Below are 46,077 nucleotides of genomic sequence, written 5' to 3'. Positions count from 1 at the left end.
TTGAACGTTCAATCAATAACAAGTATGATATGTAAAAATCAATGAATTTTTGAAGATTAGCACGAGGAATAAAGCGCTAAAATCAAAAGTTCTTAAGGATAGGATGATGCGCATAAGTACATTACTTATCACGTTATTTTGAGAAAATACACCGATTGCAAGGAGCAATAAGATGGTGTTGAAAAGTGATAAATATTCTTCAGACCATATTCGGTTAAATCGTTTTGTATTTTGGAGTTCAGCCATCAGTATTGGCATTTTTGGCCTACTTTTTGTGCTGTTTCCAGAGCAGAGTCAATTTTGGTTGACCTATATACAAGAGCAGGTAAATCACTTTTTTGGGTGGTATTACATGCTGGTTATTGTGCTGTGTTTGGGCTTTGTCGCTTGGCTCGCTTTTTCAAAAGTAGGGCAGATTCCATTAGGAAAAGACGACGACAAACCTGAGTTTAGTTATCTGGCTTGGACTTCAATGTTGTTCTCGGCAGGTATTGGGATTGCGTTACTTTACTATGGTGTTGCCGAACCTGTTGATCACTTCTTGAGACCACCAGAAGGTGAGGCCGGAACCATTCAAGCTGCCCGAAATGCCATGACCTATAGCTTTTTGCATTGGGGTATTCATGGCTGGGTACTCTATGCATTGCTTGGAGTCACTCTAGGTTACTTCGCTTTTAGACAAGACCTGCCCTTAGCATTACGTTCAGCGCTTTATCCAATTTTTGGAGAGCGTGTTCATGGCTTGGTGGGAGATTTTGTTGATGGTTTTGGGATTTTAGCAACAGTTATTTCCTTGGTCACCAATTTAGGAATTGGTGCTTTGGTACTCGTATCTGGCATTTGCTATTTACTTCCTCAAATTCCTGATAACTCTGTGACCTTAATTACTGCCGTTCTGGTCATGATGTTTGTTGCCACGATTACGACAGTGGTCGGCATCGAAAAAGGTCTGGCATGGTTATCTCGTATTAATTTACGTCTACTGTATGCCTTACTTTTATTTGTATTTTTAACAGGTCCTACAAATCATTTATTAAATGGTCTTGTGCAAAATACGGGTGATTATCTAAGCAATTTTATTGGTAAAAGCTTTGATATGTATTTATACAACCAGAAGGCAAGTGGTTGGTTAGGTTCGTGGACAGTATTTTATTGGGCATGGTGGATTGCTTGGGCACCTTTTGTAGGGATGTTTATTGCCCGTATTTCAAAAGGACGTACAATTCGAGAAGTTATTCTGGGTGTATGCCTGATTCCATTAGGCTTTACGCTGGCTTGGATCTCGGTTTTTGGAAATACGGCAATTTACTTTATCTTGAACCAAAAACAGAAAGTTTTGGGTGATATGGTCTTAACTGATCCGGCATTATCTTTATTTAAGTTACTCGAATATCTGCCATTTAATCCTTATGTTGCTGGCATTGTTGTTGTAATTTGTTTCGTTTTATTTTTGACACCAGTTGGCTCTGGTACACTAATGATCGCTAATTTGTCCTCAAAAGGGGGCACCAATGATAGTGATTCACCGATCTGGTTACGCGTCTTTTGGTCTGTGGTAATTACCATTGTAAGTATTGGCTTGTTACTAGCCGGTAGTTTTAACTCCATGCAAAGCGCTGTGGTGTTATGTGGTTTACCATTTTCAGTCATTATTTTGCTTTATATGTTTGGCTTAGCCAAAGCGTTAAAGCAAGATGATTTTGACCCTCAATTAGTGAAAAAGCAGTTAGCTGTTTCAAAAGACATTTCGGTTCCGTCGAATTGTGACCAGAATAAAGTGACTGAGGTTTTATAACCTTAACCGATCACATCTATATATTATTTTTTTGCGTTTAAAGTCGTCTTTTCATTGTTTTAAATAAGAGTGAAAAGACGAAATTAAATATTTGTTTTTATTTTATTCCTTGAGGATTGTATGGCAACAGATAATCCAAGAGCAGTTGATGATTTAACATTATCTAAATCTAAAAAAGACCCGCTCAACCGTGTGGTTTTTTATTTTTCAGCTGTACTTATTTTAATTTTTTCGCTCGTCACGTTTTTGTTCAACGATTTTGCAAACCAAGTGATGAACACCGTACTTCAGTGGGTAACGTCAACCTTTGGTTGGTATTATTTGCTTGCCGCAACGCTATATATGGTTTTCGTGATTTTTATTGCCTGTTCAAGATATGGCAGTATTAAATTAGGACCAAAGCATTCAAAGCCTGAGTTTAGTGTACTCAGTTGGTCTGCGATGCTGTTTTCGGCTGGCATCGGTATCGATCTGATGTTCTTCTCGGTCGCTGAACCATTATCTCATTATATGCAACCGCCAGTCGGAGCTGGTCAAACTTACGAAGCCGCGCGCCAAAGTATGGTTTGGACACTGTTTCACTATGGTTTAACGGGTTGGTGTATGTATGCCTTGATTGGCATGTCATTGGGATACTTTAGCTATCGTTATAACTTACCACTTACCATTCGTTCTGCACTTTACCCAATTTTCGGGAACAGAATTAATGGGGCAATTGGGCATAGTGTTGATACGGCTGCCGTCATCGGGACAATTTTTGGTATTGCAACGACCTGCGGGATTGGGGTGGTACAGCTGAATTATGGCCTACATGTGTTATTGGGAGTACCAGAAAATATCTGGATGCAATTTATCCTGATTGCTGTCGCGGTCGGTATTAGTATTATTTCGGTGACATCTGGGGTCAATAAAGGCCTGCGGATTTTATCTGAAATCAATATTTATGTTTCGGTCGGGTTATTGCTGTTTATTTTATTTTTAGGAAATACTGAGTTTTTACTCAATGCCCTTGTTCAAAATATTGGCGATTATTTAACTCGGTTCCCAGCTTTAGCATTACAAAGTTTTGCTTTCGAACAGCCTAAAGAGTGGATGAGTAGTTGGACTTTTTTCTTCTGGGCGTGGTGGATTGCTTGGTCTCCATTTGTTGGACTCTTTCTGGCACGTATTTCAAGAGGGCGTACCATTCGTGAGTTTGTGTGCGGTACCTTAATTATTCCACTTCTATTTACACTCACATGGTTATCCATTTTTGGTAATAGCGCACTGCACAGCGTTATTTTTGAAGGAAACCAGACCTTAGCAGCGACTGTGTTGGCAAATCCGGCTCATGGTTTTTATGACCTGTTAGCCCAATATCCGGGCTTTACCTTTATTGCTTCAATTGCCACCGTAACAGGGCTTTTGTTTTACGTGACTTCTGCCGACTCGGGAGCGCTGGTTTTAGGTAACTTCACGACTAAACTTACTAATATTGATAATGATGCGCCGCGTTGGTTAAGTGTGTTTTGGGCAGTTGCAATTGGTTTGCTCACCTTAGCAATGCTCATGAGCAACGGAATTACCGCTTTGCAAAACGCAACCATCATTATGGGTTTGCCGTTTAGCTTCGTGATGTTCCTTGTGATGGCCGGACTTTATAAATCGCTAAGGCTTGAAGATTACCGGCAAGCCAGTCGAAGTATGAATGCAGCTCCCGTGGTAGGGAACGTTGATATTCTGAACTGGAAACAGCGTTTAACTCGAGTCATGCATCATCCGGGAACCACTGAAACCCAACGCATGCTAGATACAGTTTGTCTACCGGCTGTTCAGGCCGTTGCTGGTGAGCTTATTAAGCAGGGAATGAATGTGGATGTGCAGCAAACGCTACTCGAAGATGAAGACACGCTTTACCATCTCGACTTCACTATTCATTTGGAAGAAGAACAAAACTTTGTTTACCAGATCTGGCCTGTACGCTATAGCGCACCGAATTTCAGTCAACGTGTGAAACGGGGTAAACAGTTCTATTACCGACTTGAAACCTATCTTTATGATGGCTCTCAAGATAACGACCTCGTTGGTTACGGTAAGGAACAGGTTATTAATGACATTTTAGATAAATATGAAAGACATATGACGTTCTTACATATTAATCGTATTAGCCCAGGGAACCGACCTTTGTTCCCAGATCCACAAGCTTAAGAGGACAATGCATGGCTTCTCCTTATCTACATTCTTTTGCTTTATTTTTCTCTTTGCTCAATCCATTTTTAATGAGCATTTATATGATTGGCTTAATCCGCCATTCAGAAACAAAGGTGTTTAATAAAGCACTGATTCAGGGAAGCTTGATTGCTTTTGTTGTATTCATGCTATTTGCATGGGGCGGCGAAACAATTTTTAGTAAATATCTGAATGTACGTTTTGAAGCCTTCCAGATTTTTGGAGGTCTTATCTTTTTGGTCATTGGCTATCGCTATGTTTTTCAGGGTGCCGATACGATTGGTGAAATGCGTGGAGCGCCAGAACATCTGGCTGGCACCATTGCAATGCCATTTATGATTGGCCCCGGAACTATTAGTGCGGCTGTGGTTACAGGCATTGAAATGTCAATTGGTGAGGCAGCGCTAGTGATTGGCTTCACGCTGTTTTTAACCTGTAGTATTTTGATTTTGATGAAATTTTCACATGATCATTTACGCTATAAACATGCCAAGCATATCGACCGTTATTTCGACATTGTGGGACGTTTATCTGCTTTATTAATCGGAACGATCGCCATTGATATGATTATTAATGGTGTGACAGGCGTTATTACTAAAGTATAGCGAGTGATCTGTAAGACCCTGCTATGCCATTAAGCGTGGAATAAAATGGCATAGCATGTTCTATAAAACTTTAAAATAAATGATGCAGCTATAAAAAATAACTTTAAAAATAATGCTTTAAAAAATTAGATTTTAAAAAACAATCAGAGATATTAAAAAATACAATGCCATGTTGTGGATTTAATCATGTTTTTTTTGTGAATTATCAACCATAATGTTGACTGAGCTTGTTTTAAGACACAGAGTTGAGCTATGCCTACATTAGATGAAATAACCACAGCAACTGATGATCAGTCTGAATTGACGATGTCAGTTTTGATGACGCCTGATATGGCAAATTTTTCAGGTAATGTTCATGGTGGTACGATTCTAAAACTACTAGATCAAGTTGCTTACGCTTGTGCGAGTCGTTATTCGGGTGGCTACGTGGTGACGTTATCTGTAGATAAGGTGAATTTTAAAGAACCTATTTATGTGGGTGAGCTGGTAACCTTCTTGGCAAGTGTTAACCATGTAGGCCGTACTTCAATGGAAGTGGGAATACGTGTTGAAGCCCAAAATATCCAGAAGCGTACAGTGCGCCATACCAATAGCTGTTATTTCACCATGGTTGCCGTTGATGAACAGAGTAAGCCGTGTGAAGTGCCTCAATTAAATCTTAATACTGAGTGGAAACGTTGCCGCTTTGAAGCAGCCGAGCACCGTAAGGTTTTACGTCTACAAGAAAATCACAACCCATCTTGTAGCATGTATAAAAAATCTTCTTAAAAAAAAGATCGAACCGCAGCATGGTTCGATCCTTTTCTTCTTTACTGAAATTCAGCATCCATTTTTCATTTCAGTAAAATTATCTCTGAGCTTGGAGGAGAGTGCTGAGAGAATTAACGAGTTGCAGGAGCAGCTTCAGAAGCAGAACCTACAGCATCAGATGCAGCATTTGCTGTGTTTGCTTGTTCTTGAGTTGAAACAACAACTTTCTCTTCACCAGCAGTGCTGTGTGCTTGTTCATGTTTAGACGCAGCGAAAGTTGAAGCAGCAGTTAAAGCTAAAGTTGTTGCAAGTAAAGTCTTAGCTAATTTCATTTTATGGCATCCTTAAATTCATTAAAAAAGTAAATCAAACCTAATCGTTCATACCTACATGAAACGTGTATGGCTGAATGACTAAGCTAGGACACATGCTAAGCCGAGCTTGGGATTACATCAATTAACTTAACAATCTATTACGCCTATCTTAACAATATGAAATATACGGGCCGTTTATGTGCGGAATCTGTAAAGTTAACCGGCTTAAATACACCTTAAAATGTGTAAAAATATTTCTTCTTGAATGAAAAAAAACCAATTGTGTTACGTAAACCTAACACTCTGGCATGAATTGTGAATGCGTATAAATAGAATATTCCGTTTGAATTGTAATTATCTAAAGTTAATTTAGATTTTAAATGAGATGTAAGTCTCATTATTGGTTTGTTAAGTAAAAATTAAAAAATCATCAGCCAAGTTTAAAAATCATTTACATGACAAAAAAGAGTGATATACCTAAAATGCTTTAGACCGTTTTAGTGTGAGTGACTCGTGAAATTTATTGCCCAAAAAACTGTTCCTACCCATATTATTTCCGGTTTTTTAGGGGCAGGCAAAACCACATTATTACAGCATTTATTAAGCCAGAAGCCTAAAGATGAGGTTTGGGCTGTATTAATGAATGAGTTTGGGCAAATTGGAGTAGACCAACAACTCTTACCTCAAGATGAGGGATACGCAGTCAAAGAACTATTAGGTGGTTGCTTGTGTTGTAGCAGTCAATTGCCTATGCATATTGCTTTAGCCCGTCTATTAAGTGAGCAAAAGCCAGACCGACTCTTTATTGAGCCGACTGGACTTGGACATCCTTCTCAGTTATTTGATCAACTGACTGAGCCGCATTGGCAAAGCAGTTTAGCTATGCGAGCATTAATTACTGTTGTAGATGGTAGTCGTTTACATGATACAAATTGGGTCAAGCAAAACCTTTATGAAGATCAGTTAAAAGCTGCTCAGATTGTTGTAGTCTCACATACTGATGTGATGACTTTTGAAGATGATCAGGCGCTTGAGTTATTAAAAGAAGAATATCAGCCTTATCAACAAGGGTGGATTAAAACTGAACATGGTCAGTTAGCGTTAAATAAAATTGATGTGGCTGCTCGTTTAACCGAGCGCTCTATTCAACCTTTACTTAAACTTCAAAAACAAATGACTGAAACTGACGTCGTGAAAGAAATTCAGCAGTTACCTTATCATTATGTCGAGTCGGCACAAGGTTATATTGTCGCGGGTTGGAAATTGCCTAAACGCTGGAAATTTGAGTTTTATGCTTTGCTCGATGTGTTATGTGCACAAAAAGACTGGCTGCGAATTAAGGGAATTTTTAATACAGATCAAGGTTGGAAAACCTTTAACTTTAATCCTCAGCAATTTAATTATAAGTCTGGCGAAGAGGGAATCGATAACCGGATTGAAATGATTAGCCAACAAGAACACGATTGGTTGGCATTTGAAACTGATTTATTGAATTGCCGAATTGAAGACTAGAGAACATTGAGAAAAAGATGATTCAATGTTCTCTAGAACGGATTTAAGGTTTGGTATTTAGCACGGCTTTAGCTTGAGCATGGTCAATATCTTTTTCCCAGTGAGCAATCACTACGGCCGCAACGCAGTTACCGATTAAGTTAGTGCAGGCACGAATAATGCCAATGAACCAGTCCACAGAAAGTAGAAGTACTAGACCAATCGCAGGCAGGCTTGGAATAACTGAAAGCGTGGCTGCAAGAATAACTAAAGCTGAGCCGGGAATGCCGTGTGCACCTTTAGAAGTAATGAGCGAAACTAACAAAATAGCCAGCAAGTCATGCGTAGATAAATCAATATTGCAGGCTTGCGCAATAAAAATTACCCCTAAAGTTAAATAAATTGAAAACCCATCTAGGTTAAAAGAATAACCAGTAGGAATAACCAGTCCTACAGTTGAATCTTTAATTCCCAGATTTCTGAGTTTTTTCATAATTTGGGGTAAAACAGAGTCAGAAGACGCTGTACCCAAAACAATGGCTAATTCATCTTTAAAATAAGCCACAAATTTGAAGATGTTTAGGCCGGCAAGTTTTAAAATTGAACCTAAAACAACAACAACAAATAAAATGCAGGTCGCATAAAACAGTAAAACTAAATAACCCAATTGTAGAAGTGAATCTAAACCAAATTTAGCGGTGGTATAGGCCACTGAACCAAAAACACCAATTGGAGCTAAACGAATAATCAGCCCCATAATTTTAAAGAAGACTTCAGAAAAAGCTTCCAAAGCCTGACGTACCAGCTCTGCCAAATGTTTAGGAACTAAAAGTAGTGCTACACCAAATAAAATAGCAATTAATAAAACTTGTAAAATATCGCCGTTTGCAAAAGCAGCCGTGAAGGTTTTTGGAATAATATTGAGCAGAAATTCCGAACCTGTGTGCATTTCATGTGCACGTTCGGTATAGGTACTTAAATCTTTTGCATCTAAATGGCTGATATCGATATTCATGCCGACGCCCGGTTTAAATACATAGGCCACAATAATGCCTAAAACTAAAGCAATACTGGTAACCACTTCAAAATAGAGAATGGTTTTTGCACCGACTTTGCCCATTTTTTTTATGTCATTTGCACCATAAATGCCGAGCACAACGACACAAAACACAATTGGTGCAATCAGCATTTTAATTAAAGAAATGAAGCCATCACCTAAAGGCTTTAAAGATAGGGAGAAATCATGAAAACCAGCCCCAACTGCAACTCCTAGAAAGAGAGCACAAAGAACCTGTAAAAATAAACTACGTTTAAGCTTTTGCCACATAAGTCATCAATTTTAGCAAGAGGAGAATATTTCTCTTTCAAGCAAAAAACCGGCCAACTCTCAAGCAAGCAGAGCGTTTTGGAAGAATATGCAAATTTCCAATTACTATGTTGTGGATTGCTCAGTTTTTTTATAAATTTTTACCTAAAATCGAGTATCCTTAGCGCCAAATTTTGGAACATATTAATCATGGCGCTTAAAGCAACAATTTATAAGGCAGACTTGAATATTGCCAATATGGATGACCATATTTATGGTGATTACCAACTGACGCTTGCCTTGCATCCTTCAGAAACTTTAGAACGTTTAATGGTTCGTTTGATGGCCTTTGCCCGTTTTGCAAGTGATGAGCTTGAGTTTACTAAAGACCTTTTTGAAACTGACGAACCAGCATTATGGCAAAAAGATTTAACGGGTCAGTTAGAAACCTGGATTGAAGTGGGTTTACCATCTGAAGATAAAGTCAAAAAAGCCAGTTCGCGCTGTAAAACAGTTGCGGTTGTTGTTTATGGCACACAAGTCGAAGAATGGTGGAAGCGAAACAGTAAAATTAAAACGTTAAGTAACGTTCAGGTTTGGCAAATTGCCCCTCAAAGCACAGCTGAGCTCGAACAAATCTGTGAACGCACCATGCAGCTACAATTAAATGTTATGGACACAGAGTGGACTCTTTTAGGTGAAAAGGGTCAGGCAAATGTTGTGTGGACGCAGTTACAGTAAAATAGAAAAGCGCAACAAATTCTACAGATTCAATTGGTACACTAAGTACCAGTTGCTATTTAGAAATTCGATTTAAGGGGTAAACCATGTCAAATGAACTAGAAATTATCGATTTAAAAGTAGGTGAAGGCAAAGAGGCGGTTAAAGGCGCTTTAATTACGACTCACTACACTGGTTGGTTAGAAGACGGTACTAAATTCGACTCTTCAATTGACCGTGGTAACTATTTTGAATGCGTAATTGGAACAGGCCGTGTCATTAAAGGCTGGGACCAAGGCATCATGGGAATGAAAGTTGGCGGCAAACGTAAATTAATCGTGCCTTCTCATTTGGCTTATGGTGAACGTAAAATGGGTAAGATTATTCCAGCTAATTCTAATTTAATTTTTGAAATTGAATTATTTGATGTCAAAACTCGTGACTAGTGAAAAATAGAAGCCTTTGAGAGGGCTTTCTTGTTTATATGAGCTTTAAATATAAATACATTCATAATTTATATTTTAGCTTTTTGAATATTTAAGATTATTTTCAGATTATTTGATTATAAATGCTGACTGAAAAACTGTTCATTTGTGGGCAGTGTGATATTAAGACCAAATTTCAGAAAGTTTGTGTCTTAACTTCAAATTTCACATAAATAATCTATATTGTTATTGAGACGCTATTTCATGATTATCCGCTTTGCATCTCCTTTGTTGAATCTTACGCTTGGATTGGCCCTTACAGGCATGTCTGGTATGGCATTGGCTAAACCACAAAAACTCGATGCTTCAACACTTACGGTCATTGGCTATCATGAAGTTACTGATACAAAAAATGCAATGATTCCTCAATATGCAGTCACTACTCAACAATTTACACAGCACGTTGAATGGCTACAAAAAAACGGGTTTCATTTTATTACGGTTGATCAATTAATTCGTGCGCATCAAGGTAAAAATCCACTACCGACTAAGCCAGTATTATTGACCGTAGATGATGGTTATCAGTCTTTTTATCAAAATATATATCCTGTTATTAAAGCAAAAAAAATTCCGGTTGTTTTGGCTGTAGTAGGTTCATGGTTAGAACCAAAAGCAGGGCAGAAAGTTGATTTTTCAGGGGAAGAAATCTCTCGCGATAAAATCTTGAGCTGGAATGAACTTAAAGAGATGCAAGACAGCGGTTTAGTCGAAATCGCGAATCATAGCTATCATTTGCATCGTGGTATTACAGGTAACCCGCAAGGTAACTCTGAACCTGCCGCAACTACTCGTTTTTATGATGTTAAAACACAAACATATGAAAACGATAAACAATATCAGGCACGAATCTATGGCGACCTGAAAAAGAATAATGACTTATTAAAAGCGCATGGCTTACGTTCGCCACGTGTTATGGTTTGGCCATACGGTCGCTATAATATGCAAACTGTCCAAATTGCAAAAAATTTAGGCATGCCTGTGACCATTACACTTGATGATGGGGCAGACCATGCAAAACAATCTCTACAAAATATGAGCCGTATTTTGGTAGAAGGCGGAATGACAACTGATGATTTGGCTCAAGAAATTAAAAACCGTGAATTAAATTTAACGGATAACAATCGTCCGCAAAAAATCATGCATATCGATTTGGACTATATTTATGATCCAGACCCGAAACAACAAGAGCGTAATTTAGGACACTTGTTAGATCGAATTAATGGCATGGGTGTAAATACAGTTTATTTACAGGCATTTTCAGATCCAGATGCGAATGGTTCTGCGGATATGGTTTATTTCCCAAACCGCCATATTCCTATGCGTGCGGACTTGTTTAACCGTGTTGCATGGCAAATTCAAACGCGCACTTCTGTAAGCCGTATTTATGCGTGGATGCCGTTATTGGCGTGGGAACTACCAAAAACTGATCCTGTTTCTAAGGACTTGGTGGTAACTCAGCAGGAAAAAGCGGGTGAGCACCTTAATATGGGCTATATTCGTTTAAGTCCGTTCTCAGCAGATGCACGCCAAACTATTCGTGAAATTTATCAGGATTTAGCTAAATCAACGCCGTTTAACGGACTTTTATTCCACGACGATGTCACCTTATCTGATTATGAAGATGCAAGCCCTGATGCTTTAAAAGCTTATGCAAAACAAGGTTTGCCAACAGATTTAGCAAAAATCCGTGAAAACGATCAAGACTTGCAAAAATGGACTGCATATAAGACAAAATATCTAGATGATTTTGCAATGCAACTCGTTGATGACGTGAGACAATATGAGCCGTTCTTGGTCACTGCACGTAACTTATATGCGCAGGTAGCTTTAAAACCATATGCAGAAAACTGGTATTCACAATCGCTTGAAGAGTCATTAAAGCGTTATGATTTTACAGCTATTATGGCAATGCCTTATATGGAGCAGGTCGATAACTCAGATCAGTTCTATAAAGACATGGTTGATCGCGTGAAACAATATCCTAATGGCCTCAAGAAAACCGTTTTTGAATTACAGGCAACCGATTGGCGTAAAAATGAAAAGGTACCTTCAACTGAAATGGCAGCAACAATTCACTCACTTTATCAGCAAGGTGTAATGCATGTCGGATATTACCCTGATGACCCAATCAAAGATCATCCGGATGTTGATGTAATGCATAAAGCATTTGCTGAAAAATCATCTCGTCTTGTGCCGTAGTCGGGGCTGAAACATGACAATCTTTGCTGCAATATGGTCGCATGCTTTAAAATTCGTTTTTTATTACCCATTATTCATGTCGTATTTATGGATGATGGGTGCGATCATTTTCTATTGGAGAGAACGTCAGGCTCCGCCTTATGATCAACCCGCTCCATTGGAAAGTTATCCAAAAGTCGCTGTATTAGTTCCTTGTTTTAATGAAGGGGATAATGCAGAGGAAACCATTAGCCATGCTTTAAAACTGGACTACCCTCATTTTGAAGTCATTGCGATTAATGATGGCAGCTCAGATAATACAGGTGAAGTACTCGACCGTTTAGCAGAACAACATGAAAAATTACGTGTTGTTCATTTGGCGCAAAACCAAGGTAAAGCCATGGGGTTGCAAGCCGGAAGCTTAATGACTGATGCCGAGTTTTTAATTGGTATTGATGGTGATGCTTTACTTGATCCACATGCAGCAAAGTGGATGATTCGTCATTTCCTTGAAAATCCAACGGTTGCAGCTGTTACTGGAAACCCGCGTATCCGTACTCGCTCAACTTTATTAGGGCGTATTCAGGTCGGTGAGTTTTCTTCAATCGTAGGTATGATTAAACGTGCACAGCGTACCTTTGGTCGCTTGTTTACCGTGTCGGGTGTAGTTACTGCTTTTCGTAAAAGCGCTGTTCACCAAGTCGACTATTGGTCACCTAATATGTTGACCGAAGATATCGATATTACTTGGAAGTTACAGCGTGCAGGTTGGGATATTGAGTTTGAACCGAATGCCTTGGTTTGGATTTTAATGCCTGAAACCCTCAATGGGTTGTGGAAACAACGTTTACGTTGGGCAATGGGTGGCGCACAAGTATTAATTAAAAATATTGATGTGTTCACTAAACCAAAATTGAATTTTTTATGGCCTTTAATGTTTGAGCTTTGCTTAACTTTAGTATGGTCATATTTAATGCTAGCGATGGCTTTGTTGTGGTTGGTACATTTTATTTTACCACTCCCCGCATTAGCTGTTGTGAGCTCCCCATTTTTACCGTATGGTACCGGTATTTTATTGGGGGCAACCTGTCTAATTCAGTTTGCTTTAAGCAAATGGATGGATAGTCGTTATGAACCGCATCTAGGAAAAAACTATTTCTGGATGATCTGGTATCCATTGGTCTTTTGGCTAATCACTATTTCAGCAACCATTGTGGCATTTCCAAAAGTCTTACGACGTGGAGATGAGAAACGAGCACGTTGGGTGAGCCCGGATCGGGGCATTCGCTAGAATGAAATGCAAGAGTCATGAGATTTTAAAGATCGTGCTGTATTGATGTCTGGGGAAAAACCACAGCACTTCGTTAGGTAAAGAGAGAAATGAAGACAGATTCGTTGATTATTGATTTACGCCGTCAATTACCATGGCATAAACGCTATGCTTCTACAACAAGCACAGCCATGATGTGGGCGGTTTGGTTGTTGTTGTGGCGTCCGTTCGTGTTTGTATGGCTATTGGTTGAACTACAAAAAACTCATTTGGTACACCGTTTATTTAGTGCCTTTGGTGTAGGACTTGAACATGGCCTTAGCGCATTAATTGCTTGTGCAATTTGCTTATTGTTATGGAGCCATGTGCTACCAGAGCGCCGTGTCGGTGGTAGTGCACTTAAAGCAAAACAGACTGATGATTATTCACGCTATTTTGATTTACCTGAACATGAAATTGAGCAGGGGCGTAGCCAAAAAATTACAGTCGTTCACCACGATGAATTAGGTAAAATCGTGAGAGTTGAATAACGATTAGCCATAAAATAAAGCCTACTTTAAGTGGGCTTTATTTTTTTAAGAATTAAGAAATCCAAGAATTCGTTGCTTGACTTGATCGATGTAAAATTCATCATGAGTGACACGGTACATCAAGATTGCTCCTTCATAATCAGCAATACTTTGTTTTGCTAAAATCTCAGCTCGATCTTGAGCAATGCAACAAGCAAAAATAGATTGAATAGCCAGTTGCCAGTCCTGAAAAATACTACGTATTTTGGCTAAAATTTCAGGTGATCCATATGCCGCCTCCATTGAAATTACCCCAATCAGGCAACCATTCACGCCTTGGGTAAAAAACTGGACAGCACGTTTATGCATTTGCTCAAAACGTTCAATGGCTGAGAGTTCTGAACTTGCAGTCGTTCCAAATAAAGAATGGATTAAATATTGATGAGTGCCATTTAACACTTCAAGCAAAAGCGCCTCTTTATTTGGATAGTAATAATAAAAAGAAGCTTTGGTGAGGCCGCAAGCCTTTGCTAGCATGTCCATGCTCGTTCCTGCATATCCATAAGTTTTAAACTGCAAAGCGCAGTGCTTAAGCAGATCTTCTTTAGTCAGTTTTTGCGGTCTCATTTCACATCATCCAAAACATAAAACAGGTTTATAAAAAACCATCAAAAGTGGTGCGGATTTTACTCCAGATTTGTTCAGCATCTTTTTTAAAATAGCCCATGTGGGCAATAGTTTTCATAGCAACATCTTGAGGTTGAAGACTGACGTATGAAACTTGAGCCTGTCGATAATGCTGCATAAATGCCCGACAAGAAGTAGGTAAAGCCCAATCATCATCTAGGGCAGAAACTGCATAAATTGGGGTTTTGACAGAAGCATATTGTTCAATTAAATGTTGTTGTTCTGGATCAGCAAAAAAATACTTAGGGTTTTTACACCATTTACGCCACTGTTTATAAACATTGAGGGGTAAATCAGAACCCATATTAAATTTGCTCCAAGGCAAATAACCTGTCACGGCAACGATGGGTGGAAACACGATATTCCAGACCACTTGAACTTTAAAACGCTCTTTAAGTGGCATATAGCCATGCCAGCCCGCACCTGTACCAAAGGTGTAGCAGGCCAATAATTTCTCATGATTAGGTAAGAGCCCTAGCGCATGGCCACCATAGGAATGACCAACCATTAAAAGGGGTAAAGGTTCTTTTGCTAAATATTCAATCGCGCCTGCTAAGTCATATTGTCCCCAGTCTAAATAAGACATATCAAATCCTTTTAAAGATTTTGGACTTGATTTCCCAACGCCTCGATAGTCAAAACTAAATATTTGATAGCCATATTGGGTCATATATTCAGCAAAGCGACGGTAAAACTCATGCGGGACGCCCGTTGCTCCAGCAACGACAATATTGGCTTTAGCTGGTGTCGTCGTAAAGTAACGTGTGCCATGGAGTTGATAGCCATCTAAAGCCGGAAATTGTACATTTTGGCTAAGCTGATCTTTCGTTTGAGTCGCTAATTGCATTGCTTTTCTCTTTATTTTTCTTGCTTGATTAAGCCCTATTTACCTTTAAAAACAGGAGATCTTTTTTGCAACATGGCAAAAACTCCTTCTTGTACATCTTCAGTTTTTAGTAGCGGATGGAGATGGCTTTGTAAATGGCTAAATGCAGTTTCATAACCTTCATTGATGGCTTCACGTGCAGAGGCAAGGGTGGCTTTTACAGCAAGTGGTGCAGCTTGAGCGATATGTTCAGCAAGTTCTATTGCACGGTTGAGCTCCGTACCTTCAGGGCAAATTTCTGTAATTAGGTTCATATCCAAGGCAGCTTTTGCATCAAAAGGGTCACCTGTCAGTAAATAGCGCATGGCTTTGGCCCAACCTGCGGCTTGAGTAAACCGCGCTGTTGCCCCACCAAAAGGTAAGATGCCGCGTTGAACTTCCATTTGTGCAAACTGAGTATTTTCACTTGCTAAAGCAATGTCTGCATTAAGAAATAGTTCGATACCAGCGGTATAACAATAGCCTTGTACCGCAACAATCAAAGGTTTACTCAGTTTTCGACCCACAGTGCCCCAAGGGTTTACTTCTTCATCACTAAAATCAAAAACACCTGTAGCAAGCTTAGGTTGTAATTCAACCAGATCTAACCCAGCAGTAAAATGGTCACCATGGGCAAATATTACTGCACAGCGCAGCTCATCATTATTTTCATATTCGGTGAGCGCTAGTGATAAATCTTTAATCAGGTGGCTATCAAAGGCATTACGTTTTGCTGCCCGATCTAGTCCAATTAAAAAAATATGTCCGCGAGTTTCACGGCTAACTTTTCCTTCTTGATTTGACATGTCGTGATGTCCTTTATTTGTCTTTAATAAGTTTTTAAACGATCGTTAGAAAACTGTCAAATACAATTTATAGACTACTTCGTAAACAAAAATAGAAGGAAGGATCAAAATAAAACTAAACTTTTATTCTTAAGATTAATATAAATATGAGGGGGAGAATAACCCGATGAGTAGTCTCAATCAGGTTATAAAACATTATATTGGACGACGTGAATACATCAATAACCCTAGGCATAACAGGGTTAAACCTAAAATAAGATGTGAGCTGAGCTGTTCATGGTTGAACCATGTTCCCCAAAATGTAGCTAAAACTGGAGTAATAATGGTAATGAGCAACACAGTGGTCGGTTGTAGGACTTTAATGAGTTGATAATAAAAAATCATGGCAAGCACAGATGAAAAGACAGCACTGTAGAGCACTGCTATTGAAATTTTAAGGCTCGGAAATTCAGTTGGAAGATGTGACCAAAAGAAAGGTAACAGGCATATATAACCGATCCATGAAACAAGGGTGGCACCTGTCATTTGTGTAATTGGTGGAATATGCGCACCAACAGATTTTACAGCAAAAGTCGACAATACATAAAATAGCATCGCAATCAGCTCTAACATAATACCGATACGGTTGAGCTGAAAACCTGATGAAGACAGTCCTAAAGTAAAGCTCATCCCAACAAGAGCGATACCCAGCCCAAGCCACTGCCATGCCGAAAAACGTTCACGTCCTAATAAAAAAGAGCTGATGAGTCCGGACACTAACGGAGAAGTCCCGTAAATAATTGAAATAATGGCAGAGGGGACTTTATCTGCACCCATATAGCAAAAGGCCATAGAACCAAATAAGCCAATGGCTCCGGCACAATAACTTAAAATAGCTTTTTTACTAAAGATGAGTTTTAAACGAAAAAATCGTAGACAGATTAAGGCTATTGGAATCGCCAAACTGAATCGAATAAATAACCCCCATGCCCAGTGAATTTCTTGTACTGTCCAGACGGCCGCGAGTGGGGTAAGCGACCAAATAATGACGACAGCAATAAATTGGCCGGCTGTAGCAAGGCGAGTCGGAGATGAAGATAATGCTACAGCCGGCTGAATCTGCGGGGTGGATATACTCTGTTGTTCAAATAATGGCTTCATAGAAAGCTCCAGAAAGTTTGTTCTTTAGTGTTTTAACAGGGCATAAAAAAAGCCGCGTTTTATGGCGGCTTGTGATGAAAATCAGAGGATATATTACAAATTAAATATCTCGATTTTCGTATCTAAAGCGCCAAATTGTCCTAAATAAGGACGTCGCCAATCGGCCATAGAGACATTGACCTCTAAGGCATAGAATTGGTGAGCCAGACATAAATGGGCTTTAGATAAAAACATGATAAGTATATTAAAATATAGATGATATTTTTATAACACAGAAATAGAAAAGTACAAATTATATTCAAGCATGAACCACAGATTTTTTGATTTCAAATTAGCAGTTTGCTTAAATTGATATTTTTCTCATAATACCTCGTCGAATTGATCTCTATAAGAAGCTGTTCTTATGTCACCTCTAGAAATTTTTGCGGTCTTAATTAGTCTCATTGGAGTTGGATTAACCGTCATCCGTAATATGTGGTGTTGGCTGTTTAATTTCTTTGCCTTTGTTTTATATGCCTATTTGTTTTACGAATTTAAGCTGTATGGCGAAACAATTTTGCAGTTCTTTTTTATGGTCGTAAATTTTTATGGCTTTTACTATTGGTTTAAAGGAAAGCAGCAAGATCACGACATTCGAATTGAACCTATTGCAGTTCAAACCGCTATCATCCAAATGATTATTGCTGCGGTAGGTGGCTTACTGTTTGGTTTAATTCTTAAAAACTTTACTGATGCAGCAGTACCGATGCTCGACTCACAGCTTGCAGCATTTAGCTTGCTCGCAACGTATTGGACCAGCCGAAAGCATATTGCGACTTGGGTACTTTGGGTATTTGTCGATATTATTTATGTGGGCATGTTTATCTATAAAGATTTATTTTTAACAGCTGCGTTATATGCAGCATTTGTTTTGATGGCCGCTTATGGTTGGTATCAATGGGAAAAAGTTAAAAAGAAACAGTTTTTAGCCTCTAACCAGCTTTAATTTGGAGAGTGATCATGTTGTTGAGCTTAGATGTCTATAAACAACAACAGTTTGATCTGATTGCTGCAAAAATAATGGCAGAGCCAAAACAGTATTGTGAATTTAGTTCAGTGTCAGATTTTTATAATGCCGCGTGGCTCAAAGATTTCCCACAAGGCAGCCAGATTTCTGCCACTGGCTTAGATGACGGTGCTGAAGAGTTTTATGCGGTTGTTCAATTTAAACAGCAGTATTTAAAGTTTGATATTAAAGAAAGCCTTTCGGCACTGATTTTTCAAGATATGAATGGGAAAGTATCTAAGTGTAATTTTTAATTTAAGAAATAAAATCACAAAAAAAGCGACTTAACGTCGCTTTTTTTTAATAAATAAATTTGGAAATTTTGTTTGCTGTTTCAACAACGAGGCTTGCGATATCTTCTTTAAATGTTCTTTCATCGTAAGTGGTAATTGGACAACTCACAGAGATAACAGCAACCATTTTCCCGTTTGACTGTTTAAAAATAGGTGCCGCACAGGCTGCCATATCATGATTGTAATGACCCCAGCTCACCATGGTTTTTTGGGTTTTTACATAGACTAATCTTTGTAATAGGGTTTTTAAATTGGTTGGAGTCAGTTCAGAAAAACTATCCCAATCATCAAAGTTACGATAACGCTGACTTACTTCGGTTTCAGGTAAATCAGACAATAACATTTGACCAATGACGGTTGCATGAGCAGGCCAGCGAGTCCCTAAGCTAATGTTGCTCGTGAAGGTTCCCATCGACTGAATGTTATTTACAAAGACAATATGAGTGCCTTCTAAAATTGAAAGGTGTACCGCAAGTTTGGTTTGGTCACGTAGTTCTTTCATTAATGGTGTCGATAAATCGAGTAATGAAAGTTTAGATAAACTGTTAAAACCAAGCTCCATGACTTTGGAATCGAGAGCATAAGTTTTTTGAGATGCTTTTCTTAAATAGCCACAAGATTCGAGTGTATAGATCAGACGAAATGCACTAGAACGGTTCACTTCTAAAATTTCAGCAATTTCTGTAATGGTCATTTCTTGCGCTTGTTGGTTAAATGCTTGCAAGATAGCTAAACCCCGTACAAGTCCGGGTACTAAATAACGATCATCATTTTTTGTTGTTTCTGATTCTTGCGAATCTTCTTCAATTGCTATGCTCATTCGTGTCATTTTCCTATAAATAAAACATGATTCAATTTGGGGCATGCTGCTTTATTTTATAACTATTGTAATTGTTAAAAACTCATAAAACAATTTTTATATTCAAAACTTTGTTTCTTGTTTGAAACGTAACAAAATATTTAAAATTAATTAAGTGAATGAATTTTATGTTTATTTTTACTTTGACAAAAAATGATCAAGGGGATTATGCTTAGCTCATGTTTTGAAAATTAAATTATGTTTTGTATATAAAACAAAATGAGGACGCAAGGTATGAGTTGGATCTCAATTTGTCAGCAGGGTGACGTTAGCGAAGATGAGCCGAAAGCCATCGAAATTGAAGGAAAGAAAATAGGCGTATTTTTCATCGATGAAAATTACTTTGCTATCGAAAATGTTTGCCCTCATGCGTATGCCTTATTAACCGAAGGATTTATCGAAGATCAGACTGTTGAATGTCCATTGCACGAAGCAATTTTTGACATTCAGACAGGTGAGCTAAAAAGTGGACCCGGGTGTAGAAACCTATGTACGTACCCAGTTCGTGTTGAAGGACAGGATATTCAAATTCAACTCTAGTCCTCACATGTACAAGGAAGCAGAACAATGAAGACATTTAATGAAAAGTTGGCAAGCTGGATTCATGCAACGCCGGCAACCGAAGCAGGCATCAACAATATTCAAATTCCTGGTCAATCTGAATTGTTGGTTTGGCAAACACGTTATAAAGAACCAACGCTCTACGAACAAGATTTTGTAAAGAACTTGATTCAGGCATTTTCTGCGGGCGCAACAGAGTTAGATGACGTTGTTTCTGCACTTAATCAACAGGGTTTCCGCTGTGAATCTGGTGATGAATGGACTTCTGCAAGCTTTACAGAAGAAATGCAACGTTTAGGTTATTGATTCAGGGAAGAATAAAATGAACGCAATCGTATCAACTTCACAAAGCGCTGAAGAATATTTAGAACTTGGTTTACGTGACCAATGGCATCCGGTTTTAGCAAGTTGGGAAGTCGCTGCTAATCCAGTTGGAATTACTCGTTTAGGCGAGAACATTGTGGTGTGGCGTGATGCCGAAGGTCAGGTTCATGCACTTGAAGACCGCTGTCCGCATCGCGGTGCTCGTCTTTCACTTGGTTGGAATTTAGGCGATCGAGTTGCTTGCTGGTATCACGGTGTTGAAGTTCGTGCTGATGGTGTTGTTGCCGATGTGCCAGCCGTTCATGAATGTCCAATGACCGGAACTAAATGTCTAAAGAACTACCCAGTAATTGAGCAACATGGCGCAATCTTCATTTGGTTTGGTATCGATGCAAATGAAGAACCAGCGCCGCTTGAGTTTCCAGAGCAACTTGCAAGCGAAGAGTGGAGTGCATTCCTTTGCCAAGCAGACTGGAAAGTAAACCATCAGTATGCAATTGATAACGTGATGGATCCAATGCATGGTAGTTATTTACATGCGACATCGCACTCGATGGCAGATGGTGATCGTACCGCAGAGATGAAACACCGCACGACCGATAATGGCTTTGTTTTTGAAAAAGAAGGTCAATTAGGCGTGAACTTCGACTGGGTTGAATATGGTTCAACAGGTGCGAGTTGGTTACGACTTTCAATTCCATACCGTAAACAATTTGGCCCAGGTGGTGAGTTCTGGATTGTGGGCTATGCAACGCCAATTGATGCCAACAATACTCGTGTATTTTTCTGGCGCTGCCGTAAGGTGAGTGGTTGGCAACGTAATGTATGGCGCTTCTTATATCGCAATCATTTAGAGCAGTTGCATTGGGATGTATTGGAACAAGACCGAATTATTTTAGAAAACCTTGCACCACATGCGCGTGAAAAAGAGTTCCTCTATCAACATGATGTTGGGCTTGCACGTTTACGCCGTTTAATGAAAAAAGAAGCTGAAAAGCAATTAAAGAAAATTGCTGCGCTAAATGCATCAAACCGTATCGAGATGCAGGAAGAAGCTCATGGCTAATGTAGCGTTGTTGCAAGGCAAAAAAGTTTTAGTGACTGGTGCTGCGCGTGGTTTAGGTCGAGATTTTGCTCAAGCTATTGCCGAGGCAGGTGCTGAAGTTGTGATGGCAGATATTTTGTCTGACTTGGTGCAACAAGAAGTACAAGCTTTACAGAAACAAGGGCTAAACGTTCATGCTGTCACCGTTGACCTTGCCAATGCAGACTCTATTGAAAATGCGGTTGCAAAAAGCGTGGAAGTATTAAAAGGACTAGATGGCCTTGTGAACTGTGCGGCACTAGCAACCAATGTTGGTGGAAAAAATATGATTGATTACGATCCTGAACTTTGGGATCGGGTCATGAATATTAATGTAAAAGGCACATGGCTGATCAGTAAGGCATGCGTTCCACACTTAAAGCAGTCGGCTGCTGGCAAAATTATTAATGTTGCTTCCGATACTGCTTTGTGGGGCGCACCAAACCTAATGGCTTATGTGGCAAGTAAAGGTGCAATTTTTGCCATGACACGTTCGATGGCAAGAGAGTTGGGGCAGTTCAATATCTGTGTCAACACATTGTCTCCAGGTCTGACTTTGGTTGAAGCAACTGAATATGTACCGCAGGAACGTCATGATTTATATGTCAACGGAAGAGCGATTCAGCGTCAGCAACTTCCACAAGATTTAAATGGAACAGCATTGTATCTACTGTCGGATTTGTCCTCTTTTGTGACAGGTCAAAATATTCCGGTCAATGGCGGTTTTGTCTTTAACTAAGGAGTAGTCAAATGATTACAGGGATCGAGATTTTAAAGTTTGGAGTTGAAGATAGAGCCGCTTCGAACAAGTTTTTGGCAGATTTCGGTTTAAGTCAAAGTGCTTCGGATATTGAAGGCACAGATCTTTACCAAACCCAAAATGGTAGCAAGATTTATCTATTTAATTGTGATGATGACCGTCTACCACCTGCGATTGAGCAAGGTTCAACTTTACGTGAAGTCACTTGGGGTGTTGATCATGCTCAAGACCTTGAAGACTTGGCAGGCCGCCTAGCTGATGTAAATGGTTTTAAGCGTTTTGAAAATACAGTTCAGTGTCTTGACCCAAATGGCATGACTATTCGTTTTGAACAAAGCTTTGTTAAAGATGTGTCTGAACTCAAAACGGAAGGCATTAACCAATACGGCAACATTCAACGTGTCAATGCAGCAAGTCCTGTTTATGAAAAAGGACAACCTGTTGCGATTGGACACGTGGTGTTCTTCACACCGGATTTGGCAACAACTGAAAACTTCTATATTGAAAAAGTAGGCTTTCATTTATCGGATGCCTATAAAAATCGTGGTGCATTCTTACGTTGCCGCGGTGAAGGTTATCACCATGATTTATTCTTGCTCAGTGTTCCAAATAAACCTGCTGGTCTAAATCATGTTGCATTTGTCGTACGTGATATCCATGAGGTGATTGGGGGCGGTTTAAATATGAATCGTTCGGAATGGTCAACCTTTATTGGGCCGGGGCGTCACCCAATTTCTTCTGCTTATTTCTGGTACGTCAACTCACCATTGGGTGGTGCATTTGAATATTACACCAACGATGATTATTTGACAGAAGAATGGCAGCCACGTGTAGAAGAACACCGTCTAGAGCTTTTCACAGAGTGGGCGATTGAAGGTGGTCTTGATGACACAACCCGCCGTCAGGTGAAGCCTGTTTAACAGGTATTGCTGAACAAGGAAGATGGCTATGGAAAAGATCGTAATTGTAGGTGCCGGACAGGCAGCAGGTTGGGCAGTAAGTACCTTACGTCAAAATGGTTATGTCGGCGAAATTCATGTGGTTTCAAATGAAAATCAAGTGTTTTATGAGCGCCCGCCATTGTCTAAGCAAGTACTTTCAAAAGAAGCAACTTATGAAAGTTTGAATCTGTTCTCTTCTGAGCAAGTTCAAGAATTCAATATTCACTGGCACAAACCTGAAATTGCGACAAAAGTCGACCGTGAACATAAACAGGTTCATCTCGAAAGTGGTCAGGTTTTGCCCTATGACAAATTACTGATTGCAACAGGAAGTCGTGCACGTGTGCCAGTGAATACATGGCAGTTCATTCCAAATGTTGTGACCCTACGTAATGTCTATGACTGTGAACGCTTGGCTAAAATTTTAAAGAATGCAAAGAATGTTGCTGTGATTGGCGGTGGCTGGATTGGTTTAGAAATTGCTGCAACTGCACGTAAGCAAGGTAAAGAAGTTCATATTTTTGAATATGGCGACCGTTTATGTGCAAGAAGTGTGAGTCCTGAAGTGTCTGCATTTTTAAAAAATATGCATGAAACTCAAGGTACACAAATTCACTTAGACAGCAAGAGCCTTCATTTAATTGAAGCACCAGAGAAAAAAGTTGAAGTAGTAAACCACCCACACAATAGTCAGTTATTTGACTGCGTTGTGGTAGGTGCAGGCGCTGAAATTGCCAAAGAGTTGGGTGTTCATGCTGGTCTCGATGTGAAAGATGGCATTGTGGTGAATTGTTTTGGGCAAACTTCAGATCAAAACATTTATGCCGCAGGCGATGTCGCAATTCATCCGAGTTTGGGTTATTGCATTCAGTCTTGGGCAAATGCACAAAATCAGGCAATTGCCGCAGCGAAGTCGATGCTGGGTATTGAAACTGAATATACCGATATTCCATGGTTATGGTCTGATCAATACCACTTTAATATCCAGATATTAGGTACGTATCAACCTGAAAAAACGAAAGAGTTAGTGATTCGCCAAGGCGGTGAAGATCAGGTGAGTTATTTATATCTGGACCATGAAAATCGTTTGCTCAACATGATTGCCATTAATGACTCGAAGCTAGTCAAACTGGCAAAACGTTGGATGCAAGCCAATACCGTTTTAGATCCAAAGCTGTTAGCAGATGCTGAATTTAATGTCATGAAGTTAAAACCGTAAACATTAAATCTGGTTCTCATTACCAAATCGAAGGAATGACACATGAGTAATGAAGAAAAAAGTGGATTGAAGCATTGGGTACCTGCTTTTGTCCTTATGGTGTGTGTGGTACTGGCATTTTTCGACAAGATTAGTATTGCGGTTTTATTTTCAGATCCGCATTTTCAAAGCTCGATGGGAATCGCTGGAGATAAAGCCAAGCTCGGATGGCTCATGACAAGTTTCTTGCTTGCTTATGGTTTTTCATCAGTCTTTCTAAGCTTTCTGGGTGACATTTTTAACCCAAAGAAAATGCTGTTTTGGAGTGTAACGTCGTGGGGTTTACTCATGTTTTGCATGGGGTTTACCACTAGTTACTCAGGCATGTTGATTTTACGTGTACTGCTCGGTTTGGCAGAAGGTCCATTGTTTGCTTTGGCCTATGCCATTGTGAAGCAGACTTACACAGACCGCCAGCAAGCACGTGCTTCGACCATGTTCTTACTTGGAACGCCGATTGGTGCATTCCTCGGGTTCCCAATCACTGCAAATGTTTTGGCACACCATGACTGGCATACCACTTTTTTTGTGATGGCTGGTTTAACACTAATTGCCATTTTCAGCATTGTTTTTGGTTTACGTAATTTGCAACTTAAGAAAACTGTCGAAATTGATGGTGAGAGTAAACGTACCAATTTCAAAGGCCATATTGCCAATACTAAATTGCTCTTAAGCAACAGTGCATTCTGGCTGGTTTGTCTTTTTAACATTGCATTGATGACTTATTTGTGGGGCTTAAATAGCTGGGTTCCTTCTTACTTAATGCAAGACAAAGGCTTCAACCTCAAAGAATTTGGGATGTATTCAAGCTTTCCATTCATTGCCATGTTAATTGGCGAAATCATCGGCGCGTTTTTATCTGACAAGTTGGGTCGCCGTGCAATTCAAGTCTTTAGCGGCTTATTACTCGCAGGCATTTTCATGTATGTGATGGTCATCATGACCGAGCCATTATTGATTATTGCAGCGATGTCTTTAAGTGCGATGGCTTGGGGTTTTGGAGTGGCTGCTGTATTTGCTCTGCTTGCAAAAGTAACGACCTCAAATGTAGGGGCGACTGCGGGCGGAATATTTAACGGTTTGGGTAATTTTGCAAGTGCAATTGCACCTGTACTTATCGGTTACATCGTGATGCAAACACATAGTTTTAATTTGGGAATTACCTTCTTGGCTGCTGTCGCTGTCATCGGGTCATTTTTCTTGGTTCCTCTTTTAAAACGATATTAATTCACTGTATAGGAGTTTAAAAAATGACTACACAACAATTCGAATCGTGGGCACAACCAGAAAATTCTTCTTTAGAAGATTGGTTAAACACGCGTATTGCTCGCTTTGAGACACGTAAATATGACTTTGAGGCTTTGAAGTTCCAAGCAGATTACGACCCGAAATATCGCCGTGCGCAAATGCGTTACATGGGTACAGGCGCAACAGGTGTTGCAAATGACGGTAACACTGTACCAGCAGAAAACTTTACGTTTTCGACCATGGTGTTGCCACCACAGTGTGAAGGTCCTTTGCACATTCACCACGACGTTGAAGAAGTTTTCTTTATGCTTCGCGGCGAAATTGATTTGTTCATTGAGCACAATGGCGAAAAATTCGAAACCCGTTTAAAAGAGCGTGACCTAATTTCAATTCCACCGGGTATTTACCGTGGTCTGTTTAACCCAGGTCAAGAAGATGCCTTGATGTGTGTGATGTTGGGAACAGGTAAACCAACCATTCCGAACTATCCACCAGAGCATCCATTGTCTCAAATCAAACGTTAATTGTTTGATGAAGTGAATAAAGGAAAGAATTGAAAATGATGACACTCATTGAAAAGTTAGCAGAATTTCTGGTGAAAACCGTCACTGTTCAAGGCCAGCAGCAAGCCTATCGGGAAGCCGGTCAGGGTGAGTACCTTGTGCTATTGCACGGCATTAGTTCAGGTTCTGCTTCATGGGTAAACCAACTTGAAGTGTTGTCTCATCATTTTCATGTCATTGCCTGGGACGCACCGGGCTATGGCAAATCAGATGAACTTTTAACTGATCAACCCAATGCTACCGACTACGCAAAGCGTTTGGCTGCGTTGTTTGATGTTTTAAAAATTGAAAAAGCAATTGTGGTCGGCCACTCATTAGGTGCCTTACAGGCGAGTGCATTTGCTGCACTTTATCCAGAACGAGTAGAGCATTTGGTGATCGCCAATTTGGCTCAAGGCTACCAACGTCAAGATGAACAAACACAAATTCAGGTTTTTGAAAAAAGACCAAAAATGTTGAAAGAGTTAGGCGCTAAAGGAATGGCTGAAAGCCGTGGGCCTCATTTGATTTATAAACAAGAACCACAAGCCTTAGCGTTAGTTTCAGAGGTGATGCAGCAGTTGACCTTAAAGGGGTTTACACATGCATCGTACTTACTCGCATATGACGAAATACGTAATTATTTAACAGATTTAAAAGTCCCATGTACAGTCATTGCAGGGCAGCAAGATCAAATCACTCCTGCGTTAGGTATACAAGAGCTTGCTCAGGAATTGCAGTTGGAACAGCGCTTCGTCATAGAAGATGCAGGACATTTAAGTTATGTCGACCAACCGCAAGCATTTAACCAAATTATGTTGACGATTCAGGAACAATCGTAAGAGAGATTAAGGATTATGAGCTTCCAAGTTGAAGGAAAAGTTGCAGTTGTTACCGGTGGCTCATCTGGGATCGGGCTGGCTGCTGTTGAAATACTGGTTGCAGAGGGTGCAAAAGTAGCTTGGTGTGGTCGCGATGAAGAACGTTTAAATGCTTCTAAGCACTATATTTTAGAAAAATATCCGCATGCCAACATTTTTACCAAAGCATGCAATGTATTGAAAAAAGAAGAAGTTCAGCAGTTTGCTAAAGACGTCAAACTCAATTTGGGCAATGTTGATATGCTCATTAACAATGCTGGGCAAGGCCGTGTTTCAAATTTTGAAAATACACAAGATGAAGACTGGATGAAAGAAATCGAGCTGAAATATTTCAGTGTTTTACATCCGGTACGGGCTTTTCTTGACGACTTAAAACAGTCAGCAAATGCCTCAATTACCAATGTGAACTCGTTACTGGCATTGCAACCGGAACCGCACATGATTGCGACTTCATCTGCACGCGCTGCATTGTTGAATTTAACCCATTCTTTGGCGCATGAGTTTACTCAATATGGTGTTCGTGTGAACTCGATTTTACTGGGAATGGTCGAATCCGCGCAGTGGAAGCGCCGTTATGAAACTCGCTCAGACTTAAACCAGTCATGGGAAGAATGGACAGGCAATATTGCTAAAAACCGAGGCATTCCAATGCAGCGTTTAGGCCGTCCTGAAGAACCGGCCCGTGCTTTAGTTTTCTTGGCATCTCCATTGGCATCGTACACCACAGGTGCGGCACTCGATGTCTCAGGTGGTTTTAATAAACATTTATAAATATCAGGTGCTGTCATGAAAAAGTTGATGATGATTGGTTTCGGCGCAATGGCAGCAGAAGTGCATGCACACTTGCCTCAAGATTTGCAACTGAAATGGATTGTCGTGCCGTCTCGTAGCGTTGAAAAAGTGCAGTCACAAGTGTCTTCAGAGATTCAGGTGATTTCAGATATTGAGCAATGTGATGGTGCGCCAGACTATGTCATTGAGGTGGCAGGTCAAGCAGCAGTGAAAGAACATGCTCAAAAGGTTTTAGCGAAAGGCTGGACCATAGGCCTGATTTCGGTTGGAACTTTGGCTGATAGTGATTTTCTAATTCAGCTCAAACACACAGCTGAAGAAAATAATGCCCATCTGCATTTACTCGCAGGTGCCATTGCTGGCATTGACGGTATTTCAGCAGCCAAAGAAGGTGGCTTGCAAAAAGTCACTTACAAAGGCTGTAAAAGTCCAAAAAGCTGGAAGGGCAGTTATGCAGAGCAATTGGTCGATTTAGACCATGTATCTGAACCTACGGTTTTTTTCACAGGAACTGCTCGTGAAGCTGCAATTAAGTTTCCAGCAAACGCCAACGTCGCTGCAACGATTGCACTTGCTGGGCTTGGAATGGATGAAACCATGGTCGAGTTAACCGTTGATCCAACAATCAACAAAAACAAACACACCATTGTGGCAGAAGGTGGCTTTGGGCAAATGACCATTGAACTGGTGGGCGTGCCGTTGCCAAGTAACCCGAAAACATCAACTTTGGCTGCGCTTAGCGTGATTCGTGCTTGTCGCAACAGTGTAGAAGCAATACAGATTTAAGAAGGATTTGATCATGGCAAAGGAAATTTATATTGCAGGTGAATGGCGTTTGGGCCGCGGTGCGGTCATCCAAAGCCTGTTTCCGGCAGATCAGTCTGTCAATGCAGAAATTTCGACTGCAACGCTTGAAGATGTGAATGAAGCGATTGAAAAGGCTGATCAGGCTTGGCGTCAACCCAACTGGAGAAACAGCTTGCCGCATGAGCGCGCACGTATTCTCTACAAAGTTGCAGACATTATTGAAGCGCGTGTCGATGAATTGGCAAAACTACAAACACGCGATAACGGTAAGCCTTTAACCGAAACTCGTGGTTTAGTGATGAGCGCGGCGGCGACTGCACGTTATGTTGCAGCGGCTTGTGAAACGCTGAATGATGAGCTCACCACTCAACGTGCTCCAGACTTTATGACCATGAGCGTGCATGAACCTGTGGGCGTTGTGGCAGCAATTACACCTTGGAACTCTCCAATCGCGAGTGAAGTTCAAAAGCTTGCTCCAGCTTTGGCCGCGGGAAATGCAGTGGTGTTAAAACCAGCAGAAGCAACTTCATTGATTGCTTTAGAGCTTGCCAAAATTTTTGAAGAAGCAGGCTTACCAAAAGGTTTACTTAGTGTGTTGGTTGGGCGTGGTTCAGTGATTGGTGATGCAATTGCCCAGCACCCATTGGTTCGTAAAATTTCTTTTACAGGTGGAACAACCACGGGTCGTCATTTAGCACATATTGCCGCAGATAAACTGATTACCACTTCACTTGAGTTAGGTGGAAAGTCACCAACCATTGTTTTGCCGGATGCAGATGTCGAACTGGCGGCTAAAGGTGTAGCGTACGGAATTTTTAGCTCGGCAGGCCAAGCGTGTATCGCAGGTTCTCGCTTATTTATTCATAGCAGTCTTTACGATCAGTTTTTAACGCGTTTGGTTGAAATTACCAAAGGCTTACGTGTGGGTCATCCAGAACAGGCTGGTGTGCATTTAGGGCCACTGGTCAATGACAAACATTTGCAGTCGGTTGACCGTTATGTACAGCTTGCCAAAAGCGAAGGTGGTCAGGTTCTGATTGGTGGTGAAGCGCTTACGACTAGTGACTATGCCAAAGGAAGTTATTACTTACCCACCATTATCACGGGCTTAAATAACAGTGCTCAAACTTGTCAGGAAGAAATTTTTGGCCCTGTTTTAGTCGTTATGAAATATGACAACGAGCAAGATTTAATTGCTCAAGCCAATGATAGTTGTTTTGGCCTTGCCGCAGGCATCTGGACTGAAAGCTATCGCAAAGCTTGGCGCATTGCACGTGCCTTGGAAGTGGGAACAGTATGGATTAATACCTACAAAAAGTTCTCGATTAGTGCGCCGTTTGGTGGCTTTAAAGACAGTGGTATCGGGCGCGAAAAAGGCCGTTTGGGCATTTTGTCGTACATGCAACAAAAGAGTATTTATATGGGGCTGAATGAACAGCCTAACCCTTGGTGTGATTAATAAATTCAAGGATCGAAAACAAATTTTGAGGAACAGACATGACTGAACGTGTAAATGTAGGCGAAGCAATCGCAAGAGTTTTAGAAGCGCACCAAGTTGATAGTATCTATGGTGTTATTTCCATCCACAATTTACCTATTGCCGACGCAGTAGGACGCCGTGAAAAAATGCGTTTTGTTGCTGCTCGTGGTGAAGCGGGTGCGGTCACCATGGCAGATGCACACTCACGCTTTAAAGGCTTGGGTGTAGCACTGACCAGTACTGGTGCTGGCGCTGGTAATGCGGTGGGCTCACTGATTGAAGCAATGAATGCGGGTAGCCCTGTATTACATTTAACAGGTCAGGTTGAACGTGAATATCTAGACCGTGATGCGAGTTTCATTCACGAAACTAAAGACCAACTTACGTTTTTACGTGCATCAAGCAAAGCGGCATTCCGGATTACGAGTCCAGACAATGCAGTGGGCGTGATTCGTGAAGCGATTCGTGTGGCAACTACTGTTCCAATGGGACCAGTAAGTGTTGAGTTGCCAATTGATGTACAGGCAGCCGAAATTGATTTACCGCTTAACCTTGGACCAGTCAAGGCACTTGAATTACCACAGACAGAACAAGCTGAAATTGATCTTCTTGTCAGTGAAATCAAAAAAGCAAAACGCCCAATTTTCTGGATTGGCGGTGGGACTTTAAATAGTGTTGCCGAAGTTAAAGCAATTGCAGATTTAGGTATTCCGGTTGTGTCATCTACACATGCTCGTGGCGTATTGCCAGATGACCATGCACGTAGCTTGGGTGCTTTTCATAACTCGGCAGCGGTTGAGCAGTTATTAAAAGATGCTGACTTAATGGTTGTATTGGGTTCTCGTTTACGTAGTAATGAAACCAAAACCTATTCGGTTGAGTTTCCTGAAAACATTATTCAGGTTGATGCTAACCCAATGGCTCAACAACGTAATTACAAAATCCGCAACTTTATTTGTGGCGATGCCAAAGATGTCTTAACGCGTGTATTAGAGCAGTTTCAAGGTACTTCAAAAGTTGATGCCGATTACGATGCTGCTGTAGTTGCTGCAAAACAAGCTGCAATTGATGCACTGCGTAAGCAAATCGACCAGTACGCTTTAATTTGTGATCACTTACGTGAAGCTTTACCTCAAGACGGCATTTTTGTACGTGACATCACCATGTCGGGTAGCACATGGGGTAGCCGTTTATTCCCTGTACAAGCTCCAAACCAAAATATTCACTCACTCGCTGGTGCAATTGGTTTAGGTCTTGCAACTGCAATTGGTGCTTCGGTTGCCAACCCTGACAAGAAAGTGATTGGTTTAGTCGGTGATGGCGGCTTAATGCTGGGCATTGGTGAGATTGCAACCATGGTGCAAGAAAACACCAACATGGTCTTAATGATTATGAACGACGGTGGTTATGGCGTAATGCGCGGCATTCAAAATAACTACTTTGGTGGGCGCCAATATTTCAATGAATTGCATACGCCAGACTACAAACTTCTTGGTGAATCAATGGGTGTGAAGAGCTGGAAAGTTGGTAGCGCAGATGAGTTTAAGACGGTTATTCAAGAGGCGGTTGCTTTTGAAGGGCCAACGGTGATCGAGCTCGATATGAACTCGATTGGACCATTAAACTTCGCGGGTCCACCGCAAAAGAAACTGTATTAACCAGTTTGGATGGCTTAGTACATATGCGATGGGAGCTGCTAAGCCATCCTTTTTTTAGATAAAATTTTTTGTCTAAAAAACAATAAAAACTAAGTTTTACAGGTAAAACAAATAAAGTTCCAGCAGGACGCTGGAACTCAATCAAGGATGTAGAGATGAAAAAGACTTCATTGATCATGGCATTCATTGCACCGCTTACGCTGGGGGTAAGCGTCAATGCATTTGCAAAAGATTCATTGCTTGAATGGAAAAGTGATGATGGCACCGATTCATTAAAGTTAGGTGGGGTGGTTCGTTTAAATCAGCGTTATGAAGATTGGGAAGGGCCTAACCGCGGTTTTGGTAAGCTCCATTTTGATATTTTCAGGGTAGATTTAAAAGGTAAATTTGATGATGCCTACATCAATGCCAGTTATATGTTTCAAGACCAACAGAAAACGTCCATTGAAAAAGCGTATGTTGGCTATAACCTAGATGCCAATAACAGCATTGAAGCAGGTTTAGTCTATAAACCTTTTACGATTTATCCTTATCCGCAAAATGGCTGGACCTATCACATTCCGTTCTTTTTAGGTTATGGCAATAATATTGCACCGGGGATTAACTGGAATTATCACGATAAAGATTGGGATTTAAAACTCGGATATTATCCGCAAATGTTAGAGACGAACTTGCGTTATTCACCTGAAAGTGCAACTTATGATGATTTGGCAGGAAATGCGTTTCCATCTCAAAAAGCCTATCAAAATGAAAAGCGTAATCAGTTTAATACCCGCGTTGTTCGCAAGTTAGAAACTGATTTTGGTAAACAAGAGTTCGGTGTATCAGGTGCGATTGCCCAGCTACATAATGATATTACCGATAAAGACGGCAAATATTATGCAGTAGGTTTGCATACCGAAAACAACTACAAACGCTTTAATTTGCAAAGCTCGGTCATTCATTACCAATACGATGCTAAAAACCCGGATGGTGTAAATAGTGATATGACTTTAATGGGCGCGAACGGCCTTACGCCTGCCTATTTCATTGCTTCAGAAGGTACGATTGCCAGTTTAAACCTTGCTTATACGTTGCCTGTGACCAATATGGGCAAGCTAAAAGCCATTAAATTTTATAATGACTATAGTTATCTCGATAAAAAACGTGATGATTGGTCCGACTCGCAAATGAACACCACAGGTATGATGTTTATTGCTTCACCCTTTATGGTTTGGGCAGATTATACGTGGGGTAAAAACTCTAACATTATTGGTGGCTCGACCAACTCAACAGGTTATACCTCTGCAACCTCGCCAAACAGTGATAAATGGCTATACCGCATTAACTTTAATATCGGGTTTACTTTCTAAAGTGAACAGCAATAAAAAACCACGCAACTGGCGTGGTTTTTTAATGAGTTAATATTTTTAATATCTAGATTTCTCAAACTTATTCCAAAATACAAACGCAGTCACAAAAGCCAAAATGGTGAGCGCAAAAATATAATACATCGCACCGATATCACTATATTGACTAAGCCAATGGACTAAAGGCAAGGTCATACCGCCAACAATTGCATAAGATAAATTATAAGAAAATGAAATGCCCGAGAAGCGAACGGGTGCGGGGAACATTTTAACCATACTGCTCGACACCATACCAACAGTACCAGAGCATAGACCCAACAACATATATAAACCAAAAATAGTTGAATGTGCGGCGTGACCTAAACTGTTATAAAAAATTGATGCTGTGAGTGCTACAGCAAGTGCACCGACCATCATGACCTTACTGCAACCAAAACGGTCAGCAAAATAGCCTGCCAAAATACAACCGACCATTTGCATGACAATGGCCGCACTTTGCATTTCAAAAGTCTGAGCACGCTCAAAACCAAACGAACCAATCAATAAATTGGGCATGGCTAAAATCACCACCACCACACAGCCTGTTAAAAACCATGTAAATAACATGCCAATCGCTACGGCTGTTTTATGTGTTTTTAACACTTGTTTAACGGGCATTTCTTTTGAAATTTCTTTACGTGCCTGCATTGCTTTAAATACAGGTGTTTCTTTTAAATAAGTTCGTAAATAAAGTGCGACTAGACCAAAAATACCGCCTGCAATGAAAGGAATACGCCACGCCCAGTCGTGGATTTGTCCTTCACTAAAATTTAGTGAAATCCATAAAGACATTAGTGCGCCTAGTAAAATTCCTAAAGACAGTCCGGCAGTGAGTAAACCATTTGCCAGTCCAATTTTTCTTTCAGGTACGTGTTCTGACACGAATGTCCACGCGGCTGGAATTTCACCTCCAATCGCAATACCTTGCACCACACGCATGAGCAATAAAAGTAGCGGTGCCAAATACCCAATATTTTCAAAGGTCGGCAATATCCCGATAAATAGGGTAGGCAGTGCCATCAGCAAAATAGAAAGCGAAAACAGTTTTTTACGCCCGACCAGATCACCAAAATGGGCCATGACAACTCCGCCTAAAGGACGAAAAAAGTAACCAGCTGCAAAAATACCGTAGGTATTCAGCATGGCCCAAAATGGGCTAAGCGTGCTGGGGAAAAAGAGGTCGGAAATGATTTTGGCGTAAAACACATAAATCACGAAATCGTAAAATTCTAAAGCGCCGCCCAGTGAAGAAAGGGCAAGGGTTCGTTTATCTTCTTTATTAAGATAGTTCGCATCCTGCAAAGTTAAGTCCTGATCCATTTTTTTACTTAGTTGTTGTAATTGAAGTTTGGATATTAATGGAAAAGTGAAGTAAAAGTAAATGGAGGAAATTTGTTCTATGGGGACCTGATTAAGCCTAACGAATAAAAGACAAAATGCTTTAAAACAAAAAACGCATTAGATGAAACAAAAACAGATGTAGGAATGGCTTTTCTTTTGAGCCGTTCAGCGACACAATAAAACTTGTCATAGCCAGTTAAATGAGAGATTCAAAGGATGAGTGTAGTTTTACCTGTGGCTAAGCGTGGTGAAGATATTTTGACGTTGATTGCTGCTCCTGTCTCGACAAATGAGTTAAACAGTAATTGGCTTTATCAGCTTGCTGATGCTATGCATGCGACAATGCTTGAGCGTAATGGGGTAGGAATTGCTGCACCGCAAGTTTATATCTCTAAACGAGTCATTATTGTGGCATCTCGACCGAACCCACGCTATCCCGATGCTCCTGAAATGGAAGCTGTGGTGATGGTGAACCCTGAAATTTTAGAGTTTTCGAGTGAAACGCTTTTGGGTGAAGAAGGCTGCTTAAGCGTGCCAGATGAACGCGGACAAGTTGAACGCGCAGAAATGGTAAAGGTTAAATATTCAACACTTCAGGGTGAATTCGTTGAAACGATTTTTCACGGTTTTCCGGCTCGTATTGTTCAACATGAAGTCGATCATTTAAATGGAGTTCTATTTGTAGAAAGAATAATCTAATCTTCTATTTAAAGTTTTGAAAAACGTATAATGAGGTTGAAATAAATAAGTCAACGGAATTACAATACTTATATCGTGATTTTTATTTCACTCAAAAATTATAATTTTAATATTATCAGCGGATTGTGCTGAAAAATTGCTCTAAAGCGCAAATCTCCTCATTTAAGGTTACGGACCATGAAAACCCCTCTCCCAGATTATTTGGCAAATGTGATAGAAGCCTGTGAGGTAGATAATAGCGGGCATCTAGCTGACTATATTCCAGAGTTAGCAAATGCAAATCCAGACCGATTGGCTTTGGCAATGTCTACGGTAGATGGTGAAATTTATTCGATCGGCGATGATGATACTGAATTCACCATCCAGTCGATTTCTAAACCGTTTGTATATGCTTATGTTTTACAACAGCTTGGCATTGATGCAGTACTTGCTAAAGTAGGGGTGGAGCCTTCAGGGGAAGCTTTCAATGAAATTTCATTGGGGAAAGATGGTCGTCCTAAAAACCCGATGATCAACTCTGGCGCAATTACTGTACATTCCTTGATTCAGGTCAAACATGGTTTACATAGTGCAGAAATTTTACGCCGTTTTATGAGTGAGCTTGCAGGGCGTGAATTAAGTTTTGATGAGTCTGTTTACGATTCGGAAGTCAAAACAGCCTATCGTAATCTTTCGATCGGCTATATGTTGCGAACAGTAGGAATTTTAGAAACCGATCCAGTCGATATTGTGAATGGTTACATTCGCCAATGTGCGATCATGGTTACGGTTAAAGATCTGGTCCGTATGGGTAGTGTGCTTGCCAACGGTGGGGTCGACCCTAAAACCGGAAAACGCCTATTGAACCGTTCTGTGGTTAGACAAGTGCTCAGTGTCATGATGAGCTGTGGCATGTATGATGCCGCAGGTGACTGGCTTTCAACTGTTGGCATTCCTGCTAAAAGTGGTGTAGCAGGGGGTATTTTAGGTGTGCTGCCGGGTCAGGTCAGTATTGCTGCTTTCTCTCCTCGTTTAGATGAGCATGGTCATAGTATTCGAGGCATCGATATTTTAGAGCGTTTATCTCGTGACATGGGATTGCACCTTATGGAAGGTACACCTTCGGCACAAACCATTGTACAAAGCCATTACCGTACAGGAAAAGATGCATCATTAAGCGTGTATGTGCTTCGAGGTGTATTGAAATTTACCGAAGCTGAAATGTTGTTGCGCATTTTACAAGATGAGACAACTGACCAAAGCACAATCGTCATTGATTTAACGCAGATTTCACTTATCCACGATGTGGGTAAACGTATGTTCTTAGAAGGGGTAGATCGTCTGATTGATGATGGTCATACCCTTGTTTTGGTCGATCCTGAACAGCGATTAGATCATGCGAGAACAGGTAAAGATCGAGAACTTCATGTCTATCACGATTTTGATGATTTGCTCGAAAAGCATGACCTACCTGCAAAAAAAAAGACTTATAACGACATCGCAACACTTCTAAACTGCTGAGGTGTTTTTCCTAGGTGTCGTTTAAACATTGCACTGAACGCGCTGGGGTTGTTATACCCCAGTGACTCGGAAATTTGAGCAATAGATTCACCATTCGCGATTTTACTCAAGGCAAGTGCAATATGCATTTGCTGGACCCACGCCCGATAAGACAGCCCAGTTTCTTTTTGGAACATGCGCATTAAAGTTCTCGAACTCGCACCAATATCATCTGCCCAATCTGTTAAATCTTTTGATTGATTCGGAGCGTGTAATAACGCTTGGCAAATTTTTAATAGTCGTTTGTCTTTTGGCCATGGAATCTGGATAGGCAACAAATTGGCTCGATGAATTTCTTCAAAAATCAGAATTTGCAAAGAACGTGAAAGCTCTTGAGAGGTCGTAATATTGGGTGATTCCTCTCGTTCAATTTCGTTTAAACGAATCAAAAGCTCATGCAAAAGATTGCTCACTCGAATAATAAAGCAATCTTGCCCCATTAGAGCGGCTGCATTTACTTCAACTAACGCCGTATTTAACTTCACGTGACTTAGTGAAATCACACTGTGCTCGACATGAGCAGGAATCCATAAGGCACACATCGGCGGCACAATCCAGACATTGTTCGGTGTAAACACCTGAATGTTTCCTGTGGATGCATACAAAAACTGCGCACGTGTATGTGTATGGGTAGGGGTGATTTCTCGGTAAGAATGCTCAGAAGATAGTCCAATCACAAGTTCAGATAAATCAGACTGAATAAGAGAATCGGACATAAACTATCCTAAAAATTGTCACTTATACAATGATTATTGGAAGATAACTTTATAAGCGACAATTTACAATAAACACCTTACTTAGAATATTGGAGTTTTTCAGGTATGACGTCTTCAATACAATTGAAAGATGGTATTGCCAATACCGTTGCAAATGATCAGCCTCAAGGAATGATTATTAAAATTGTAGGCGCTGTGGCGGTTGCACACTTACTGAATGATTTGATTCAAGCTGTGCTACCAGCTATTTATCCAATGCTAAAAGCAAACTTTTCGCTGAGTTTTGCTCAAGTTGGCCTGATTTCGTTTGTATATCAAATTACAGGTTCGCTGCTTCAGCCTTGGATTGGACTTTATACCGACAAACATCCAAAACCGTATCTTTTACCACTTGGAATGATGGTCACATTCTGCGGCATCATCTTGTTGGCATTTTCACCAAGCTTTACAGTGTTGTTATGTGCATCTGCACTTATTGGAGTAGGCTCTGCAACTTTTCACCCTGAAGCTTCGCGGGTGGCGCGAATGGCATCGGGTGGGCGCTTTGGTACGGCTCAGTCAACTTTTCAGGTGGGTGGAAACACAGGTACTGCTATTGGCCCATTATTAGCAGCGTTGTTGATTGTTCCATTTGGGCAGCATGCAGTTGCAGGCTTAGTCATATTTGCACTTTTAGCCATTTGGGTTTTATTTGGTGTAAGCCGCTGGACGGTCAGTCATGCTAAAAATCAGGTAGCTACACGTGTAAACCAAGCACAGAGTAAATTACATGGCCGTAAGCTCATTATTGCTTTGAGTACGATTAGTGTGTTGATGTTCGCTAAATTTACCTACATTGCCAGCATTAGTAATTACTTTACTTTTTACTTAATTCAAAAGTTCCATATCAGTATCCAGACCGCTCAATTGCATTTGTTTGCTTTCTTGGCTGCTGTCGCTTTAGGAACATTTGCGGGTGGCCCAATTGGTGACAAAATTGGCCGTAAAGCTGTTATTTGGGTTTCATTTGTAGGCATGGCGCCGTTTGCATTAATGATGCCGTATGCAAACTTATTTTGGACAACTGTCTTGTCAATTATCACGGGTTTAGTACTGTCGTCTGCTTTTGCTGCGATGGTGGTTTACGCACAAGAAGCTGTTCCGGGCCGTGTCGGTATGATTGCAGGTTTAATGTTTGGTCTTATGTTTGGGGTAAGTGGTATTGCCGCAGCAGGGTTAGGGCATTTAGCTGATGTTAACGGCATTGAATGGGTATTTGGATTATGTTCACTTTTACCATTGCTTGGTTTCGCAACTGCATTTTTACCAAACACAAAAGTTAAATAAATGAAAAGACTCTCAGTCATATTCGGCTGAGAGTCTTTTTAATATGAACATAGCCCTAATTCAAAAGACTATTTTTGAATACCAAACTTAAATACGGTGACACTGTTATAAGTTTGATTTGGGTTCAATCGTGTAGAAGGGAAAGATGGTTGATTCGGGCTGTCTGGAAAATGCTGCGTTTCTAGTGCTAGCGCATCTGCTTGTCGATAGAGTACGCTATTTGCACCAGCAACATTTCCCAATAAATGATTGGCTGTATACATTTGAACGCTTGGTTCAGTGGTTAAAACCTGCATGGTCCGTTTAGATTTTGGATCAAAAACATGCGCTGCAAGATTTAACTTTCCTTGAGACTTTTGATTAATTACCCAAGTTTGGTCATAGCCATATCCATATGCCAATTGCTGATGATTCGCTCGAATATCTTTCACAATTGCTTTAGGCGTCCGAAAATCAAAAGGCGTACCTGCAACCGAAGCTATTTCACCTGTGGGTAAAGAATTCTGATCGGTTACCAATACACGGTCTGCATTGAGTTGTACAACATGATCCAGTATGCCATAAGGATTGTTGCCAGCACCTGACAAGTTGAAATAACTGTGGTTGGTAAGATTGACGACTGTCGGTTGATCAGTTTTGGCTTTATATTCAATCTGGAATTCATTTTGATCTGAAAGACTGTAGATCACTTCAACATCTAATTTCCCGGGAAAACCTTGATCACCATTTGGACTAGTTAACTTAAGAGAAGCTTTAACGGTTTCACCTTTAGAAATGAGGGGCTTAACTTGCCAAACACGTTTATCAAAACCTGGATTACCGCTATGTAATGAATTCGGTCCATTATTTTTTTCAAGATTATACGTTTTTCCATTTAAACTAAATTTAGCATTGCCAATACGGTTCGCATAACGACCAATTAACCCACCAAAATGAATGCCTTCTTTGGTATCAGTGACTTCATAGCCTTTTAGATCATCGAAGCCCAAAACGATATTATTCTGTTTACCTTGTGCATCGGGAGTTAAAATCTGGGTAATTACACCACCAAAACTAATAAAAGAAACCGAGACTCCTTTGTTATTAGTCATGGTGTACAGATCAATTTTTTGACCATCTTGAGTTGTGCCATAGGGTTTTATATTTAGTGTTGCTGCATTTGTAATTTGCGCAAAGCTATAAAGGGTGAAACTTAAAATTACTAATTTTTTCATGTTTATACTCTATTTTTTAATCGTGGAATTGGATGAATATAAGATTGATTTTTCGTCTTTTTAAAGAGTTTTTTATTATATATAGTGTTAATGATGATTAGCGCTGTTAACTTTAAGCATTGAACAAACTGGCACTAATCCTATTAGTAAAACTCAACGGTAAGCTATTTTTATGAATCATCCCGACTCGGTTTTAAAATTTTCGCTTGGTCTTAATGGCTTGTCATTTGACATAGATAATCAAAACATTCAACTCGAACAGGGCTTGGGTTTTGTTGAGTCGAACAGTATTCTTCATGGCGTTATTGATGAGCTTGCTATTGAAAAGATGATTTATTTTATTGAAGAGATCATCGAGTCAAAGCCCCTGAGAAATTTAAATATAAGCGGTGTAGCTGTTACATCTGATGTAGCCATGAAACAACTCAGTCAGTTATTTTTTGGTGCTAAAAAGCAAATCAGCCGTATTGAGCTTGAACATGGATTTAATGATTTTATTGAGCGTTTGAGCTATTACATAAACCAAGTGGCTCCAGATCAGCTTTATATTTTTACCTACTTTGTATTTGTTCGAGAGATGATGCATCACTTACGAGTTGAGGAAATTCAAATCATTTAAGAATCACTTTCTCAATCTGCCAACTCATCATAAATCCAGTTTAAAAATAGCTCAATTTTAGGAATAAATTGATGCGTTCGCGGATACACCAAATGATGAGCAGAAATAGGAATTGATAGTTCATCGGCAAAAACTCTCACTAACTTTCCAGATTCCAAATAATTTTGAGTAAGTAAATTACTTTCCAAAACAAATCCCAGTCCGTGTGTGGCTGCCTCAAGTGACATATAAGAGCGGTCAAAACTCAAAGTGTAGGGAAACTCAGGAATGCTTAAACCCTGATGGGCAAACCATTGTGGCCAAGTAACCAAGGTTGAGCGCGATAAAATCAGTTCTTTTTTTAACAAGTCTTGAGGTTTATTTACTGGACTGCGTTCAAGTAGTTTGGGAGACGCAAGTACTTCTAGCTTTTCATTACGAATCGTTCTGATTTCTACGCCTGTCCAGTTGGGCAAACCATGACGAATATCAATGTCGATTTTATCGCGAGTAAAGTGCAAGTTTTCATAGGAACACGATAGGTTGACCTGAATCATTGGGAACTTTTCTTTAAATGATTCAAGGCGAGGGAGTAACCAAAGTAAACCAAAACTTGGGGATGAATGAATATATAGACTGTCTTTAGGGCTTTTATCGGCAGCTTTTTCAGTCGCTAACATTAGGTTATGCAAAATGGTCGTAACGTCTTGAAAATAGCGTTCACCAGAGGGGGTAAGTGTCACACCACGGGCACCACGAATAAATAAACTCTGCCCAATCATTTCTTCAAGCTTGGCAATTTGATGACTTACTGCTGAAGGCGTGAGATTTAAATTTTCTGCTGCCTTGGCAACATTGCCAAAACGAGCAGTTTGTTCAAAAGCCTGTAATGTTTTAATTGAGGGCATCTGGTTGAAATTGTTTTCACTACTATCCATGAAATGATCCGTTTTTATCCCTAAAACTTATTTAAAAATAGCATAGGCATGAATTTTTTTCATGTCTTGTTGAATTCGAGCTGATTGCTGGGCTTTTTGAAAAAAGAGATTCTAAGTCAGAACTCAGGAAATAAAGCGTAAAAGAGGATTGAACATGTTACTACAAGGAAAAGTGGCATTAATTACTGGTGCAGCATCAGAACGTGGAATTGGGCGAGCAACCGCAGAAATCTTTGCACAACAAGGTGCTAAAGTGATTATTGTTGATTTAGATCTTGCTCAAAGCCAAAACGCTGCAAAGGCTCTTGGCGAAGGGCACTTAGGTCTTGCTGCAAACGTTGCGAACGAAGAACAGGTCAAAGCAGCTGTTGAACAAGCACTACAACACTACGGCAAGATTGATATTTTAATTAACAATGCAGGCATTACTCAGCCAGTTAAAACACTCGATATTCAGCGCAATGACTATGACCGTATTTTAGATGTCAGCCTGCGTGGAACACTGATTATGTCGCAAGCTGTTATTCCCTCGATGAAAGCAAATGGCGGTGGAAGCATTGTGTGCTTATCTTCAGTTTCAGCACAGCGCGGTGGTGGTATTTTTGGCGGGCCACATTATAGCGCTGCAAAAGCTGGTGTTTTAGGTTTGGCAAAAGCGATGGCTCGTGAGTTTGGTCCTGACCAAATTCGTGTAAATTCTCTTACTCCAGGTCTAATCCATACTGATATTACTGGCGGTTTAATGAATGATGACCGTCGCCATGACATTCTTGCTGGTATTCCACTCGGACGTTTAGGCAAAGCACAAGACGTTGCAAATGCAGCATTATTTTTGGCAAGTGATCTATCAACTTACTTAACTGGCGTAACACTCGATGTAAATGGTGGCATGCTGATTCATTAATCGCGCGCCATTTAAAAACTAAAAATAGAATGATGGTCACAAGAGGATACTGTGGCCAAATGTAAAGGGATTCGCATGATGGATACAGTATTTTCATCTGAAGTAGATACGGCACTTCGTAAGTCAGCCTATCGAAAAATTGCATTTCGGCTCATGCCATTTTTAATGCTTTGTTATTTTTGTGCCTATTTAGATCGAGTGAATGTTGGTTTTGCCAAACTCCAGATGATGAACGATTTACAGTTTAGTGAAGCTGTATATGGGCTAGGTGCAGGAATTTTCTTTATTGGTTATTTTCTCTGTGAAGTGCCAAGTAACATCGTACTTCACAAGGTAGGTGCAAGACGTTGGATTGCCCGTATCATGATTACATGGGGCATTTTGTCTGGCTGTTTTGCCTTTGTTGAAACTGAATGGCAATTTTATACCTTACGTTTTTTACTAGGTGTTGCAGAAGCTGGTTTGGCGCCGGGCTTGTTGCTTTACCTCACTTACTGGTTTCCGTCTTACCGCCGTGCACGCATGACTGTACTTTGGTTTATCGCTATTCCAATTTCGGGAATGATTGGCGGGCCACTTTCAGGCTTAATCATGGACCGAATGAGCGGTGTACATGGTTGGTTTGGCTGGCAGTGGATGTTCCTCATTGAAGCCATTCCTACTGTGTTTGTTGGCCTATTGGTACTCGCTGTTTTAAAAGATTCAGTTCAAGACGCCAACTGGTTAACTCAAGACGAAAAAAACTTGGTGAAGCAAGAGCTTGCTCAAGATAACCAGCACAAAGAAGGTCATGCTAGCGTTAAAGAGTTTATCGCTGATAAACGCTTATGGTTACTAGCAGGCATCTACTTTTGTGTGGTGATGGGCCAATACGCCATTACCTTTTGGTTGCCAACTCTCATTCGTAACTCAGGCATTAGTGATAACTGGCATATCGGTTTGCTCACCAGCCTGCCTTATATGTGTGCGATTGTGGTCATGATTTTGGCAGGGCGTAGTGGTGACCATTTCCAAGAACGTCGCTGGCACTTAATTATTCCAATGTGTGCAGGCGCTATAGCACTCACATTTGCGACTTTATTCGCTTCAAATCTAACACTCTCTTTAATTTGCCTTTGCATCGCAGCCTCAGGTGTGCTGACTGCATCCTCTTTATTTTGGATGTTACCGACCAACTTTTTGGGTGGTGTTTCCGCAGCGGCAGGTATTGCAGCCGTCAATAGCTTCGCCAACCTCGCAGGCTTCTGCTCACCTTATTTAATTGGTTGGGTCACCACCAACACAGGTTCAAATGCAATCGGCATGTTCTTAATCACAGCAGTATTAATTTTCGGTGCCAGTCTGGTTCTGCGTGTTCCGGCAAAACTGGTCAATCGTTAATAAGGAATAGTAAATGACAATGTTAAATGTTGATAAAGCAGGCCAAATTGCCGAGTTGCAACAACGTGCCTACCATATTCGCCAACATGCTTTACGCATGGGGCAAGTACAAGGTCAAGGCTATGTTGGACAAGCTTTAGGTGCAGCCGATCTACTCGCAGTATCTTATTTCCATGCCATGAAATATGAGCCAGAAAACCCTGAATGGGAAGGCCGTGACCGTTTTTATCTCTCTATTGGACACTATGCGATTGCACTTTATGCAGCCTTAATTGAAGCCAACATTATTCCGCTTGAAGAACTTGAAACCTATGGGGCAGATGATAGTCGGTTACCAATGTCGGGTATGGCTTCATATACACCGGGCATGGAAATTACAGGTGGTTCATTGGGGCACGGTCTTGGAATAGCAGTAGGCGCATGTTTAGGACTGAAACAGAAAAAGTCAGATGCTTTTGTTTATAACTTACTGTCTGATGGCGAGTTAAATGAAGGCTCAACATGGGAAGCGGTGATGTCTGCTTCTCATTGGAAACTAGATAACTTGATTGCCATTATTGATGTAAATAACCAACAGGCAGATGGACATTCCAGTGAAATTTTAGCTTTTGAACCCATTGTAGACCGTTGGCAGTCATTTGGTTGGTACACCCAACGTGTAGATGGTAACGATATGGAAGCTCTGCTTGAAGCATTCGATCAGGCACGAAACCATGAGGGAGCATGCCCGCGAGTCATTATTTGTGACACCAAAATGGGCAAAGGCGTGTCTTTCTTGGAAAGCCGCGAAAAAACACACTTCATTCGTGTTGATGAACATGAATGGGATGACGCTTTAAATATTTTGACCCACTACGGACAGTAAGGAATACACCATGAGCCAGTTAGCCAATCCTCCTAAGAAAAAACTAACCACTTCGGCAATGATTGCTTCTATTGCTGCCGAGGGTCAACCGACCAAACCAGCACCATTTGGACATGCACTGAATGCCTTGGCAAAAGAGCGTGACGATATTGTGGGGTTGTCAGCCGATTTATCAAAATATACTGACCTGCATATTTTTGCTAAAGAAAATCCAGACAAGTTTTTCCAAATGGGTATGGCAGAACAACTTTTAATGAGCGCAGCAGCAGGACTCGCGCGCGAGGGATTTGTTCCTTTTGCAACCACCTATGCTGTGTTTGCATCACGCCGCGCCTATGACTTTATTTGTATGGCGATTGCAGAAGATAACCTGAATGTCAAAATTGTGGCGGCACTTCCGGGGTTAACCACAGGCTACGGCCCAAGCCATCAGGCGACTGATGATATTGCGATTTTTCGTGCAATGCCAAACCTGATGATAATTGACCCTTGTGATGCCTTAGAAATCGAACAAGCGATTCCACAGATTGCTGCTCATAATGGCCCTGTATATATGCGTCTATTGCGTGGTCAGGTTCCATTAGTGCTCGATAAATACAATTACCAGTTTAAGTTGGGTAAGGCACAGGTGATTAAGCCGGGTAAAGATTTACTCATTATTTCCACTGGTTTATTGACCATGCGTGCGCTTGAGGCAGCCGAAGAGCTTGAAAAAGAGGGCATTGAGGTTTCAGTATTGCATGTGCCTACCATTAAACCTTTAGATGAACAGACTATTTTGGATGAAGTTGCAAAAGGTGGCCGACCTGTTTTAACTGCCGAAAATCATTCAGTCATTGGTGGGTTAGGCGAAGCTGTCGGCTCACTACTTCTAAGAAATGGACAACATCCTCGTTTCGATATGATTGGTTTGCCAGATGCATTTTTAGATGCAGGGGCATTACCAACTTTGCATGATCGATATGCTATTTCAACAGAAGCAGTTAAAGAAAAGATTAAGTCACATTTGAAGTAAAAGTAATGTGTACTTGATATAACTAGTATCGAAAAGAATCTCTTAATCTTAAAGGTTGGGGGATTTTTTTATTTACGGATTGTTTAATCTAAAATTGCTAGGTTAAATGGATTTTATTGAGCGTTTGGCCTCCTACACAACAAGCCAAGTAGCCCCCATATCAGCTTTATATTTTTACCTACTTTGTATTTGTTCGAGAGATGATGCATTACTTAAGAGTTAAGGAATTTCAAACCATATAAGAATTGACTTTAAAAACGTAAAAAATAGGGAATAACGGATAGTAGAGTACCAATGCCACTAAGCAAGACATTACTTTCAATAAAATAAGGAAAAATCATTAGAGCTAAACTAACAGTAAAAGGCACAGTCATTTTTTGCTTTTTTCCATAGAGAAAATAGCCGAGTCCAATTGAGCTAAAGATTACGCCGAGAAAAAGTTGAGTTGTGTTCATAATGATGTTTCGTGCATTGTTATTCTCTGGCAGATAT

46 protein-coding genes and 1 pseudogene are annotated in these 46,077 nt (G+C 40.5%); 35 read left to right on the top strand and 12 right to left on the bottom strand.

Going from position 1 to position 46,077, the window contains the following annotated elements; translation table 11 throughout:
• Positions 1-172: 172 nt before the first annotated feature.
• The 4 genes from NL42_RS02095 to NL42_RS02080 all read left to right on the top strand — a co-directional run bounded on the left by NL42_RS02095 (position 173) and on the right by NL42_RS02080 (position 5,376).
• Entirely contained in the window at positions 173-1,795 is a 1,623-nt protein-coding gene (locus NL42_RS02095) for a BCCT family transporter (RefSeq protein ID WP_461311590.1), read from the top strand.
• Positions 1,796-1,915: 120 nt separating this feature from the next.
• Entirely contained in the window at positions 1,916-3,982 is a 2,067-nt protein-coding gene (locus tag NL42_RS02090; RefSeq protein ID WP_461311589.1) for a choline transporter, read from the top strand.
• A gap of 11 nt (positions 3,983-3,993) precedes the next feature.
• Complete coding sequence (locus tag NL42_RS02085) at positions 3,994-4,608, top strand: MarC family protein (RefSeq protein ID WP_461311588.1); 615 nt, start codon at positions 3,994-3,996, stop codon at positions 4,606-4,608.
• Between the two features lie 252 nt (positions 4,609-4,860).
• A complete protein-coding gene (locus NL42_RS02080) occupies positions 4,861-5,376 on the top strand; it encodes an acyl-CoA thioesterase (RefSeq protein WP_003653152.1) in 516 nt (171 codons plus the stop codon).
• A 113-nt stretch (positions 5,377-5,489) separates the two neighbouring features.
• Here the strand turns inward: NL42_RS02080 and NL42_RS02075 are convergent, their stop codons facing one another.
• The gene (locus NL42_RS02075) at positions 5,490-5,690 is read right to left on the bottom strand and encodes a hypothetical protein (RefSeq protein ID WP_016138977.1); all 201 of its coding nucleotides are present in this window, start codon (positions 5,688-5,690) and stop codon (positions 5,490-5,492) included.
• A 495-nt stretch (positions 5,691-6,185) separates the two neighbouring features.
• Here NL42_RS02075 and NL42_RS02070 point away from each other — a divergent pair, with 495 nt between their 5' ends.
• The gene (locus NL42_RS02070) at positions 6,186-7,184 is read left to right on the top strand and encodes a CobW family GTP-binding protein (RefSeq protein WP_461311587.1); all 999 of its coding nucleotides are present in this window, start codon (positions 6,186-6,188) and stop codon (positions 7,182-7,184) included.
• 43 nt (positions 7,185-7,227) lie between these two features.
• Here the strand turns inward: NL42_RS02070 and dctA are convergent, their stop codons facing one another.
• Positions 7,228-8,490: a C4-dicarboxylate transporter DctA gene (gene dctA, locus NL42_RS02065; protein ID WP_461311586.1), complete on the bottom strand. Its 1,263-nt coding sequence runs from the start codon at positions 8,488-8,490 to the stop codon at positions 7,228-7,230.
• Between the two features lie 189 nt (positions 8,491-8,679).
• On the opposite strand from dctA, the gene NL42_RS02060 reads away from it, so the two are divergent.
• From NL42_RS02060 to pgaD, 5 genes are all read left to right on the top strand, one after another.
• Positions 8,680-9,210: a YaeQ family protein gene (locus NL42_RS02060; protein WP_461311585.1), complete on the top strand. Its 531-nt coding sequence runs from the start codon at positions 8,680-8,682 to the stop codon at positions 9,208-9,210.
• An 86-nt stretch (positions 9,211-9,296) separates the two neighbouring features.
• Positions 9,297-9,635 carry an FKBP-type peptidyl-prolyl cis-trans isomerase gene (locus tag NL42_RS02055; RefSeq protein ID WP_016138973.1) on the top strand — a complete coding sequence of 113 codons (339 nt, stop codon included), beginning with the start codon at positions 9,297-9,299 and terminating at the stop codon, positions 9,633-9,635.
• Between the two features lie 243 nt (positions 9,636-9,878).
• The gene (pgaB, locus tag NL42_RS02050; protein ID WP_461311584.1) at positions 9,879-11,873 is read left to right on the top strand and encodes a poly-beta-1,6-N-acetyl-D-glucosamine N-deacetylase PgaB; all 1,995 of its coding nucleotides are present in this window, start codon (positions 9,879-9,881) and stop codon (positions 11,871-11,873) included.
• A 13-nt stretch (positions 11,874-11,886) separates the two neighbouring features.
• Positions 11,887-13,143, top strand: a complete 1,257-nt coding sequence (gene pgaC, locus NL42_RS02045) for a poly-beta-1,6-N-acetyl-D-glucosamine synthase (protein ID WP_461311583.1) — start codon at positions 11,887-11,889, stop codon at positions 13,141-13,143.
• A gap of 89 nt (positions 13,144-13,232) precedes the next feature.
• Positions 13,233-13,652: a poly-beta-1,6-N-acetyl-D-glucosamine biosynthesis protein PgaD gene (pgaD, locus tag NL42_RS02040; protein ID WP_461311582.1), complete on the top strand. Its 420-nt coding sequence runs from the start codon at positions 13,233-13,235 to the stop codon at positions 13,650-13,652.
• A gap of 45 nt (positions 13,653-13,697) precedes the next feature.
• Here the strand turns inward: pgaD and NL42_RS02035 are convergent, their stop codons facing one another.
• The 4 genes from NL42_RS02035 to NL42_RS02020 form a co-directional block, all read right to left on the bottom strand.
• Complete coding sequence (locus tag NL42_RS02035; RefSeq protein ID WP_461311581.1) at positions 13,698-14,258, bottom strand: TetR/AcrR family transcriptional regulator; 561 nt, start codon at positions 14,256-14,258, stop codon at positions 13,698-13,700.
• A gap of 28 nt (positions 14,259-14,286) precedes the next feature.
• Entirely contained in the window at positions 14,287-15,165 is an 879-nt protein-coding gene (locus tag NL42_RS02030) for an alpha/beta hydrolase family protein (RefSeq protein ID WP_461311580.1), read from the bottom strand.
• A 35-nt stretch (positions 15,166-15,200) separates the two neighbouring features.
• Positions 15,201-15,989: a crotonase/enoyl-CoA hydratase family protein gene (locus NL42_RS02025; RefSeq protein WP_461311579.1), complete on the bottom strand. Its 789-nt coding sequence runs from the start codon at positions 15,987-15,989 to the stop codon at positions 15,201-15,203.
• A 195-nt stretch (positions 15,990-16,184) separates the two neighbouring features.
• Positions 16,185-17,129 carry a DMT family transporter gene (locus NL42_RS02020; protein ID WP_461311578.1) on the bottom strand — a complete coding sequence of 315 codons (945 nt, stop codon included), beginning with the start codon at positions 17,127-17,129 and terminating at the stop codon, positions 16,185-16,187.
• Positions 17,130-17,532: 403 nt separating this feature from the next.
• Between NL42_RS02020 and pnuC the strand changes: the two genes are divergently transcribed.
• Both pnuC and NL42_RS02010 read left to right on the top strand, forming a co-directional pair.
• On the top strand, positions 17,533-18,114 hold the full coding sequence (gene pnuC, locus NL42_RS02015; RefSeq protein WP_461311577.1) for a nicotinamide riboside transporter PnuC: 582 nt from the start codon (positions 17,533-17,535) through the stop codon (positions 18,112-18,114).
• A gap of 14 nt (positions 18,115-18,128) precedes the next feature.
• Positions 18,129-18,428, top strand: coding sequence for a hypothetical protein (locus NL42_RS02010; protein ID WP_461311576.1), 300 nt, complete (start codon positions 18,129-18,131; stop codon positions 18,426-18,428).
• 46 nt (positions 18,429-18,474) lie between these two features.
• Here the strand turns inward: NL42_RS02010 and NL42_RS02005 are convergent, their stop codons facing one another.
• Positions 18,475-19,287, bottom strand: coding sequence for an IclR family transcriptional regulator (locus tag NL42_RS02005; protein ID WP_461311575.1), 813 nt, complete (start codon positions 19,285-19,287; stop codon positions 18,475-18,477).
• 273 nt (positions 19,288-19,560) lie between these two features.
• Between NL42_RS02005 and NL42_RS02000 the strand changes: the two genes are divergently transcribed.
• The 14 genes from NL42_RS02000 to NL42_RS01935 all read left to right on the top strand — a co-directional run bounded on the left by NL42_RS02000 (position 19,561) and on the right by NL42_RS01935 (position 33,014).
• Complete coding sequence (locus NL42_RS02000; protein WP_461311574.1) at positions 19,561-19,866, top strand: non-heme iron oxygenase ferredoxin subunit; 306 nt, start codon at positions 19,561-19,563, stop codon at positions 19,864-19,866.
• A 27-nt stretch (positions 19,867-19,893) separates the two neighbouring features.
• Positions 19,894-20,193, top strand: coding sequence for a recombinase-like helix-turn-helix domain-containing protein (locus tag NL42_RS01995; protein ID WP_005070730.1), 300 nt, complete (start codon positions 19,894-19,896; stop codon positions 20,191-20,193).
• A 16-nt stretch (positions 20,194-20,209) separates the two neighbouring features.
• On the top strand, positions 20,210-21,277 hold the full coding sequence (locus NL42_RS01990; protein WP_461311573.1) for a Rieske 2Fe-2S domain-containing protein: 1,068 nt from the start codon (positions 20,210-20,212) through the stop codon (positions 21,275-21,277).
• Positions 21,270-22,034: an SDR family oxidoreductase gene (locus NL42_RS01985; protein WP_461311572.1), complete on the top strand. Its 765-nt coding sequence runs from the start codon at positions 21,270-21,272 to the stop codon at positions 22,032-22,034. Before NL42_RS01990 ends, NL42_RS01985 begins: the two co-directional genes overlap by 8 nt.
• An 11-nt stretch (positions 22,035-22,045) precedes the next feature.
• The gene (locus NL42_RS01980; RefSeq protein WP_461311571.1) at positions 22,046-22,975 is read left to right on the top strand and encodes a VOC family protein; all 930 of its coding nucleotides are present in this window, start codon (positions 22,046-22,048) and stop codon (positions 22,973-22,975) included.
• 28 nt (positions 22,976-23,003) lie between these two features.
• Complete coding sequence (locus NL42_RS01975; protein WP_461311570.1) at positions 23,004-24,215, top strand: NAD(P)/FAD-dependent oxidoreductase; 1,212 nt, start codon at positions 23,004-23,006, stop codon at positions 24,213-24,215.
• 42 nt (positions 24,216-24,257) lie between these two features.
• On the top strand, positions 24,258-25,481 hold the full coding sequence (locus NL42_RS01970) for an MFS transporter (RefSeq protein WP_461311569.1): 1,224 nt from the start codon (positions 24,258-24,260) through the stop codon (positions 25,479-25,481).
• Positions 25,482-25,504: 23 nt separating this feature from the next.
• The gene (locus NL42_RS01965; protein WP_003653112.1) at positions 25,505-26,026 is read left to right on the top strand and encodes a cupin domain-containing protein; all 522 of its coding nucleotides are present in this window, start codon (positions 25,505-25,507) and stop codon (positions 26,024-26,026) included.
• A 35-nt stretch (positions 26,027-26,061) separates the two neighbouring features.
• The gene (locus NL42_RS01960; protein WP_461311568.1) at positions 26,062-26,886 is read left to right on the top strand and encodes an alpha/beta fold hydrolase; all 825 of its coding nucleotides are present in this window, start codon (positions 26,062-26,064) and stop codon (positions 26,884-26,886) included.
• A 15-nt stretch (positions 26,887-26,901) separates the two neighbouring features.
• Positions 26,902-27,696: an SDR family oxidoreductase gene (locus tag NL42_RS01955; RefSeq protein ID WP_461311567.1), complete on the top strand. Its 795-nt coding sequence runs from the start codon at positions 26,902-26,904 to the stop codon at positions 27,694-27,696.
• 15 nt (positions 27,697-27,711) lie between these two features.
• Positions 27,712-28,503 carry an aspartate dehydrogenase gene (locus NL42_RS01950; RefSeq protein WP_461311566.1) on the top strand — a complete coding sequence of 264 codons (792 nt, stop codon included), beginning with the start codon at positions 27,712-27,714 and terminating at the stop codon, positions 28,501-28,503.
• A gap of 13 nt (positions 28,504-28,516) precedes the next feature.
• Positions 28,517-29,983 (top strand): aldehyde dehydrogenase, encoded by a 1,467-nt coding sequence (locus tag NL42_RS01945; protein ID WP_461311565.1) that lies wholly within the window; start codon positions 28,517-28,519, stop codon positions 29,981-29,983.
• 38 nt (positions 29,984-30,021) lie between these two features.
• Positions 30,022-31,662: a thiamine pyrophosphate-binding protein gene (locus NL42_RS01940; RefSeq protein ID WP_461311564.1), complete on the top strand. Its 1,641-nt coding sequence runs from the start codon at positions 30,022-30,024 to the stop codon at positions 31,660-31,662.
• A 155-nt stretch (positions 31,663-31,817) separates the two neighbouring features.
• Positions 31,818-33,014, top strand: a complete 1,197-nt coding sequence (locus tag NL42_RS01935) for a hypothetical protein (protein WP_461311563.1) — start codon at positions 31,818-31,820, stop codon at positions 33,012-33,014.
• A 57-nt stretch (positions 33,015-33,071) separates the two neighbouring features.
• On the opposite strand, the gene NL42_RS01930 is transcribed toward NL42_RS01935, so the two are convergent.
• On the bottom strand, positions 33,072-34,370 hold the full coding sequence (locus NL42_RS01930; protein WP_461311562.1) for an MFS transporter: 1,299 nt from the start codon (positions 34,368-34,370) through the stop codon (positions 33,072-33,074).
• Positions 34,371-34,607: 237 nt separating this feature from the next.
• Between NL42_RS01930 and def the strand changes: the two genes are divergently transcribed.
• Complete coding sequence (gene def, locus NL42_RS01925; RefSeq protein WP_461311561.1) at positions 34,608-35,090, top strand: peptide deformylase; 483 nt, start codon at positions 34,608-34,610, stop codon at positions 35,088-35,090.
• 177 nt (positions 35,091-35,267) lie between these two features.
• Positions 35,268-36,590 carry a glutaminase gene (locus NL42_RS01920; RefSeq protein ID WP_336169458.1) on the top strand — a complete coding sequence of 441 codons (1,323 nt, stop codon included), beginning with the start codon at positions 35,268-35,270 and terminating at the stop codon, positions 36,588-36,590.
• On the opposite strand, the gene NL42_RS01915 is transcribed toward NL42_RS01920, so the two are convergent.
• The gene (locus tag NL42_RS01915) at positions 36,557-37,345 is read right to left on the bottom strand and encodes an AraC family transcriptional regulator (protein ID WP_461311560.1); all 789 of its coding nucleotides are present in this window, start codon (positions 37,343-37,345) and stop codon (positions 36,557-36,559) included. The genes NL42_RS01920 and NL42_RS01915 overlap by 34 nt on opposite strands.
• A 105-nt stretch (positions 37,346-37,450) precedes the next feature.
• Here NL42_RS01915 and NL42_RS01910 point away from each other — a divergent pair, with 105 nt between their 5' ends.
• Positions 37,451-38,671: an MFS transporter gene (locus tag NL42_RS01910; protein WP_461311559.1), complete on the top strand. Its 1,221-nt coding sequence runs from the start codon at positions 37,451-37,453 to the stop codon at positions 38,669-38,671.
• Positions 38,672-38,739: 68 nt separating this feature from the next.
• Here NL42_RS01910 and NL42_RS01905 read toward each other — a convergent pair whose 3' ends face one another.
• The gene (locus tag NL42_RS01905) at positions 38,740-39,885 is read right to left on the bottom strand and encodes an aldose epimerase family protein (RefSeq protein WP_461311558.1); all 1,146 of its coding nucleotides are present in this window, start codon (positions 39,883-39,885) and stop codon (positions 38,740-38,742) included.
• Positions 39,886-40,057: 172 nt separating this feature from the next.
• Here NL42_RS01905 and NL42_RS01900 point away from each other — a divergent pair, with 172 nt between their 5' ends.
• Positions 40,058-40,504, top strand: coding sequence for a hypothetical protein (locus tag NL42_RS01900; RefSeq protein ID WP_461311557.1), 447 nt, complete (start codon positions 40,058-40,060; stop codon positions 40,502-40,504).
• Positions 40,505-40,515: 11 nt separating this feature from the next.
• Here the strand turns inward: NL42_RS01900 and NL42_RS01895 are convergent, their stop codons facing one another.
• Positions 40,516-41,391, bottom strand: coding sequence for a LysR substrate-binding domain-containing protein (locus tag NL42_RS01895; protein WP_446091556.1), 876 nt, complete (start codon positions 41,389-41,391; stop codon positions 40,516-40,518).
• 184 nt (positions 41,392-41,575) lie between these two features.
• Between NL42_RS01895 and NL42_RS01890 the strand changes: the two genes are divergently transcribed.
• The 5 genes and pseudogenes from NL42_RS01890 to NL42_RS01870 form a co-directional block, all read left to right on the top strand.
• Complete coding sequence (locus tag NL42_RS01890; protein ID WP_252609727.1) at positions 41,576-42,325, top strand: SDR family NAD(P)-dependent oxidoreductase; 750 nt, start codon at positions 41,576-41,578, stop codon at positions 42,323-42,325.
• Between the two features lie 78 nt (positions 42,326-42,403).
• Positions 42,404-43,705, top strand: a complete 1,302-nt coding sequence (locus tag NL42_RS01885) for an MFS transporter (RefSeq protein WP_461311593.1) — start codon at positions 42,404-42,406, stop codon at positions 43,703-43,705.
• A 19-nt stretch (positions 43,706-43,724) separates the two neighbouring features.
• A complete protein-coding gene (locus NL42_RS01880) occupies positions 43,725-44,570 on the top strand; it encodes a transketolase (RefSeq protein ID WP_461311592.1) in 846 nt (281 codons plus the stop codon).
• Positions 44,571-44,580: 10 nt separating this feature from the next.
• Entirely contained in the window at positions 44,581-45,585 is a 1,005-nt protein-coding gene (locus NL42_RS01875) for a transketolase family protein (protein WP_461311556.1), read from the top strand.
• 109 nt (positions 45,586-45,694) lie between these two features.
• Positions 45,695-45,827, top strand: a pseudogene (locus tag NL42_RS01870) (hypothetical protein); the annotation flags it as partial.
• 9 nt (positions 45,828-45,836) lie between these two features.
• On the opposite strand, the gene NL42_RS01865 reads toward NL42_RS01870, so the two are convergent.
• On the bottom strand, positions 45,837-46,040 hold the full coding sequence (locus NL42_RS01865) for an amino acid transport protein (protein WP_461311591.1): 204 nt from the start codon (positions 46,038-46,040) through the stop codon (positions 45,837-45,839).
• Positions 46,041-46,077: the final 37 nt, after the last annotated feature.

Source organism: Acinetobacter sp. GN11, assembly GCF_054823985.1.
The sequence above is the reverse complement of the archived record's forward strand: the minus strand, read 5'-3'. Positions and strand labels throughout refer to the sequence as shown.

Coding starts and splice junctions, on each gene's coding strand:
- NL42_RS01935 (WP_461311563.1), top strand. CDS start 31,818: ATGAAAAAGACTTCATTGATCATGGCATTCATTGCACCGCTTACGCTG.
- NL42_RS01920 (WP_336169458.1), top strand. CDS start 35,268: ATGAAAACCCCTCTCCCAGATTATTTGGCAAATGTGATAGAAGCCTGT.
- NL42_RS01955 (WP_461311567.1), top strand. CDS start 26,902: ATGAGCTTCCAAGTTGAAGGAAAAGTTGCAGTTGTTACCGGTGGCTCA.
- pgaB (WP_461311584.1), top strand. CDS start 9,879: ATGATTATCCGCTTTGCATCTCCTTTGTTGAATCTTACGCTTGGATTG.
- pnuC (WP_461311577.1), top strand. CDS start 17,533: ATGTCACCTCTAGAAATTTTTGCGGTCTTAATTAGTCTCATTGGAGTT.
- NL42_RS01930 (WP_461311562.1), bottom strand. CDS start 34,370: ATGGATCAGGACTTAACTTTGCAGGATGCGAACTATCTTAATAAAGAA.
- NL42_RS01985 (WP_461311572.1), top strand. CDS start 21,270: ATGGCTAATGTAGCGTTGTTGCAAGGCAAAAAAGTTTTAGTGACTGGT.
- NL42_RS02075 (WP_016138977.1), bottom strand. CDS start 5,690: ATGAAATTAGCTAAGACTTTACTTGCAACAACTTTAGCTTTAACTGCT.
- NL42_RS02055 (WP_016138973.1), top strand. CDS start 9,297: ATGTCAAATGAACTAGAAATTATCGATTTAAAAGTAGGTGAAGGCAAA.
- NL42_RS01940 (WP_461311564.1), top strand. CDS start 30,022: ATGACTGAACGTGTAAATGTAGGCGAAGCAATCGCAAGAGTTTTAGAA.
- NL42_RS02080 (WP_003653152.1), top strand. CDS start 4,861: ATGCCTACATTAGATGAAATAACCACAGCAACTGATGATCAGTCTGAA.
- NL42_RS01905 (WP_461311558.1), bottom strand. CDS start 39,885: ATGAAAAAATTAGTAATTTTAAGTTTCACCCTTTATAGCTTTGCGCAA.
- NL42_RS02010 (WP_461311576.1), top strand. CDS start 18,129: ATGTTGTTGAGCTTAGATGTCTATAAACAACAACAGTTTGATCTGATT.
- NL42_RS01875 (WP_461311556.1), top strand. CDS start 44,581: ATGAGCCAGTTAGCCAATCCTCCTAAGAAAAAACTAACCACTTCGGCA.
- NL42_RS01900 (WP_461311557.1), top strand. CDS start 40,058: ATGAATCATCCCGACTCGGTTTTAAAATTTTCGCTTGGTCTTAATGGC.
- NL42_RS02005 (WP_461311575.1), bottom strand. CDS start 19,287: ATGAGCATAGCAATTGAAGAAGATTCGCAAGAATCAGAAACAACAAAA.
- NL42_RS01865 (WP_461311591.1), bottom strand. CDS start 46,040: ATGAACACAACTCAACTTTTTCTCGGCGTAATCTTTAGCTCAATTGGA.
- dctA (WP_461311586.1), bottom strand. CDS start 8,490: ATGTGGCAAAAGCTTAAACGTAGTTTATTTTTACAGGTTCTTTGTGCT.
- NL42_RS01945 (WP_461311565.1), top strand. CDS start 28,517: ATGGCAAAGGAAATTTATATTGCAGGTGAATGGCGTTTGGGCCGCGGT.
- NL42_RS02000 (WP_461311574.1), top strand. CDS start 19,561: ATGAGTTGGATCTCAATTTGTCAGCAGGGTGACGTTAGCGAAGATGAG.
- NL42_RS01990 (WP_461311573.1), top strand. CDS start 20,210: ATGAACGCAATCGTATCAACTTCACAAAGCGCTGAAGAATATTTAGAA.
- pgaD (WP_461311582.1), top strand. CDS start 13,233: ATGAAGACAGATTCGTTGATTATTGATTTACGCCGTCAATTACCATGG.
- NL42_RS02025 (WP_461311579.1), bottom strand. CDS start 15,989: ATGTCAAATCAAGAAGGAAAAGTTAGCCGTGAAACTCGCGGACATATT.
- NL42_RS02085 (WP_461311588.1), top strand. CDS start 3,994: ATGGCTTCTCCTTATCTACATTCTTTTGCTTTATTTTTCTCTTTGCTC.
- NL42_RS02095 (WP_461311590.1), top strand. CDS start 173: ATGGTGTTGAAAAGTGATAAATATTCTTCAGACCATATTCGGTTAAAT.
- NL42_RS01995 (WP_005070730.1), top strand. CDS start 19,894: ATGAAGACATTTAATGAAAAGTTGGCAAGCTGGATTCATGCAACGCCG.
- NL42_RS01910 (WP_461311559.1), top strand. CDS start 37,451: ATGACGTCTTCAATACAATTGAAAGATGGTATTGCCAATACCGTTGCA.
- NL42_RS01970 (WP_461311569.1), top strand. CDS start 24,258: ATGAGTAATGAAGAAAAAAGTGGATTGAAGCATTGGGTACCTGCTTTT.
- NL42_RS01950 (WP_461311566.1), top strand. CDS start 27,712: ATGAAAAAGTTGATGATGATTGGTTTCGGCGCAATGGCAGCAGAAGTG.
- NL42_RS02020 (WP_461311578.1), bottom strand. CDS start 17,129: ATGAAGCCATTATTTGAACAACAGAGTATATCCACCCCGCAGATTCAG.
- NL42_RS01890 (WP_252609727.1), top strand. CDS start 41,576: ATGTTACTACAAGGAAAAGTGGCATTAATTACTGGTGCAGCATCAGAA.
- NL42_RS02035 (WP_461311581.1), bottom strand. CDS start 14,258: ATGAGACCGCAAAAACTGACTAAAGAAGATCTGCTTAAGCACTGCGCT.
- NL42_RS01880 (WP_461311592.1), top strand. CDS start 43,725: ATGTTAAATGTTGATAAAGCAGGCCAAATTGCCGAGTTGCAACAACGT.
- NL42_RS01885 (WP_461311593.1), top strand. CDS start 42,404: ATGGATACAGTATTTTCATCTGAAGTAGATACGGCACTTCGTAAGTCA.
- pgaC (WP_461311583.1), top strand. CDS start 11,887: ATGACAATCTTTGCTGCAATATGGTCGCATGCTTTAAAATTCGTTTTT.
- NL42_RS01895 (WP_446091556.1), bottom strand. CDS start 41,391: ATGCCCTCAATTAAAACATTACAGGCTTTTGAACAAACTGCTCGTTTT.
- NL42_RS02090 (WP_461311589.1), top strand. CDS start 1,916: ATGGCAACAGATAATCCAAGAGCAGTTGATGATTTAACATTATCTAAA.
- NL42_RS01960 (WP_461311568.1), top strand. CDS start 26,062: ATGATGACACTCATTGAAAAGTTAGCAGAATTTCTGGTGAAAACCGTC.
- def (WP_461311561.1), top strand. CDS start 34,608: ATGAGTGTAGTTTTACCTGTGGCTAAGCGTGGTGAAGATATTTTGACG.
- NL42_RS01975 (WP_461311570.1), top strand. CDS start 23,004: ATGGAAAAGATCGTAATTGTAGGTGCCGGACAGGCAGCAGGTTGGGCA.
- NL42_RS01980 (WP_461311571.1), top strand. CDS start 22,046: ATGATTACAGGGATCGAGATTTTAAAGTTTGGAGTTGAAGATAGAGCC.
- NL42_RS02060 (WP_461311585.1), top strand. CDS start 8,680: ATGGCGCTTAAAGCAACAATTTATAAGGCAGACTTGAATATTGCCAAT.
- NL42_RS02030 (WP_461311580.1), bottom strand. CDS start 15,165: ATGCAATTAGCGACTCAAACGAAAGATCAGCTTAGCCAAAATGTACAA.
- NL42_RS01965 (WP_003653112.1), top strand. CDS start 25,505: ATGACTACACAACAATTCGAATCGTGGGCACAACCAGAAAATTCTTCT.
- NL42_RS01915 (WP_461311560.1), bottom strand. CDS start 37,345: ATGTCCGATTCTCTTATTCAGTCTGATTTATCTGAACTTGTGATTGGA.